Source organism: Nostoc sp. FACHB-892 (genome assembly GCF_014698795.1).
Lineage (GTDB): Bacteria > Cyanobacteriota > Cyanobacteriia > Cyanobacteriales > Nostocaceae > Nostoc.
Genome location: NZ_JACJTR010000019.1, coordinates 1 through 57,671 on the forward strand (window position 1 = coordinate 1; position 57,671 = coordinate 57,671).

The 57,671-nt window shown below is 40.3% G+C and carries 56 protein-coding genes, 1 pseudogene and 1 CRISPR repeat array (1 of these 58 running past the window's edge); of the genes and pseudogenes, 29 read left to right on the top strand and 28 right to left on the bottom strand.

Annotation, left to right across the window (positions count from 1 at the left end):
• Positions 1-95: 95 nt before the first annotated feature.
• Positions 96-350 carry a PAS domain-containing protein gene (locus H6G96_RS22735; RefSeq protein WP_190913635.1) on the bottom strand — a complete coding sequence of 85 codons (255 nt, stop codon included), beginning with the start codon at positions 348-350 and terminating at the stop codon, positions 96-98.
• A gap of 835 nt (positions 351-1,185) precedes the next feature.
• Here H6G96_RS22735 and H6G96_RS22740 point away from each other — a divergent pair.
• The 3 genes from H6G96_RS22740 to H6G96_RS22750 all read left to right on the top strand — a co-directional run bounded on the left by H6G96_RS22740 (position 1,186) and on the right by H6G96_RS22750 (position 5,184).
• A complete protein-coding gene (locus H6G96_RS22740; RefSeq protein WP_190913637.1) occupies positions 1,186-1,545 on the top strand; it encodes a VOC family protein in 360 nt (119 codons plus the stop codon).
• Positions 1,546-1,641: 96 nt separating this feature from the next.
• Positions 1,642-2,958 carry a recombinase family protein gene (locus H6G96_RS22745; RefSeq protein WP_190913639.1) on the top strand — a complete coding sequence of 439 codons (1,317 nt, stop codon included), beginning with the start codon at positions 1,642-1,644 and terminating at the stop codon, positions 2,956-2,958.
• A 606-nt stretch (positions 2,959-3,564) separates the two neighbouring features.
• The gene (locus H6G96_RS22750) at positions 3,565-5,184 is read left to right on the top strand and encodes a glycosyltransferase family 39 protein (RefSeq protein ID WP_190913641.1); all 1,620 of its coding nucleotides are present in this window, start codon (positions 3,565-3,567) and stop codon (positions 5,182-5,184) included.
• On the opposite strand, the gene H6G96_RS42895 is transcribed toward H6G96_RS22750, so the two are convergent.
• The 4 genes from H6G96_RS42895 to H6G96_RS22765 form a co-directional block, all read right to left on the bottom strand.
• Positions 5,171-5,290 (bottom strand): DUF3303 family protein, encoded by a 120-nt coding sequence (locus H6G96_RS42895; protein WP_347242272.1) that lies wholly within the window; start codon positions 5,288-5,290, stop codon positions 5,171-5,173. The genes H6G96_RS22750 and H6G96_RS42895 overlap by 14 nt on opposite strands.
• Before the next feature lie 34 nt (positions 5,291-5,324).
• Positions 5,325-6,347: an alcohol dehydrogenase catalytic domain-containing protein gene (locus tag H6G96_RS22755; RefSeq protein ID WP_190913884.1), complete on the bottom strand. Its 1,023-nt coding sequence runs from the start codon at positions 6,345-6,347 to the stop codon at positions 5,325-5,327.
• Positions 6,348-6,464: 117 nt separating this feature from the next.
• On the bottom strand, positions 6,465-6,650 hold the full coding sequence (locus H6G96_RS22760) for a hypothetical protein (protein ID WP_104909358.1): 186 nt from the start codon (positions 6,648-6,650) through the stop codon (positions 6,465-6,467).
• Positions 6,651-6,706: 56 nt separating this feature from the next.
• On the bottom strand, positions 6,707-7,777 hold the full coding sequence (locus tag H6G96_RS22765) for a glycosyltransferase family 4 protein (protein WP_190913644.1): 1,071 nt from the start codon (positions 7,775-7,777) through the stop codon (positions 6,707-6,709).
• A 456-nt stretch (positions 7,778-8,233) separates the two neighbouring features.
• On the opposite strand from H6G96_RS22765, the gene xth reads away from it, so the two are divergent.
• On the top strand, positions 8,234-9,016 hold the full coding sequence (xth, locus tag H6G96_RS22770; protein ID WP_190913646.1) for an exodeoxyribonuclease III: 783 nt from the start codon (positions 8,234-8,236) through the stop codon (positions 9,014-9,016).
• A gap of 118 nt (positions 9,017-9,134) precedes the next feature.
• Here xth and H6G96_RS22775 read toward each other — a convergent pair whose 3' ends face one another.
• The 3 genes from H6G96_RS22775 to H6G96_RS22785 form a co-directional block, all read right to left on the bottom strand.
• Positions 9,135-10,223 carry a T3SS effector HopA1 family protein gene (locus H6G96_RS22775; RefSeq protein WP_190913648.1) on the bottom strand — a complete coding sequence of 363 codons (1,089 nt, stop codon included), beginning with the start codon at positions 10,221-10,223 and terminating at the stop codon, positions 9,135-9,137.
• Positions 10,224-10,304: 81 nt separating this feature from the next.
• Entirely contained in the window at positions 10,305-11,546 is a 1,242-nt protein-coding gene (locus tag H6G96_RS22780) for a phosphotransferase (protein WP_190913650.1), read from the bottom strand.
• Positions 11,547-12,198: 652 nt separating this feature from the next.
• Positions 12,199-13,062, bottom strand: coding sequence for a WYL domain-containing protein (locus H6G96_RS22785; RefSeq protein WP_190913653.1), 864 nt, complete (start codon positions 13,060-13,062; stop codon positions 12,199-12,201).
• Positions 13,063-13,231: 169 nt separating this feature from the next.
• Here H6G96_RS22785 and H6G96_RS22790 point away from each other — a divergent pair, with 169 nt between their 5' ends.
• From H6G96_RS22790 to cas5d, 9 genes are all read left to right on the top strand, one after another.
• Positions 13,232-13,492 (top strand): DUF433 domain-containing protein, encoded by a 261-nt coding sequence (locus tag H6G96_RS22790; RefSeq protein WP_190913655.1) that lies wholly within the window; start codon positions 13,232-13,234, stop codon positions 13,490-13,492.
• Positions 13,489-13,875 (top strand): DUF5615 family PIN-like protein, encoded by a 387-nt coding sequence (locus H6G96_RS22795; protein ID WP_190913657.1) that lies wholly within the window; start codon positions 13,489-13,491, stop codon positions 13,873-13,875. Before H6G96_RS22790 ends, H6G96_RS22795 begins: the two co-directional genes overlap by 4 nt.
• Positions 13,872-16,049: a type I-D CRISPR-associated helicase Cas3' gene (cas3, locus tag H6G96_RS22800; RefSeq protein WP_190913659.1), complete on the top strand. Its 2,178-nt coding sequence runs from the start codon at positions 13,872-13,874 to the stop codon at positions 16,047-16,049. The genes H6G96_RS22795 and cas3 overlap by 4 nt, the downstream gene beginning before the upstream one ends.
• A 274-nt stretch (positions 16,050-16,323) precedes the next feature.
• Positions 16,324-16,626 carry a hypothetical protein gene (locus H6G96_RS22805; protein WP_190913661.1) on the top strand — a complete coding sequence of 101 codons (303 nt, stop codon included), beginning with the start codon at positions 16,324-16,326 and terminating at the stop codon, positions 16,624-16,626.
• A 63-nt stretch (positions 16,627-16,689) separates the two neighbouring features.
• Positions 16,690-16,929, top strand: a complete 240-nt coding sequence (locus H6G96_RS22810; protein ID WP_190913664.1) for a DUF433 domain-containing protein — start codon at positions 16,690-16,692, stop codon at positions 16,927-16,929.
• On the top strand, positions 16,926-17,948 hold the full coding sequence (locus tag H6G96_RS22815; RefSeq protein ID WP_190913666.1) for a PDDEXK nuclease domain-containing protein: 1,023 nt from the start codon (positions 16,926-16,928) through the stop codon (positions 17,946-17,948). Before H6G96_RS22810 ends, H6G96_RS22815 begins: the two co-directional genes overlap by 4 nt.
• Positions 17,949-17,962: 14 nt before the next feature.
• A complete protein-coding gene (gene cas10d / locus H6G96_RS22820; protein ID WP_190913668.1) occupies positions 17,963-21,253 on the top strand; it encodes a type I-D CRISPR-associated protein Cas10d/Csc3 in 3,291 nt (1,096 codons plus the stop codon).
• A 51-nt stretch (positions 21,254-21,304) separates the two neighbouring features.
• Positions 21,305-22,321: a type I-D CRISPR-associated protein Cas7/Csc2 gene (gene cas7d, locus H6G96_RS22825; RefSeq protein ID WP_190913670.1), complete on the top strand. Its 1,017-nt coding sequence runs from the start codon at positions 21,305-21,307 to the stop codon at positions 22,319-22,321.
• Positions 22,321-23,028 (top strand): type I-D CRISPR-associated protein Cas5/Csc1, encoded by a 708-nt coding sequence (cas5d, locus tag H6G96_RS22830; RefSeq protein WP_190913672.1) that lies wholly within the window; start codon positions 22,321-22,323, stop codon positions 23,026-23,028. The genes cas7d and cas5d overlap by 1 nt, the downstream gene beginning before the upstream one ends.
• Here the strand turns inward: cas5d and H6G96_RS22835 are convergent, their stop codons facing one another.
• Positions 23,029-23,439, bottom strand: coding sequence for a hypothetical protein (locus H6G96_RS22835; RefSeq protein ID WP_190913674.1), 411 nt, complete (start codon positions 23,437-23,439; stop codon positions 23,029-23,031).
• Positions 23,440-23,548: 109 nt separating this feature from the next.
• Here H6G96_RS22835 and H6G96_RS22840 point away from each other — a divergent pair, with 109 nt between their 5' ends.
• The 6 genes from H6G96_RS22840 to H6G96_RS22865 all read left to right on the top strand — a co-directional run bounded on the left by H6G96_RS22840 (position 23,549) and on the right by H6G96_RS22865 (position 29,003).
• Positions 23,549-24,169, top strand: coding sequence for a 2OG-Fe(II) oxygenase (locus H6G96_RS22840; RefSeq protein ID WP_190913676.1), 621 nt, complete (start codon positions 23,549-23,551; stop codon positions 24,167-24,169).
• Positions 24,159-25,004 (top strand): CRISPR-associated endoribonuclease Cas6, encoded by an 846-nt coding sequence (cas6, locus tag H6G96_RS22845; RefSeq protein ID WP_190913678.1) that lies wholly within the window; start codon positions 24,159-24,161, stop codon positions 25,002-25,004. The genes H6G96_RS22840 and cas6 overlap by 11 nt, the downstream gene beginning before the upstream one ends.
• A gap of 31 nt (positions 25,005-25,035) precedes the next feature.
• Positions 25,036-25,629, top strand: a complete 594-nt coding sequence (cas4, locus tag H6G96_RS22850; protein WP_190913680.1) for a CRISPR-associated protein Cas4 — start codon at positions 25,036-25,038, stop codon at positions 25,627-25,629.
• 223 nt (positions 25,630-25,852) lie between these two features.
• On the top strand, positions 25,853-26,857 hold the full coding sequence (cas1d, locus tag H6G96_RS22855; RefSeq protein WP_190913682.1) for a type I-D CRISPR-associated endonuclease Cas1d: 1,005 nt from the start codon (positions 25,853-25,855) through the stop codon (positions 26,855-26,857).
• Positions 26,858-26,871: 14 nt separating this feature from the next.
• A complete protein-coding gene (gene cas2, locus H6G96_RS22860) occupies positions 26,872-27,162 on the top strand; it encodes a CRISPR-associated endonuclease Cas2 (protein ID WP_190913684.1) in 291 nt (96 codons plus the stop codon).
• A 266-nt stretch (positions 27,163-27,428) separates the two neighbouring features.
• Positions 27,429-28,763: a CRISPR direct-repeat array (repeat unit 37 nt; unit sequence ATTGCAATTTATCAAAATCCCTATCAGGGATTGAAAC).
• Between the two features lie 24 nt (positions 28,764-28,787).
• Positions 28,788-29,003 carry a hypothetical protein gene (locus H6G96_RS22865; protein ID WP_190913686.1) on the top strand — a complete coding sequence of 72 codons (216 nt, stop codon included), beginning with the start codon at positions 28,788-28,790 and terminating at the stop codon, positions 29,001-29,003.
• A 241-nt stretch (positions 29,004-29,244) separates the two neighbouring features.
• Here the strand turns inward: H6G96_RS22865 and H6G96_RS22870 are convergent, their stop codons facing one another.
• Positions 29,245-30,900: a mechanosensitive ion channel domain-containing protein gene (locus H6G96_RS22870; RefSeq protein ID WP_190913688.1), complete on the bottom strand. Its 1,656-nt coding sequence runs from the start codon at positions 30,898-30,900 to the stop codon at positions 29,245-29,247.
• A gap of 390 nt (positions 30,901-31,290) precedes the next feature.
• On the opposite strand from H6G96_RS22870, the gene ahcY reads away from it, so the two are divergent.
• The 3 genes and pseudogenes from ahcY (at position 31,291) to H6G96_RS22885 (ending at position 33,429) form a co-directional block, all read left to right on the top strand.
• Positions 31,291-32,568, top strand: a complete 1,278-nt coding sequence (gene ahcY / locus H6G96_RS22875) for an adenosylhomocysteinase (RefSeq protein ID WP_190913690.1) — start codon at positions 31,291-31,293, stop codon at positions 32,566-32,568.
• A 128-nt stretch (positions 32,569-32,696) separates the two neighbouring features.
• Positions 32,697-33,112: pseudogene (locus H6G96_RS22880) on the top strand (XisH family protein).
• Positions 33,100-33,429, top strand: a complete 330-nt coding sequence (locus H6G96_RS22885; RefSeq protein WP_190913692.1) for a XisI protein — start codon at positions 33,100-33,102, stop codon at positions 33,427-33,429. Before H6G96_RS22880 ends, H6G96_RS22885 begins: the two are co-directional and overlap by 13 nt.
• A gap of 182 nt (positions 33,430-33,611) precedes the next feature.
• Here the strand turns inward: H6G96_RS22885 and H6G96_RS22890 are convergent, their stop codons facing one another.
• From H6G96_RS22890 to H6G96_RS22925, 8 genes are all read right to left on the bottom strand, one after another.
• Positions 33,612-34,607: a hypothetical protein gene (locus H6G96_RS22890; protein WP_190913694.1), complete on the bottom strand. Its 996-nt coding sequence runs from the start codon at positions 34,605-34,607 to the stop codon at positions 33,612-33,614.
• Positions 34,608-34,778: 171 nt separating this feature from the next.
• Complete coding sequence (locus H6G96_RS41535) at positions 34,779-34,967, bottom strand: hypothetical protein (protein ID WP_242063375.1); 189 nt, start codon at positions 34,965-34,967, stop codon at positions 34,779-34,781.
• Between the two features lie 161 nt (positions 34,968-35,128).
• Positions 35,129-36,397 (bottom strand): bifunctional sterol desaturase/short chain dehydrogenase, encoded by a 1,269-nt coding sequence (locus H6G96_RS22900; RefSeq protein ID WP_190913696.1) that lies wholly within the window; start codon positions 36,395-36,397, stop codon positions 35,129-35,131.
• Positions 36,398-36,795: 398 nt separating this feature from the next.
• Entirely contained in the window at positions 36,796-37,236 is a 441-nt protein-coding gene (locus tag H6G96_RS22905; RefSeq protein WP_190913698.1) for a hypothetical protein, read from the bottom strand.
• Positions 37,237-37,533: 297 nt separating this feature from the next.
• Positions 37,534-38,391 carry a DUF72 domain-containing protein gene (locus H6G96_RS22910; protein WP_190913700.1) on the bottom strand — a complete coding sequence of 286 codons (858 nt, stop codon included), beginning with the start codon at positions 38,389-38,391 and terminating at the stop codon, positions 37,534-37,536.
• A gap of 79 nt (positions 38,392-38,470) precedes the next feature.
• Positions 38,471-38,887, bottom strand: a complete 417-nt coding sequence (locus tag H6G96_RS22915; RefSeq protein ID WP_190913702.1) for a hypothetical protein — start codon at positions 38,885-38,887, stop codon at positions 38,471-38,473.
• Between the two features lie 143 nt (positions 38,888-39,030).
• Positions 39,031-39,723, bottom strand: coding sequence for a pentapeptide repeat-containing protein (locus tag H6G96_RS22920; protein ID WP_190913704.1), 693 nt, complete (start codon positions 39,721-39,723; stop codon positions 39,031-39,033).
• 166 nt (positions 39,724-39,889) lie between these two features.
• Positions 39,890-40,384, bottom strand: coding sequence for a hypothetical protein (locus H6G96_RS22925; RefSeq protein ID WP_190913706.1), 495 nt, complete (start codon positions 40,382-40,384; stop codon positions 39,890-39,892).
• Between the two features lie 860 nt (positions 40,385-41,244).
• On the opposite strand from H6G96_RS22925, the gene aroF reads away from it, so the two are divergent.
• From aroF to H6G96_RS22945, 4 genes are all read left to right on the top strand, one after another.
• A complete protein-coding gene (gene aroF / locus H6G96_RS22930) occupies positions 41,245-42,144 on the top strand; it encodes a 3-deoxy-7-phosphoheptulonate synthase (RefSeq protein WP_347242275.1) in 900 nt (299 codons plus the stop codon).
• Positions 42,145-43,481: 1,337 nt separating this feature from the next.
• A complete protein-coding gene (gene nifH / locus H6G96_RS22935; RefSeq protein ID WP_190913711.1) occupies positions 43,482-44,375 on the top strand; it encodes a nitrogenase iron protein in 894 nt (297 codons plus the stop codon).
• Positions 44,376-44,839: 464 nt separating this feature from the next.
• A complete protein-coding gene (locus tag H6G96_RS22940) occupies positions 44,840-45,277 on the top strand; it encodes a hypothetical protein (RefSeq protein ID WP_190913713.1) in 438 nt (145 codons plus the stop codon).
• A gap of 216 nt (positions 45,278-45,493) precedes the next feature.
• Positions 45,494-46,408 (top strand): M23 family metallopeptidase, encoded by a 915-nt coding sequence (locus H6G96_RS22945; RefSeq protein ID WP_190913715.1) that lies wholly within the window; start codon positions 45,494-45,496, stop codon positions 46,406-46,408.
• A gap of 163 nt (positions 46,409-46,571) precedes the next feature.
• Here the strand turns inward: H6G96_RS22945 and H6G96_RS22950 are convergent, their stop codons facing one another.
• Positions 46,572-47,339 carry a circadian clock KaiB family protein gene (locus H6G96_RS22950; RefSeq protein WP_190913717.1) on the bottom strand — a complete coding sequence of 256 codons (768 nt, stop codon included), beginning with the start codon at positions 47,337-47,339 and terminating at the stop codon, positions 46,572-46,574.
• Between the two features lie 189 nt (positions 47,340-47,528).
• Positions 47,529-48,803 carry a type IV pilus twitching motility protein PilT gene (locus H6G96_RS22955; RefSeq protein WP_190913719.1) on the bottom strand — a complete coding sequence of 425 codons (1,275 nt, stop codon included), beginning with the start codon at positions 48,801-48,803 and terminating at the stop codon, positions 47,529-47,531.
• 733 nt (positions 48,804-49,536) lie between these two features.
• On the opposite strand from H6G96_RS22955, the gene H6G96_RS22960 reads away from it, so the two are divergent.
• Together H6G96_RS22960 and wecB are read left to right on the top strand one after the other, a co-directional pair.
• On the top strand, positions 49,537-49,911 hold the full coding sequence (locus tag H6G96_RS22960) for a hypothetical protein (RefSeq protein WP_190731404.1): 375 nt from the start codon (positions 49,537-49,539) through the stop codon (positions 49,909-49,911).
• Positions 49,912-50,179: 268 nt separating this feature from the next.
• Positions 50,180-51,304 carry a UDP-N-acetylglucosamine 2-epimerase (non-hydrolyzing) gene (gene wecB / locus H6G96_RS22965; protein ID WP_190913721.1) on the top strand — a complete coding sequence of 375 codons (1,125 nt, stop codon included), beginning with the start codon at positions 50,180-50,182 and terminating at the stop codon, positions 51,302-51,304.
• A 99-nt stretch (positions 51,305-51,403) separates the two neighbouring features.
• Here wecB and H6G96_RS22970 read toward each other — a convergent pair whose 3' ends face one another.
• The gene (locus H6G96_RS22970; protein WP_190913723.1) at positions 51,404-52,072 is read right to left on the bottom strand and encodes a peptidoglycan-binding protein; all 669 of its coding nucleotides are present in this window, start codon (positions 52,070-52,072) and stop codon (positions 51,404-51,406) included.
• Between the two features lie 359 nt (positions 52,073-52,431).
• On the opposite strand from H6G96_RS22970, the gene H6G96_RS42440 reads away from it, so the two are divergent.
• On the top strand, positions 52,432-52,557 hold the full coding sequence (locus tag H6G96_RS42440; RefSeq protein ID WP_277932942.1) for a hypothetical protein: 126 nt from the start codon (positions 52,432-52,434) through the stop codon (positions 52,555-52,557).
• A gap of 90 nt (positions 52,558-52,647) precedes the next feature.
• Here H6G96_RS42440 and H6G96_RS22975 read toward each other — a convergent pair whose 3' ends face one another.
• The 7 genes from H6G96_RS22975 to panB all read right to left on the bottom strand — a co-directional run.
• A complete protein-coding gene (locus H6G96_RS22975) occupies positions 52,648-52,983 on the bottom strand; it encodes a hypothetical protein (RefSeq protein ID WP_190913725.1) in 336 nt (111 codons plus the stop codon).
• Positions 52,984-53,188: 205 nt separating this feature from the next.
• On the bottom strand, positions 53,189-53,590 hold the full coding sequence (locus H6G96_RS22980; protein WP_190913727.1) for a fasciclin domain-containing protein: 402 nt from the start codon (positions 53,588-53,590) through the stop codon (positions 53,189-53,191).
• A gap of 158 nt (positions 53,591-53,748) precedes the next feature.
• On the bottom strand, positions 53,749-55,065 hold the full coding sequence (trmFO, locus tag H6G96_RS22985; protein WP_190913729.1) for an FADH(2)-oxidizing methylenetetrahydrofolate--tRNA-(uracil(54)-C(5))-methyltransferase TrmFO: 1,317 nt from the start codon (positions 55,063-55,065) through the stop codon (positions 53,749-53,751).
• A 108-nt stretch (positions 55,066-55,173) separates the two neighbouring features.
• Positions 55,174-55,869, bottom strand: coding sequence for a Uma2 family endonuclease (locus H6G96_RS22990; protein ID WP_190913731.1), 696 nt, complete (start codon positions 55,867-55,869; stop codon positions 55,174-55,176).
• Between the two features lie 116 nt (positions 55,870-55,985).
• Complete coding sequence (locus tag H6G96_RS22995) at positions 55,986-56,180, bottom strand: hypothetical protein (protein ID WP_190913733.1); 195 nt, start codon at positions 56,178-56,180, stop codon at positions 55,986-55,988.
• A 21-nt stretch (positions 56,181-56,201) separates the two neighbouring features.
• Entirely contained in the window at positions 56,202-57,017 is an 816-nt protein-coding gene (locus tag H6G96_RS23000) for an Rpn family recombination-promoting nuclease/putative transposase (protein ID WP_190913887.1), read from the bottom strand.
• Between the two features lie 133 nt (positions 57,018-57,150).
• Positions 57,151-57,671 carry the 3' portion of a 3-methyl-2-oxobutanoate hydroxymethyltransferase gene (gene panB, locus H6G96_RS23005; RefSeq protein ID WP_190913735.1) on the bottom strand. It continues 250 nt past the right edge of the window, so 521 of the gene's 771 nt are visible here — the last part of the coding sequence; the start codon falls outside the window, past its right edge; the stop codon is at positions 57,151-57,153.

The window sequence follows — 57,671 nt, forward strand, 5'->3', positions numbered from 1 at the left end:
CTTTATAGTAAAGCGTTTGCATTCAAATAGAATGCCTGCGTTAGAACAATATAGTTAGCTCTCATGAAATCGGATGCTAGCAACTCTTCTTACTTTTATTCGTTACCCCGACTTATTGAGCCGATACAAACTAACTCTAAATTCTGAATATTTTTTTGAAAATAATGATACTGATGAATGGCTCTTCTCAAAACTTGTTCTTCATCAATTATCAGTGATATTGGTTGATTAATTAATTCTTCTTCACTAAAACCAAATAATTGTTGAGCCGCAAGATTTACCTTTTTTATTTTCCCTAAATTACTGGTTATAAACAAAGCATCTGTTATTGCATTAATTACTTGAGCCATGTAATTTTTATATAAAATTAAAGCACTTGATGGTAGATTAGTTTCATTGGCTTGCTGTGCTAATTTTTGCTTTAAAGCTAGCCTGTTGCTAACATCCTCAATTAGGATAATTTATTTTCATGCTGTTAAGTTGATGTACGCCAAAATTGTATAAACACTCTTTACGGTCGTTAACTGTTAATTGTTGACGGTTAATGGTTATCAGTAATCAGCCTTCAGCCTTCATGTAAATGTTCAAGTTAAATGCGTAACAGCTTATAACGAACCTTTTAATTTGGTCGATCAAAATTAAGTTAGGACTTACGCAAAACTATACGCTGTAGGGGCAATACCCTGCGGGAAGCCTTCGGCTACATGAATTGCCCCTACCAGAGAATAAGGGTTTCGGCTGTTGTTTGCGTAAGTCCTGTAAGTAAGTGAACGCCAATACTATTTTTTATATCTTTTTACATATTGACAATTAAGTATAGTTATGATTTTAGAGTAAGTTATACTTTTACAGCATGGTCTATTTACGATCGCAAGATAATTAAGAAAAGCCTGTCTCAAACAGTAAACTAATCAACTGCTTTTTCATTAAGTATAAAGATGAATATTGGAGGGCGATCACACAGGAGGCATTACCCGGATTTCTCACCAAATTTATGAAACCCAAGTTCAGAGGCTATAGGGGCGGGTTCACAAATATGCTTCAATCATTCACGAATATCTCGTGAACCCGCCCCTACCGTTTTGTGAGAAATCTGGGATTAGAGAGATTATCAGAGTGATGGACTGAGTTTATTTTGATCAAACTACGTCAAAATTTAAATAAACATGATCGCACTTACCAACAATGCAGATTACCCAAAGTCTCCATACAGCAATTCTTGTGACTGACTTAGAACGCTCTGAACACTTTTATGGCGGAGTATTGGGATTATTTAAAATAGATCGTTCCCTGAAATACGCTGGTGCATGGTATCAAGTCGGCAACTATCAAATTCACCTGATAGTTGCACCTACAGTCCCCACGGAAAACCCTAACGAAAAATGGGGACGCAACCCTCATGTCGCTTTCTCAGTTGCTAATTTAGACACCGCCAAACAAGATTTACTCAATCATAATTATCCCATTCAACCCAGCGCTTCTGGTCGCCCTGCCTTATTCACTCAAGATCCTGATGGAAATATTATCGAGTTGAGTCAGGAGTGAGGGAGAAATCAATTAAAAATTAAAAATTAAAAATTCAAGAACTTCTGCCTTGTCTACGACACGCTGCGCGATTTGCCTCCTCTTTCCCAATGACTAATGAAAATAATTGCTTACTCTTACACCAATCCTCTACTAGAATCTGCTCCTGATCAAGCTGATTGGGGATGGGAGGTGGATCGGGTTTATGAAGATTTGGGTAAGCCAAAGTCTGCTGCACAGGCTACGCGATCACAATTACAACAATTATTTACCGATTGCGAAACTGAACCAGCAGATTATCTGTTGATTCGGCGGTTGGAAGAATTAGGGGATACTGTAGAGGAAATTAGCGATCGCTTACACAAACTCGAAGTAATGGGAGTAGCGATAATCGCCACAGAACAGCCCTATACTTCCGAAAACTACCCTCTGGGCGCTGATTTACTGAATTTGCTACACGCAATCCAACGTCAGCAACGTAGCCGTCGCATCCGTCAAGGACACGCCCGTAATCGTCTTGAGGTTGCACCGCCACCTGGTAAAGTTCCCTACGGTTACCGCAGAGGTAAGGGAAAATATACTATTGATCGCAGTACTTCACCAGTAGTCAAAGATTTTTTTGAACACTTTTTGCTCTATGGTTCCTTGCGGGGTTCAGTTCGTTACTTGGCGAAAAAATACGGTAAAAAAATCTCTGTTACCACAGGAAGACGCTGGCTGACTAATCCAGTTTATCGCGGCAATACAGCTTACCAAAATGGTGAAATTATCTCTAATACCCACATTCCAATAATTTCTAAGGAAGAAGCTGCCCAAGTTGACAGACTTTTACGCCGTAACAGCCGTTTACCACCCCGAACTGCTAGTGCTAGGCGCTCTTTAGCTGGGTTGGTTGTCTGTGCTGAGTGTCAGTCACATCTGACAGTTACTCGTGTCACCCAACGCAACCAAGATAAGGAGTATCTTTATTTACGTTCTACTAGCTGTCCTCAACGCCCCAAGTGTAAGGCTATTCCCTACCAAGAGGTTTTAGAACATACAATTGAAACCGTTTGCCGTGACTTACCCTTAGCTGTAGCGGGGATGAATTTTCCTCAGTTAGATGCAGTCAAGAATAGTTTAGGACAAGCGATCGCTCGTCAGCAAGAAATACTTGCTCAGTTACCCGCTTTAATTGAAACTGGAATTTTAGATGTTGAAACAGCAAAGTTAAGAGCTTACAAACTCCGCACAGAAATTTCTGCACTTGAAGCAAAGTTGGCGACTCTTCCCCCAGTTAACTTGCGTTCTGTTGCTCAAGCTGTTTCAATACCGCAATTTTGGTTAGATTTGTCGGAAACAGAGCGCCGATTTTACTTCCGGGAATTTATCAGGCAGATAAATATTACTTTTCAGAAGAAAGAATTAGAACTACAAGTGATTTTTATTTTTTAATCCCAATATTAAAAACATTAAAGCCAAAAGGCGCAGTCATAGTGATAGCTAAATCACCTGGCTGGGAATGCCTAATGTGAGGCTTTACCTCAAGACTAGCGGCAGCCCAATGATGAGCATTTCCAGGCAGAGGCTAGAAATGAGGTTATTAATAAATTTCAAGGCGAGATGGTAACGAACCGGAAGATTTAGAAAGTGTTGGTAGTTACTACCTAAAAAGATGATAAATAATTACTTTAAATGTTCAGCACATCATTAAAACCCTGTAACAAATATTTCGTGTATTTCTGAATTTAGCTAGACAAAAACTAAATAGATAAAAATTAAAATGAGCTTAATATTCAAAATAAAATATAAGTTTATTTACGGATTAACCAACAGGTAATAAATAATTTATCGCATACACTTTTTTACCATTCATAGCTAAAATGTTATTTAAATCACCAATATAATTTTTTCCAAAAAATAGCGCTAATTAGAAAAATTTGAGTTAATGTTGGAAACTAGCAATTGTTAAGAATATAGGTTGCTACTGGGTGGCAACATTGGAGATTCGCTCTGGTCTCTATGTAATCAAACCAGCAAGTAAAATGATTACCATAGAATATGCAAGAAGGAAGCTTTATTTGGAGTCATCTAGAAAGACAGCATCGCACGGTTGGCAAATGGATTGATTGGGTATGGCTAATAGTATTGCTGTTGGCAGCAGTCTTACTGTTTAGCATCAATCTGGGAGGATTGCCGTTGCGAGATTGGGATGAAGGGACTGTGGCACAGGTTGCTCGTGAAATTTGGCACGCTCCAGCAGGTTCAATGCGTTGGCTTTACCCAACACTAGGAGGCGAACCATATCATAACAAGCCGCCTTTAATGCATTTGTTAATTGCTTGGGCTTATTCTCTAGGAGGCGAAAATGAGTTGACAACGCGCCTGCCTGGAGCAATTTTAACAGCGACATCTGTACCTTTACTGTATTGCATTGCTAGAGAGATATTTCGCCAGCGTTGGGCAGCGACTTATAGCGCCTTGATTTATCTAACAATGCTACCTGTGGTGCGTCATGGGCGGCTGGCAATGTTGGATGGGGCGATGGTGAGTTTTTTGATGGTAATGATGTTGTGCGTGTTGCGATCGCGCCGAGATTTACGTTATTGCCTTGGTGTTGGTATTAGTTTTGGGTTGATTTGCCTGACTCAAGGGCTATTAGGCGCATTACTAGGTGCGATCGCGATCGTATTTCTCTTTTGGGATACACCACGACTACTCACTTGCTACTATCTATGGATAGCAATCTTCATTGGCATTCTGCCTGTAGCTGCTTGGTATAGTGCCCAACTAATTCACTATGGTTACACTTTCGCCCAAATTGGGCTTGTAAACCCATCACTAGGCCGAATTGGCTCATTTGTAGAAAGTAATCCTGAACCACCTTGGTACTATGTTATTGAACTTCTCAAATACACATGGCCGTGGCTATTATTCTTACCGCAAACTGTCCGCTTAACCTGGGAAAATCGCAACCTTAGCTGGGCAAAACTGGTAATGGCGTGGAGTGGTGTTTATCTGTTGGTAATTTCTTTCATGATTACCAAAGTTCCCTGGTATTTATTCCCGATTTACCCTAGTTTAGCTTTAGCTTTTGGTATCCAATTATCAGAGACAGAAGATTCGCCTTTACTCTCATCCTATCCCCGTGCTTGGGTTGCTGGTTTAGCGATACTTGCTGTAGCCGCTTCTGCTGGTAGTATTTATTTTAGTTGGGGTATAACACCAAAAACAGACTTACAACTGATTTTTGCAGCAGTAGCTTTAACTATGACCTTAGCAGCTATTTTGGCAGAGCGAGGCGACGGGCAATTTTTGAAGATTTTGTTTTGGGGAAGTTATCTTTCGCTGTTCCTATTAATGAAATCTAACTATTGGGTTTGGGAATTATCTGAAGCCTATCCAGTTAAACCAGTCGCTGCCATGATCGTGCGGGCAAATCCAGCGACGAAGAAGATTTACACATCTTTTTCCTACCATCGTCCCTCGTTGGATTATTATAGCGATCGCACCATCATTCCCGCTTCTGTTGGCGAACTACAATATTATTGGCGCTACAACGGGCAACCCTACTTCCTGCTTCATGCATCTGCTTTCAACAATCTCGAATTAGATTCGATGAAGCTAGTTGACCAAGCTGAAGGCTGGAAGTTAGTTACAAAAGAAACTAATCGTCTGTAAATGTGGGGCATGGGGCATGGGGATTCATGCGCCCTTTCTCTTGAGATCGGCGGTATATCTCTTTAGTTTTGCCGTCCTTAAATCGCTCAACCACCATAAATAACATTTTGTCTTCTTCCTCACACTGTAACTAAGACGATCTAAGGAATCATCGCTACCTTAATTACCTGTCGCGCCTTCATCTCACAAAAGACCTGTTCTAAATCTTTTAATGGCCGCTGTTCACTAATAAGTAACTCAAAGGGGATTTTACGACTAGCGATTAGTGCCAGCGCCTCCTGCACATACTTTGGTGTATTATGGAATACGCCTTTGATAGTAAGTTCGCTGTAGTGTAGCTGTTCTGTATTGACGCTAATGTTGGTATCGCGTGGACATCCACCGAATAAGTTGACTGTTGCACCAGGACGAGCGCAGGCGATCGCAGTTTCCCAAACACTTGGTACACCAGTTGCTTCAATCACTACATCTGCGCCCCATCCTTGGGTGAGTTCTTTCACCACACCGGGAATATCCGAGATTTGATGATAATTAAAAGTCTGGGCTGCACCCAATTTATGACCAATTTCTAGCCTGTGATCATTACCTCCCCACAGCAACACCTCAGCTTTCTCACTCAACGCTGCCACAAACATCAGCCCGATCGCCCCATCTCCTAAGACAACTACTTGATCTTTGGCTTTGATGTTAGAACGGGCTATACCGTGCAACACACAAGCTAAGGGTTCCGTCATGGCTGCCAATTGCCACGGCAACTCATCGGGAATCTCCAATAAATTATGCTCTACTATGGGTGCGGGAATTTTCAAGTATTCCGCAAAAGTACCATTATTCCATGTCAGATTCGGACATAAAGAATACTCTTTTCGTTGACAAAAAAAGCACTTCATACATGGGGCAGAATTATTAGCGACAATGCGATCGCCTACTTGCCAATTTGTAACGCCTGCTCCCAAGGCAACAATTCGCCCAGCACCTTCGTGACCAAACAGCGTCGGCGGTATTAGCATTTTGGCATGACCACCACGCCGCCAGACTTTTAAATCTGTACCACAAGTTGTTGCTGTCTCCACTCGGATCACAACTTCACCAGTTGCCGGAGTCGGGTCAGGAACTTGCTCTAGGCGTAAATCTTCTTGCCCATAAAGTAACGCTGCTAACAAAGCTTTTAACCTATAAATTAGCTCCATCCGATTTTACCAGTTGAAGCTAGTCGATAGGTTTAAACTAAATTAGCTTGATTTATAGTCAGCTTTTATTAATCTAAAAATGGTGAAAAATTAGGTATTCACTGCTGGCTGGGGAACCACCCCGGTGTTGCGGGTTTCCACATTCGGCAAGCGGGTAGCAGTTAATAGCGGTACTTCTTGTCGACACGACAAGCAAAACCAATATAGTTCACCATGTCGGGCATGGCGCAGGAGGGAACCACCGCAGCATGGGCAGGTGTTGGCTCTCGTACTCATACCAATGTCCTCCTTAAAATAAAGTTATTGTTTAAGCTGGATAAAAAAGCAGTTGATTAAAACTGAATGTTAGCTGCATAAATGCGGCCATTCGATTTTATGCGGTCTTTAATAATTTGTCTGTAAACAGCTTCATATCCGTTAACCATTTGGCTAACGCTAAAGTTGTTTTCTACGTGTTTTCTACAGGTTTGACGATTGAGTTCCAAAGCTAGTGGAATCATTGCCACCATTTCTGCATAGGTTTTGCAGATAAAACCTGTTTTACCGTGGGCAATCACTTCAGGTACGGAGCCAAAATTCATGGCAATTACTGGTGTACCAGTTGCCATTGATTCAATCATTACTAACCCAAAAGGTTCTTGCCAGCTAATGGGGAAAAGAGTTATGGCAGCATTGCCCAGAAGTTCAATCTTTTCGGCGTGGTTAATTTCGCCTAGATATTCAATTTGCTGACCATCTATGTGGGGGGCAATCTCTTGTTCAAAAAACTCAGAGTGGACTGCATCAAGCTTTCCTGCCATCTTCAAGCGCCAACCACTCTGTTTAGCAATAGCGATCGCATGTTGTGGCCCTTTATCAGGGGAAAAACGACCTAAAAACGCCAAATACGGAGGTTCTGACGGTTGGGCTACAAATGGATAATCTGCTAGCTCAATTCCGTTATAAACTGTGTCAATATAATTGAGATCGATTTGACGCTGCGAGTTACTAATGCTGACATATGGTTGCTTTTGGTAGTAGCTAAATGCCTGACGGTTGTCCTTTGTAAAATTATTGTGCAGGGTATGCACTGTAGAAGTTGCTGTTATCAAATTCGCTAAAGGTAGTGCCGAAATCCCTACATGAGAATGAATAATATCGAATTGGGTAGCACGTTCATAAACTTGGCTTAGTTCCAGCATTTCGTATACTGCATATTCTTTTACATTTGGGTCTAAGCGCAATGCACGCGGATAAACTGCTTCTAAATGAGCCAAAGTTTGAGAATCGCCAGAAGCAAATAAAGTTACCTCATGACCGCGACGAACAAGTTCATCAGTCAAGGAACTCACTACCAATTCTATTCCTCCATAACTAGGAGGTGGAACCCTTTCCCATAAGGGGGCAACTTGAGCGATTTTCATAAGTTTTATTGGTTCAGTCTATGAAATTGTCCTCAATATAATAAGTTGCATCATTATTGTATGAGAACAGAGCATTTGTACTTACTCTTTTGACATTTAAATTAACCTAACAGGTTACTAAAAGCGCAATAATAGTTAACCATGTCGCAAATTTCCTACCGACAAATCAAACGCACTCTCGACAAAACTCAACCCTGAGCTAGACTTCTAACTTATAGCAAATCAATTACTTGTTACATCTGCCTTGGGGATCATAATGAGGTAGAATATTTTGTAGCAGAACTTACAAAATTCAATATTTTGTCTCTGACAATACTAAAATATTCAATGGGATCAAGTCATTAAAGCTTAGTTTAAACGTAATTGGGAAATATAACAGAAATTATAAATATTAAGTAACTGTACAATAATTACACAATTTGTAATTATTAATCTTGCAAAAAATTCTGATAACTAATGAAAATCGCTACTTGGAACGTCAACTCAATTCGCACTCGTCTAGAACAGGTTACTGATTGGTTAACTAACAATCCCGTTGATGTTCTCTGCTTGCAAGAAACCAAGGTTATAGATGCCGAGTTCCCGCGATCGCCTTTTGAGGAGTTAGGTTATAACCTTTATATATCAGGACAGAAATCTTATAACGGCGTAGCCCTAATTAGCCGCCAGCCGCTTGTAGACGTAAGTAGCGGTTTTAGGGCAATTTTGCCAGATTTACACCACGAGTGGGATGAGCAAAAGCGGGTAATTACAGGTGTAATTGATGGTGTTCGGATTGTTAACTTATATGTTCCCAACGGTGCCGCAGTAGGAACTGAAAAATATGAATATAAACTGCGGTGGTTGGCAGCGCTACACGAGTATTTACGATTGCTGGTGCTGTCAGAACCTGCAATTTGTGTGTGCGGTGACTTCAACATTGCCCTAGAAGACAAGGATATTCACGAGCAAGTGAGTACAGAAAATCACATTATGGCAACAGAAACCGAGCGCCAAGCCTTACGCGATATTCTGAAATTAGGATTTGCCGATGCTTTTCGCAAATTCACCGCAGAAGGCGGAAATTATAGCTGGTGGGATTATCGCGCCGCCGCCTTCCGTCGCAACTTAGGTTGGCGGATTGACCATCACTATCTCACACCCGTGCTGTATGAGCGTGCTACAAGTTGCATCATCGATGCCGCCCCCAGAAAATTAGCCCAACCCAGCGACCATACCCCGGTTATTGTGGAATTTTGAATTTTGGATTCGGGCATGGGGCATAGGCTAGAGGACTTGGGGATAAGGAGAATTGGGGACAAGGGGAAAGACTTGTTTCAAGTTCTCACCTCTTGTCCCCTTGTCTCTCCATTCCTCATCAATTTAACGGTTTATATATATCTTCAGAGCTGGGATTGAGATAAGGACGCTGTAAATCTATTAGGTGTCGCGCAAAGTGTTGGTCAATCGTCCTCATCCGTTCTTCCATCGCATTTTTACCTTTTTGCCAAGCTTCCAACAAAGCATTTGCAACGATTTGGCAACGGTTCATCCCAAAACTTTCTTGTGCGGCAAATTTTTGGGTTGGTTCTTCGGCTAAACCTAACCCTGGAGCTAAAAATTTTGTAAACAAAGGGATTTCGGGCTGGAAATGGGATTGATTTTCGATATAAACAGTCTGAAGGATTGTGCGGATTGCTGGATAGTCGGGGAGTTCAAAGTAAAGTAGCCCCGAATCATAGCGTCCGTATGCACTGGGATTGTGAAGAACCTGAAAGCTAAAGGGAATCGAGGCTGCATTCAATTGCAGTGTCAGGCTTTCCATAAGAGCGATCGCACCAGATGCCGTAAAGTTAAAGTAAATTCGCCCTGCTCCTAAATCAGCATCGGGGTTACTTTGCCGTTCCTGTCCGACATTACTAACTGCCAAGTAACAGCCATTTTGCAATCGATTTTTGGGCATCCAGATTGCTACCATGTCACCCACTTTGGTAGATTTCTTGCTGGATTTTAGATGGCAATCTGGCTCAACATAAAGTGTTAAACCGCCTTTAGTCACCGCCATAGTACCATCAGGTTCTTTCCGCAACACCTGCCATTGAGGATCAAAGTAACCTATGCCGTGATTACTGGCGTGCAATTGCTCGTAAAAGTTCCAATCAACTTCCAAGATGGAATTATCTGCTAAATTATGCTTTGGCGGGCAATTACTACTATCAGTATTGACTGCTAAAGTACTTTGTAGAGAGCCATTGTAATAGATACCGTAAAGAAAGTTTCGCAGCAGTAGAGTAAGATATTTCTGTTGTAAATCTGCCGAGTTCTGCTGAAATCTATCGGCTACTTTAGTCGGTAGAGCAAAGGGTTGATAATTGGGATGATAAATACAAAAATTTGACTCAATCTGGATATTCTTAGCAATATCAAATAAAGAAGTTAGCGGTTGATTGGTAGAGTAATTTAGCATTAATCCATTTAGAACTAAAATTTTAAAAAACAGAATTCAGGAGTCAGGATCCAGAATTCAGAATTGTTCTACTCCCTGCCATTAACAACCGCGAAGCTGAGTTTTTTCGTAATAAATCCGAAGTAGCTGCGGCTCTTTTACAGGCTGAGGAAGTTTATGAATTTTTCCCACAGGATTCAGAATTTCTGACTCTGATATTCCAAAAATAGTCAGCACACCTTGCTGCGGCATAGTGAGTAAACTTTTAGCCACTTGCAGCATACAAATGTCAGCATTATTAAAAGATTTTCGGCAGGTAATCATATCCTGAATTTGATGAATCAATGCCAGCCCCGCAAACTGGATAACGCGCACAATAAAGTCACTGCGGTATTCCAAAATCATGGGAAAAGCATTTACATAAGCCCTTATTAGGGCAATGATTGAAGGTTGTAAACTCTCCAACGGTGTCAACGCCAGATTTAGAGATTCTTCTAACTCAATGGTGGGGTCTACTACGAGGCTATTGAGCCAAATACCTAAATAGCTTGCTAGTAAAGTTCCTAAATCAAAGGCTGGATCTCCCCAAGAACAAGCTTCCCAATCAATTAGTCTTACTAGGCAATTGTCTAGTTTCTCCCACCTGGAATGAACCAAAATGTTGTTCAATTTCAAGTCGTTGTGAGTCAAGCAGCAAGGATTCCAGTCATACGCCAAATCAGCGATCGCAGATTCCAAACTCTCAGACTGCTGGTATAGTAGATAGAATTTCAGCGCATCCGTGGGAACCGTGCCAAAAATCTCCGGCCCAATTGACTCTACCCCTTGCGCCGGATTGTAAAAGCCATAGCGAAACTCTCCTTGGGGAGCAGTTGCCATAAAATCCCTATATTCTCGGCGGTTGTAGGTTGCGCGATGGAGTCCGGCCAAAGTAGTGCCGATCGCAGTGGCAATTTCTTGTGGAAAAATATCATTGTTGTGGTAGAATGTCGCAAGCTCCAGATATTCACTTAAGTAGTTACGGACGAGGACAGAATTTTCTTCGTCAAAGTGGACTACCAATGGTGCGATCGCAGAAATATTGCCAAGAACTGGAAACTGCTGGAGCAACTGATGAAATAGCCACTCCTGGAACAATTCATGGGGCGCGCCGTCATTGTTTTTAACGTTACGTTCTTGTTTAATGAGCAGTTTACGATTATCTGCTAGAGTCACGAGTAAATCGAAATTGTTCTTACTACTTCCTGGCAACTCAGATTTATCTGATGCGTCATCTTCTGAGCTACACAGCCCCGCTTCTAGCAGATACTGAATAACGTTATGAGAAGACAGTGATAATACCATGTATTATTTCCTACTTCATTAAATTACTTAAACTTATCTATGTCGGTATTTGCTTGTACTTAGCAGTTGTCGGTAGATAGTGAATAACAATAAAGATTTGTACAATCTACTAATATCCCATCTTTCCGGTCAAAACCTGCCAAAATGGCACCAAGCCCTTTACAATTGCTTTAAAATTTGCTTCTAGATACGGTGATATTTTTACATTTTGTCAGCATATTTACTTAGATATAGAGCAAATTTTGTGGTAGAAGCCTATTGATGTGGCTGCATCTCCAGCAAAACTAATTGGCGGTAGGTGTTGTTTAATGTTCAGTAATCATCCTGAAAGCAGCGAAGAATTTCAGTAATCCTTCGTGCTAGGAAGCATGACATTCAACGCTATTATTTTTATTTATCATCCCAAAGCCAAAAAAACCGGAATTTTTAAGCAATTAGTAATTATTTTTTTCTTTCATTTTTAAAATTGATGTCTGGAAGCCTTGTTACTACGTCATTTTTCTTACTTACGTATTGTAGATGGCTATAGGCGATCGCAGACAACGGCTACATGAGTACATCTTATGGAAGTGTACTTTTGTCAAGGATGATAAGACCCCTCCCTGGTTTTACTACGTAAAACCGTCCCTCTCCGAGTCGGAGAGGGGAAGGGTTAAGACCTGGTTTCGATATTGTATAAATTGCAGAGGGTGAGGAGTTTTTGTTTGAGGCGATCGCGCACATTCTCTGGTAATATCACTACACAATCTGGCGCATATTGCATGACTTCGCGCATAAACCAAAATGTACTAGATACTCGCCTGACAACTCGCCGGACTCGCGCTTTATCTGGTAGCCACTCATTAATATTGTCTTCTGGTTTAGCTTGATAGGCAAAAGCCAAGCCAGCAAATAGATGCATTTCTACTTCTATCTCAGCCAAACTTCGCCAATCACCAGAAATCGGCATGACAGCAGCTTCTGTAATCCTGTCTAATCGCAAACTCCAGTTGTGAACCAGTTCTGGGATATCAAAGTTTCCTTCTGTCTCTTCGCACCAGCAATCAAGATATACCCGCTTTTCGTGCGGTGTAACTTTGGCATAGCGAACCGTGAAGTTTAATAAGCGTCCGGTTGCATCTTGATAAGAAAGCTGAAATGGTTGGTTTCGCAAGATGTAGTTATCTATTTGTAAACGCCAAGCTGGAGGCAAATTCTCTAGAAAACGTTCAATTTCGCCTCGCAACGGTAATGATAATTCGCTGCGTTCGAGAAGTAAGTTTGCAATGATTTGGGCTTGTTCAATTTGCCCGATGTCTGTCAACGCATTGATACATCTATGTAATGCCCTAATGCGTGGTTCTTTCCAATCGTTATTGTTACCGATGAGTAACTTACGTTGAGCGATCGCTTTAATTAACTTAGAGATGTTAGGTTCTTCTCCCCACATCATACCGAATTCACGAGCGATCGCTTCTAGCTCGGCTTTATCACGTTCTGATATCGACAGTGTAATAGATTGACCTTTTCGACTCATTAAAGATGTCCGTATACTTTGTACATATTTTCTCTTGTCAACTTCTATTTTGCGTGCCAATATAGTTTTTAACAACCAGTTACGGACACTATTTAAGTGTATATCCAAATGTAGAATTAGGAGAAGAGGATTCATTGAGAAGAATTACGACAAATTTGGAGAAGTTTCAATGACTAAGAACGATTTACTATCTCGAATTTCCATTGATCCAAATATTTGTTTCGGTAAACCTTGTATTAAAGGTCATCGCATCTGGGTTACTTTAATTCTCGACCTTCTTGCAAGTGGAGAAAAAATAGAGACGATTTTAGAAGAATATCCCGGTTTGGAACGAGAAGATATCCTAGCCTGTATTGCATACGCTGCGGAGATGACAAGAGATAGCTATGTAGAAATTCCTTTGGGGTTGCAAAAGGAATCAAAAAAGTGAATATTAAACTTGATGAAAATCTTGGTAGTCTGCGAGTAGCTACATTATTGCGTCTTGCAGGACACGATGTTGCTACTGTCCGAGAACAAGGTTTAATTTCAACTCATGATGAGGAATTAATTGATATTTGCCGTAGCGAGAATAGATGTTTAGTAACGATAGATAGAGGATTTGGAAATCGTCTTAAATATAATCCTTCTCACTATACAGGAATTATAGTCATTCGTTTACCATCCCGTCCTAGTTTTGAAGATTATCGTACAGTTACAGAAACTCTAATTGCTGGACTTGAAGCAGCAGATGTGACTGGTAAATTATGGCTAATTCGACAAGGAAGTATTCAAGAATATCAGGATATTGAGGTGGAGGGGAAAGACAAATGACCGAAGCATACAAAATTACTCTCAAATCCGTTTATTCTCAAACTGTCCCGACACCTGACGGGGTGAAATTACCTAAAGATTGGTTACTTTCTTGGCATCAAGCTGCAACTTTAGAAGCGTTGCGCGATCCAAATATTGATGTCGTGTTCAACACTGCGATGACTGGTGATGGTAAAAGTCTCGCGGCTTACCTAGAAGTGCTTCAGGGTGAATTTTCTGCGATCGGACTTTACCCAACCAATGAACTCGCCCGCGATCAAGAAACGCAGATTAGAGGATATGTAGAAAAATTCCAACCACAAAATCAGCCGCGTGTAGTGCGACTGAGTGGGGCTGATTTAGAGATTTATGCTGAAAATGAAGGATTGAAAAAAGGGGCTGCACTACTAACTCTTACTGGGCAATCCGAAATATTTTTAACAAATCCTGATATTCTCCACTACCTTCATCAAGGAGCTAATATAACTGAGAATGATAGCCCTGATAAACTATGGAATAGAATTAATAAAGATTTTGACTTATTTATTTTTGATGAATTTCACGTTTTTGCTGCTCCACAAATTGCTAGCGTGATTAACACAATGTTGTTAATTCGCTGTACCAATCGCCGCAAGAAATTTCTGTTTCTCTCAGCTACACCAGATACAAACTTAATTGGGCGATTAGAAAAAGCCGGATTTCGTTGTAAAGAAATTGATCCTCTAAAACAAAATAAATATCAATTTCCCAATACACCAGAAGAAGGGCAGCAACTGCAAACACAGGGCTGGCGGCAGGTAGCACGGACAATTACGCTGAATTTTATTCCTTTGGAACCATCGTTTAAAGCTTCGGAAACCTGGCTAAAAGAAAATAGTGATTTGATTTTGGCTCAGTTTCAGCAGTATCCAGGAAGTAAAGGCGCAATCATCCTTAACTCAATTGCAGCAGTCAAACGTCTAACTCAATTTTTGCGGGAAATCTTACAGCCTTACGGATTGAAAGTTGGAGAAAATACAGGGCTATCGGGAAAAAGAGAAAAGGAGCGAAGTCTTTCTGCTGACTTGGTTATTGGTACTAGCACAATTGATGTTGGAGTTGATTTCAAAATCAATTTTTTAATTTTTGAATCATCCGATGCAGGTAATTTTATACAGCGTTTAGGACGCTTAGGAAGACATGACGAATATGAGAAAGATGGACAGATAGTTAAGTTTGAGAATTTTACAGCTTTTTCTCTAGTTCCTAACTTTTTGGTAGAGCGATTGTTTAAGGGTGATACTCCACCGTTAGAAGTGAATAATATTTGCGATCGCCCCTTTTTTCACAATACAATTACTGAGAATTATCGACAAATTAACGATTTTCGTGGTTATTATCGTCGCTGGGGGGCTGTGCAATCATTTTGGCTGTTTTATCAGTTGAGCGATCCCACAATTAAACAACAGTATGCACAAAGCAGAGACAAGTTTCAAGAAGCCTGTGAACAATTATTTGAAACTAGTCTGAAGTCACAAGCTGGACGTATTCAAGGATGGGCGAAAGATTGGCAAGCGCTTTCTGGTAAATCAGGAAATCCTATTGCTGAAGATGCTGCTAGTTTTCAAGGTTCAAGTCCTTTGCAATGTGGTTTATACGACTTAACGGAACAAAACGAGGCAGATAGGTTTAAAACCTACGATTTACCAGGTATTTTGGGCAATTTAGAAGTTGAAATGTGGACGGAAGCGACATTTATACGGACACTTAAAGAAAGCGCAGAACGCACGGGACAACCCATTGCCAAAGGTAGATTTGCTCATTGTCTAGCATTTATGAAGTTGCGTTCCTACCGAGAGGAACGGCTGAACTGGAAGTTTACCTATTCTGGAAAGTTGCAGCCAATTGCTGACGCTTGGAAAGTTCAGGTTTTGACTGGTGTGGAAATTTGGCAACCTGACAACTATTGGGTTGCGGAAATTAACAAACGCCTAAAAAAGGAAGGTTTTGTTTGTTACGTGATTCGCCGTCCTCTTGCTGAAGTGCGGATGCGGCTAAGGCTACCGATGAATTTTCAGATTTATGGCATCAGCGATCAGTATAGCTTTCATGATGCTACTGCGCCCTATGCGATCGCTTTTGGCCATTCTGCACTGCTGCTGGATACGCTTGCTTACACGTTTAAAAGCAAAGGAGATGAGATATGGATTGCTTGAGGTTCAATCCCTGATAGGGATTACTTACGGGCTACATAACAGCCTATCTGCGAGGATTGATTGTGTATTTCAATCCCTGATAGGGATTTTTTTACCTCGTTTTCACAAATTAGCACAAATTTAAAAAATAGTAAACTTAAAATTTCTCTAGTCACACAATCATAACTCGCTGATTAGACTGTTAATCGTATAAACACGATAAAAGTATATCCAATGGTCTTATGAATACAAAAGAGATATACTCAGAGCAACAAGCTTAAAAGGAAAAGCTCAAATGCTCGACCCGAATACCGACTCCCACTTATTGAGCTGGGTAATGAATGCTGACATCAACCAGATTCAGCAGATCCATCAAGCCCTTACACTTCGTCTATCTGGCAAAGTATGCGAGCATGACCGCCGTATCAGTGCTTTAGAAAACAGGATTGACAAGCTAGAAACAACTTCATCCTTAAACGAAGCTCAACTTCAGGAGTGTCAGGATTCAGTGAGCTTTTTAAAGACAGAAATGAGATACACAGTTTCTCGAAATGAAGACTTGCAAAACCTTGTAGATTTCCATTGTCCACCGGAATAAGGTGTTTTGTTTTTTACAATTTCAAGACCCGCAGAAATTCTACTGTCACCATATAGCTAACCTATGAACGAACAAAAACTTTTGGAAAGAATCACAGTCAACCCTCAAATATTTGGCAGTAAACCTATTGTTCGAGGTCGTCGCCTTGCAGTTGAACATATTTTGGGGATGTTGGCGGCAGGAGATACTATTGGAACCTTGCTAGAAGGTTATCCCTGGTTAGAACGGGAAGATGTACAAGCCTGTTTGATCTATGCGCGTCGGCTAGTTAGTCATGAGCGAGTTGAACCTTTTCCGTTATGAGTAACCCTATTTCAGACAATTATAGACATTTGGTAATAGAAATAAAACAGCGTATTCGTTCAGTCCAGTACGAAGCACTAAAAGCAGTTAATCGGGAAATGATTAACCTCTACTGGGACATTGGACAGATAATTGTTACTCAACAGCACGGCGGTAGTTGGGGAAAATCCGTAGTAGAACAGTTAGCAAAAGACTTACAAGCAGAGTTTCCAGGAATTAGCGGATTTTCTGCTGCTAACCTCTGGCGGATGAGGCTTTTTTATGAATCATACTTCAACAATGAAAAACTCGCACCAATGGTGCGAGAAATTGGATGGAGTCACAATCTGGTCATTGTAGAGAAGTGCAAAGATGACCTAGAACGGGAATTTTATATCAGAATGACTCGTAAATTTGGCTGGACAAAGAATGTTTTGATTCACCAAATTGAAAATCAAACCTATGAGAAGACTCTGTTGAATCAGACTAACTTTGATAAAACTCTTTCAGCAGAGATTCGTAACCAATTAAAACTAGCTGTCAAAGATGAATATACTTTTGAGTTCTTGGAACTAGCAGATGAACACAGTGAACGCCAGCTAGAACAGGCAATTTTAACAAGAGTTGAACCATTCTTGCAAGAAATGGGTGGGATATTTGCTTTTATCGGTAGTCAATATCGGCTAGAAATTGATGAAGAGGAATATTTCATAGATATTTTATTATATCATCGCCGCTTAAAGTGTTTGGTAGCGATAGAACTGAAAATTGGTAACTTTTTACCTGAATATGTAGGCAAGATGCAGTTTTATTTAGCTGTTTTAGATGACACAGTAAAGTTACCTGATGAAAATCCTTCCATTGGAATTATTCTTTGGAAGTCTCAGCAGAGAACGATTGTTGAATATGCGTTGAGGGAATCTAATAAACCAATTGGTGTAGGAACTTATCAAGTGGTTTCAACATTGCCTCAAGAATTAAAAAATCAGCTTCCGGCTCCAGAGCAAGTTGCCAAGTTGCTAGAAGGCGTGGAGCAATAAAATGGAGTTTGAAAATGTCCAATGATGATTGGTTATCAGGTGATTTTGGTTTTGATAGTGATTCTTCAGACCGTACTATTGAAACCGAAGGCGAATTATTAACACTCAAGCTATTACGAGAAGCAATTCAATTTCAAAATCCAGATGATAAGGTAATGGCAGACTTTGGTGAATATGTTTTACCAAATCTGTTGCGGGTAGCAATTGGTGTAACGGCGAAAGGCGGTAAGTTTTTTGATGAAATTGACCAACAGCGAGAAGCTGAAGGAAAAACTAAAGTTAGACGAGATAATGCTGCTGACCAATCACTGAATACTCACTTACTCAATGGATTATTCCCAGCAAATTTAATTGAGAAACGTTTAGAAAAACTTAATACCACAGTGCAGCGAGTGGTGAAAGAGCGAGAGCGTAGATTAGTAATTGCTGGATTTATTTTACATGATTTTGAAAAGTTTCCTGATGTTCCTGAAAACTGCCGCAAGTTGCCGTTAGCAGAACATCGTAAAATTCTTGATAAAAAAGTTCACCAGTTAGGACTAGATAACTTTATAAATCCAGAAAATCCTGAAGCTTATCGAGAGTATCTAGATGATTTGTTGTACATGGCTTACAATGCTCAAGGTCGCTGGGATACTAACTGGAATTTTTCTGAATTTGGCTTGAATCCTCTTCTCAAAGACCGTACCCTTCGCAGTTTATCTGATTTAACTTGTTTAGCTGATTCTCTCGCCTCTATTGTTAAACATCCCCAAGATGCAGAACATCCTAGACTCAAAGAAATCATCCACAGCCTCAGTGATGGACAATTGAAATTTACCTATCATAGCATTGCTGAGAATCGGGGTGTTTTAACTAATGTGGTGAATAATGCTTTAATTCAGGCTCATACTAGTCTCAATACTAATGAGTATACTTACTATGAACCTTTGTTATATCTGCCAACAGGCGTAATTTACTTGGCTTCGCGCAATGCTCCAGCTATCTCGCCGGAAGATTTCCCAGACCGTATAGTTAACAGTATTAAATCGCTTTGTGCAGGTCAATTACGCCTCAGACAAACAGGGTTTGGTAGAGATGGCAAAGGCATGAAATATGCCGAATATTATAACTTATTTTTTGATGATATAGGCTTGATGAAAGTAGCCTTAGATGCTACATTACGCATCTTAAACTCTAATAAAGGCTCTGTTGCTAAAAGTCGCAGCGAAAATCTGAATAAGTTTCAGAAACAAAATGTTTTATCTGCTGATTATGATTTCAAATTTGAAGACGATATCCGTATTGACCAAATAGCAGAATTGGGTGATTTAATTAGCAGGAAAATTTGGGAAGAAACAGTTAATCGCGTTGATTCTGCTCGTAAGAAAGATAAAAAGCTGCCAGCAGTTCCCGATTTAGATTTAACTTATAAAGTTGTAGAATTTTGGAATTTAGCAGAATATTTACCCCAAATTAGAGAAATTCAACGCATTAACGAAAGTCTCAAAGAAAACAAGTTAAAGGGAAATACGGGAGGAGTAGCTTATGAATGGTACTATCTGGCGGCTAAATATTTAGAACATCATCCAGGAATTGAAGATGTACGCGAAGCTTGTCAGCAAGTGATTGACTATTTGGCAACCTTAATTTATCCGATAATTTCTCAATATCAATTGCCTGATGGTTGGGATGATTTAAGGCTTTGGGTAAAACGAGTTGTAATGTTACCAGGCACTAATCAAAAACCATCTGTTAAAACTCAAGTTGAAACATTTTTAAATGAGTTAAATAATTACAATGCTGCGAAAAAAATAGGGCGAGGGAAACGACTAATCTGCTCAATTTCTCATTCTGCTTACACGGTTACTGAGCAAATGGAATCAGCAGTTTTATTTACACCACAAGTTTATACAAACAAGCAAATGTTAGGAGGTTCTAACGCTAAACGCAATATCTCCAGTATTGCAGGTGTGGAGATGATGCTAAGGCAAATCTTGATGAATCAAACTCAAGCTGTAGGTAAGCGATTTGAAGATGGTAAATATCGCTATCTCTACTTTTATGCTACTTCTTACTTTACTCCAGAGACTAACAAGTTTTTGCAGAAAGCATACAATGGTATTGCTCAAACTCGCTTTGATACCAGCATTCGTAATCATTTTATCAGTAAAGATTTACAGGCGGATTTGGGGCGCGATCGCTACCAAAGTGTAGATAGTTTCTTAATCGATGAAAACCTCCAACGTGATAAGGATCGCACCTTTAAGCTTTCCTATCCTGAAGACCAGCCTTTAACATTTTACTTCATGGCACTCCCCCCAGGAAGAGACAGCACCGATACAGAATCTTGGGTAATGCCAACTTGGTTAGCGTTTGTTTTCCCGATGATTTTAGATGTTAAAACTGTGGTTTCAGAGTCACCAATTCCACCTTTTAATGATGGGGCTGAATTTGAGGAAAGCGTTTTACTTGACAGTGCGCCTCATGCTTTTCATGCTTTAGTAAGGCGCGACCGCTTCCGTCTTGACTACATCCTCAAAGGTTGGAACGAAAACGGCATCCAATACCCAGCACCTTTAAATGTGCTTACCGCCGCTTATGCCATTCATTTAGATGTGAATGCTAAACAAGGTAAGTCTGGTTACGATGCCAACTGGGGAAGATTTACTGAACTGGCTAAAGATTTTGAAACCAGTCCGTTGTACGTCTTTTCTTATCTCAATCGCTGGGTGCGTAACCAGGGATTAGAAATAGCACGAATTGAAAAAATCCGGCTTTATGCCTATCATTTTTATCCTTGTTTTGACCCTTGTGTGAAATATGACACTAATATGGAGCAATTAATTGTGGGAGAAGCATCAAGCCTGAATCATCCTAAGAAATTAACAGATTTATACCGCAGATTTTACCGAGCTAATAAACGTTATAATCCTAAGTCTAATGCTGTGTTGAAACCAGTTGACATCGCGGCTGAAACTATACTCAAAGCTGAGTCAAGTGTGTTTCAGGGGGAAACATTAGTTGTGGCTGTTGCAGCAGAAGTTTTTAAACTCATGGATCGCATCCATTCTTCTACTGCTGAAGGACGTTGGATCATGAGCAAACGAGAAGAAGAACGGCAAGCTGTACTAGATTTTGCCAAGTATTTTGTAGTGGAGGTATTTGATAACGCATTTGCAGGCGATCGCGCTCGTTTGGCAGGTCGTCAACTCAACTTAATTCGAGATACCTGTGAATTTCTTTACCGTCTTGAAGATGACAAAGAAAATGCAGGAAGAAATGAAAATATTCCTGTAATAGACGATGTTAATGAACAGGAATAAATTCTTCCTCTAGAAATAAACAAGTAGTAAATAATTCTTTGGAGATAAATCATGGTAATTTTAAAAACTGTTGAATCCAAATTCTTTCAATCTGAGATTCCTTACAAACCAATGGGGAAATATGTTCATTTCTTGACTATCCGCATTACGGAATCTTATCCACTATTTCAGACAGATGCAGAACTGAATAAAGCAAGGGTAAGAGCAGGAGTTAAAGACAAAACTACAATTAGCCGTTTGTCAATGTTCAAGCGCAAACAGTCTACTCCAGAGCGTTTAGTTGGTCGGGAATTGCTGCGTAATTATGGCTTCATGACTGCTGAAGAATGCGAATACAACGTGAATTTTGCAATGGATAATCCTGATTGCATCATTTACGGATTTGCTATTGGTGACTCTGGCTCAGAGAAATCAAAAGTTGTGGTAGACACGGCATTTTCAATTACAGCTTTTGATGAATCACACGAAACTTTCACCCTCAACGCTCCCTATGAAAATGGCACGATGGCTTCTAAGGGTGAAAATGGTTCTAAACCTGGTGAAGTTACCAGTCGAATTAATCAACAAGACCACATTAGACCGCAAGTTTTCTTTCCCAGTATTGTCACTTTGAAAGATCCCACTGAAGCTAGCTTCCTTTACGTTTTTAATAACATTCTGCGAACTCGTCATTATGGAGCGCAAACCACGCGTACAGGTCGCGTCAGAAATGAGTTAATTGGAGTTGTATTTGCTGATGGAGAAATCACTAGTAACCTGCGTTGGACTCAGGCAATATATGACCAAATGAAATCTAACAATACTCTGAATGCTCCCGATCCGTTAGATGAAGATGATGTAATCACTGCTGCAAAAAATGCTATTGAGGCGTTAATGGCTGATGAATTCATTGTTCATACAGATTTCATTGGTGATGCTTTTGTATCCTTAATTAATGAAGTAAAAACTTTAACAGGAAGTGAGAAAGGTATTCAGGCAATTTTGCAAAAGGCTGATGCAGAAGCTAAAGATTATGCCAAGAAGCATATCAGCAAGAAGAAAACGGCTGCTAAAGCGGGGAAAGAGTAATGGTGTTTATTTATCGTTGTCAATTGGAGTTGCACGACAGCCTATATTTTGCTACTCGTGAAATCGGACGATTGTATGAAACAGAGCCAATAATTCACAATTATGCTCTCTGTTATGCACTGGGTTTAGTTGATAGCCAAATCTACTCTACTACCGTTGCTGAAGAAGATTCTTATCGCTATTTTTGCCCCGAACAAGTGCCAAAATATGAGGAGCATTTAACGCCACTCAATCAACAAGGAATTTACGTAACTCCGGCGCGATCGCTCAATCATTCTTCTATCCTCAACACCTGGAAGTATGCTAATAACAACTACCACGTTGAAATGGAGAAAACACAGAAAAATATCCCTAGTTTTGGCAGAGCAAAGGAAATAGCAGCAGAAAGCAAATTTGAGTTTTTTGTAATTTCCCAAAAAGAACTCAAACTACCAAAGTGGATTCGCTTGGGTAAATGGATGAGCAAGGCTGAAGTGACAGTTGAACCATTACCGAAACATAAAATTGTTGAAGGTATATTTACTTGCACACATCCATTAAATCCTTTAGATGTGATGTTCACTAATCAAGTGATTAGCTATGATGTTGTGAATATGCCTCCAGTTAGCTTAATTCAGAATGTCCAAATGCGAGGTCAATACTATCAATTTGATGGCATTCAAAACTTAAAAATTCCAGTTAATATACAATATCGTTTTCGGAGTTAATCACTTCCCAAAACCTTTACTACGGCTTTTATTTTTTCGAGGCTCTATCGTCATTAACTCAGCTTTAAAACCTCTGGAATCTTGCAACATTAACTTACGTATTCGCTGGCGTTGGTAAGTCTGCACTTCAGCAGCTAGAGGATGATTAGGATCAATCTTTAGGTGAGTAATAGAAGAAACATATTTTTCTGTACTTTCGGGATTATTTGGCTCTTTTAGTCCGCACATAATTCCGCCTTCATCTCCTGAATAGCCAACGAAATCAATTTCAAATTCTCTGTCTGGATCGGCGTTTACTCCTTTTTGCCTTAATGTCTTCAAAAACTCCTTCCCTGCTCGTGCTTTAATAGGTAAGTTCTCTTTCAGTTTTTCAGTTAGTGCCTTTGCTGCATTGTAATCATCAATTTTCATTGGTCTTTCTCTCTATGTAGTTTTTCTCACTTAAAAGAATACTACTATCATCACTCGATAGTCTTTAAAATTTTAGATACCACATCCAGCGATCGCTCCTCTATCCCCAGTGAAACACTATCAACAACAAACCAACGCTTTCCCCAGCAACTACCTAAACAACTTGTGGGGAGAAATCCAAGCTTGTCCTTACTTTGCTATCAACAACCTCAACCGCGATTTTGTCGCCACTAAAGGATTTTCTGTAGTATTTCAGCGTTCTGGATTAGCAAAAGTAGAACAGCAGTTTCCCTACTTCAAGCCTTACCTAGATTTGGCTCTCCAGCCAAGTTGTAATGCTTTTTACCTCAATCCCTTACAACTAAAGGAAGGCTCCCGCGTCGATCCGCATATCGATCGCTCCTTACGTTCCTACTCCAAAACCATTGAACCGCCTGCGGTTGTCAGTGTTCTCTATGTGCGCGTACCTGCGGATATGGAAGGGGGAGAACTGGTATTGCGATCGCACAAACGCCAACTTGGGCAAATTAAGCCCCAATTCAATACTTTAGTTTATTTTCAAGGTGATTTAACCCATTCGGTTAACGCTGTGAAAACCCCAGGAAATCGCTTAAGTTTAGTTTGCGAACAGTATAGTTTGAGTGATGCTGAACTCCAGGAAATCCCTGAGTTCACTGTAGAGTCAAGAATCACTCAGTCTACAACCAAAAAGAGAAAGTATGCCTCATAGTTTAGTGTTGAATTTGCTACCTCAATCGCCTATTCCACCACAGTATCTTACAGGTAGACATCTCCACGCCTTATTTTTAACCCTCGTTAGTTCTGTAGATAGCACATTAGGCGATCGCTTGCACGATTCCACCGCAGATAAAGCTTTCACTCTCTCCCCTTTACAAATTAGTAATACAAACTCCCCCCTTTTGAAGGGAGGTAAAGGGGGATCTAAATTGCAATACTCACATCAACAACCAATTCCCGCCGGAACACCTTGTTGGTGGCGCATCTCTTTATTAGATGACACTCTATTTGGCAAACTTACCCAACTTTGGCTTAATCTTAATCCCAATCGCCCTTGGCATCTTGGCCCGGCTGATTTGTATATTACCAGCATTCAAGGCACACCCCAATTTATTCAACCTTGGGCGAATGCCAGTACTTACGCTCAATTATACGAAGAAGCTAGCGATCGCAATTCTTCCATAAACCTTACTTTCTCCACGCCTACCGCCTTCCGTCAAGGACAGTATGATACTACCCTTCCTACCAGAGAATCTGTCTTTAATTCCCTACTTTCGCGGTGGAATAAGTACAGTGGCATAGAATTTCCTCAGATTGCGATCGAGTCAATATTTCCCTCATTTGTCAATATTCACACAGAAATATTAGCTGATTCTCGCAGCAAATTTATTGGCATTATTGGCGAAGTTACCTATAAGATTTTAGGGGCAGTTGAACCAATAGAAATTAAGCAGATTAACGCTTTAGCTGACTTTGCTTTATATACTGGTGTTGGAAGAAAAACAACAATGGGTATGGGAATGACGCGGCGACTGTATTCTCCGTAATTTCAATAATCCTTTAAAAACCACCTAAGTTATGAACCAAACTGAATATATTTCCATTGCAGCATTGAACCAATATGCCTATTGTCCGCATCGCTGTTGGCGGATGTTTTGTGCAGGAGAATTTACCGATAATCAATACACAATTGAAGGCACAACTTTACACGATCGCGTCCACACGACAAGCGATGTACAGCGAGGAGAAACTTGGCAAGTTCGAGCAATTTGGTTGAAGTCGGAGCAATACAAACTCATCGGCAAATCTGATTTAATTGAAGCAGAATCTGGTCAAGTTTATCCAGTGGAATACAAACGAGGACGCAAAGGCGAATGGGATAACGATGAGTTGCAAGTTTGTGCCCAAGCCTTATGTTTAGAAGAGATGACGGGACAACCTGTTACTACTGGATATATCTATTATGCCCACTCCCATCAACGGCAATTAGTAGAGATTAATGCAGAGTTACGAGAAAGTGCGATCGCTACTATTCAATCTGTCACAAATCTCCTAGAAACAGGAGCAATGCCAAAACCAGTTTACAGCAAACGCTGCCAAGGATGTAGTCTTTATTCGCAATGTTTACCCAAAGCAACTGATAAAGTCAAAAGTTATCAAGAAGTAAATTAAATCATCCTCTGGTAACTTCTAGTTTGAGGACGTATTGACTTTCAACACTGTTCAAATAAGATCCCCCCGCCTGTGGCGACCCCCTTAAAAAGGGGGTAAAGAACATAAGCCGAAATAAACCCCCCTTTTTAAGGGGGGTTGGAGGGATCTTCGCGCAGTAAACAAGCTAACCAAACCGTATTGTATTGAGTTTGATAACTTTCAATTAATTAAGGATTAAATCATGGGAACACTTTACGTAACACAAGCCGATGCTTTTATCGGCAAAGTTGACGAACGCCTCACCGTCAAAGCTGAACAAAAAACAATTTTGGATATCCCTTTAATTAAACTAGAAGGAATTGTAGTACTAGGACGGGCTACTATTTCTCCCGCCGTCGTTAGTGAACTTTTAGAACGTCATATTTGTTTAACATTTCTCACACAAAACGGACGATATTTAGGGCGTTTAGAACCAGAAGTTACTAAAAATCTCTTTGTTCGTAAAGCCCAATGGCAAGCTGTGGGAGAATCACAATCAGCAATACATTTAGTCAGAGGATTTGTACGGGGTAAATTGAAAAATTACCGCCATAGCTTACTTCGCACTCAGCGAGAACATCCTGATACTGACCTGAATAATAACATCACTCGATTGGAAAACGCGATCGCACCAATCGAAAAAACTAACAGTATTGATTCTCTCAGAGGCTTAGAAGGTGCTGGTAGTGCAGCCTATTTTGGTTGCTTTCAACAACTAATCAAAACCTCAGAATTTCGCTTTGAAGCCAGAAACCGCCGCCCACCAACCGATCCGGTTAATGCCCTACTGAGTTTTGGGTATTCATTACTACGCCATGATGTGCAAAGTGCTTTAAATATTGTCGGCTTCGATCCTTATCTAGGATACTTACACGTCGAGCGTTATGGTAGACCTTCCCTAGCCTTAGACTTGATGGAAGAATTTCGTCCCTTAATAGTCGATGCTGTAGTCTTGTCGCTGATTAACAAGCGATCGCTAACCCTAACTGACTTTACCACCGAACCGCTTAGTGGTGCCGTGTCTTTAACCAAAGAAGGACTGCATACATTCCTTCGCGCCTACGAACAAAAGAAACAATCGGAGTTCAAACATCCAGTTATGGGAAACAAATGCACCTATCAAAAATCCTTTGAAATTCAGGCGAGGTTATTAAGTAAATACCTCATGAACGAAATCGATAAATATCCACCCTTAGTTCTCAAATAACTCCCCATTAACCCATGTATTATATTGTTGTTAGCTACGACATTCCAGAAGATAAACGTCGAACTAAAATTCATTCCGTTCTCAAGTCTTATGGACAATGGATGCAACTGAGTGTGTTTGAGTGCAATATCACTTCTACTCAGTATGCTAAACTGCGATCGCGTTTAGCTAAATTGATAAAACCCGACACTGATAGCGTGCGCTTTTATTTTCTCTGTGGCTGTTGTCAGGGAAAAATCGAACGTATTGGCGGAGAACAGCCACGAGACGAAACAATTTTCTTTGCTGAGTCCCCTTCTGGCTAGGTTCCTCCACCTCAAATGCGCGGAAGGGTAGGTGTACAAATTTCACAGCCCCAAAAAATGCTTCTATCCGAACTCCAGTAAAGCTTTCAACCCATTAGTCGCCTAATCCTCATCCGCGCAATCTCTGAAATGCTATCAAAACACAATTTTAGTCTTTAAATTTTCCTGGCACTCTTTGCAAACGAATTCTCTAATGCTATGATTGCCTTTGAATCGCGCAACCGCACCTTGAAAACTAAATACAGCTTAGGTTTCAGCCTCCTGCGCATTGCAATTTATCAAAATCCCTATCAGGGATTGAAACAAATTTAGTCTATTCTGTGGACTGCGACGGTTCACAACATTGCAATTTATCAAAATCCCTATCAGGGATTGAAACAGGAGTTTTAGAAGCTCTATCGGAAGTTGATAATCATTGCAATTTATCAAAATCCCTATCAGGGATTGAAACTAAAAAACTTTTGGAAGGCATAAAGAATCACGCCATTGCAATTTATCAAAATCCCTATCAGGGATTGAAACTATTAAACTAGGTTCAGCCATATTATTTACAAAGCATTGCAATTTATCAAAATCCCTATCAGGGATTGAAACGGGTCGCTTTCTCCCCACTCCTTAAGTGCTTCCCATTGCAATTTATCAAAATCCCTATCAGGGATTGAAACCTAGTGGGCGGCTCTAACCAAGGCGTATCTTCACCATTGCAATTTATCAAAATCCCTATCAGGGATTGAAACTGGAATATCTCTACCACTGCTGCTGCAACGCTTGCGAAACATTGCAATTTATCAAAATCCCTATCAGGGATTGAAACACGTACATGGGAAGATGACCCTATCACAGAAGGTAGCATTGCAATTTATCAAAATCCCTATCAGGGATTGAAACCCCCGTTTGATCGCCCTAACATTCCGCCTACTAATTGCAATTTATCAAAATCCCTATCAGGGATTGAAACACTTGTGGGCTGTAACCCCTATATTGTCAACCGAAAATTGCAATTTATCAAAATCCCTATCAGGGATTGAAACAAAAATTATGAATGAACAAGAGTGGATGGGTAGAATTGCAATTTATCAAAATCCCTATCAGGGATTGAAACGCCATCGTCCGGTTCCCTAGCTTGAAGCTCATTACATTGCAATTTATCAAAATCCCTATCAGGGATTGAAACGTTTCAATCGTGTACTCCATACCAATTCCTTCAAATTGCAATTTATCAAAATCCCTATCAGGGATTGAAACGAATTAATTGCAATGATCACCACGTATAGTGTTTAAATTGCAATTTATCAAAATCCCTATCAGGGATTGAAACCATCAGCAAATCAGTAATCCATGCCAAATCCATTATTGCAATTTATCAAAATCCCTATCAGGGATTGAAACTTCATAGTCACTGAGCAAGCCTCGATAGCTGGCAATTGCAATTTATCAAAATCCCTATCAGGGATTGAAACACCGCCCAAAGGCCGGGCTTTGAGCGAGGACGAATTGCAATTTATCAAAATCCCTATCAGGGATTGAAACTTTGTTAATCCTTGCTATTACACTTTGCCTTACAATTGCAATTTATCAAAATCCCTATCAGGGATTGAAACGAGTCCTCAACAGTAATCCGCGAAATGCACGAGCAACCGGAATTGCAATTGGACTACAATGCGATTGTTTTGGCTGACAATGCGATTGTTTTGGCTGACAATGCGATTGTTTTGGCTGACAATACGATTGTTTTGGCTGACAATGCGATTGTTTTGGCTGACAATACCATTGTTTTGAATGACAATGCCATTGTTTCGGCTAACAATGCCATTGTTTCGGCTAACAATGCCATTGTTTGACCAAATTTTTATACAACTTACGCATAAAAGATCCCCTTTTTTAGTTAGAGGGGAATGCAATACGGTTCGGATATACAGGAGAGGAAAGAGGGTTATTCCACTCCCTCTGCTTCTCTTCTCCTTCTACCCCCCTTACCTGCCTCAACTAAGAAATTCCTTAACCGAACCGTATTGGGGGGGGAGTGTGCTTCGCGCACCTATGGGAACGAGGTTTTAGGTTTTGAGTGCGTAAGCCCTGTTTCTAATTAGCTTTGCCATTACTCTGAAAATTTAACAACTGCTCATCATTGACCCAAATTGCTTGTTGAGGCACAGAAATAGAAATTCCGGCTTTGTCTAGGGCAACTTTCAGGCGGCGGCGAAACTCTCGTGCTACATCCCATTGTTTGAGGGGCTGTGTTTTAATCCAGACGCGAATAATCAAACCGCGATCGCCAAATTGATCTATTCCCAAAACTTGTGGCGGTTCCAGAATTTGACGCTCCCATTGCGGATCTTTGTCCATCTCAAAGCCAATATTTTCAATCAACTTCAAAGCCTTTTCAACATCGGCTTGGTAGGCAATGGGGATCGTTAAATCGGCTCGTGACCAACGACTAGAAAGATTGGCAACAACTTTAATTTCACTATTGGGAATTGTGATCAAGCGCCCTTCGGAATCTCGCAGTTGGGTCATCCGCAGATTCAGATTTTCTACTAAGCCTCCTACGTCTCCTACAGTAATCACATCGCCTAAAGCATACTGGTCTTCTAAAATGATCAGGAAACCGTTAATCGCATCTTTAATTAAGTTTTGCGAGGCCAGAGACACCGCAACACCAACTAAACTGGCACCCGCTAGCAAGGGAACGATATCTATCCCCAATGACACCAGCGCTAGCAAAAAGCCTACTCCTACGCAGATAGCAGTAGCAATGCTTTTAGTCACGCCAGAAAACGTGGAAACTCTCAGTCTCAGCCGTTCAGAACTTTCTGGAGTCAATAAAGCGCCACTGCTAATCAGAGTGGTGGTGAAGCGGTCAATGAGGGCATAAATGAGACGGATTGCTACATAAGTTCCCAGGAAGACAACACCTAATCGCAAAGGAAATTGGACGGCATTGAGAATTATTACCTGAAATGGTCGTGTGTAGGGAAATAGACCCAAAATAAAGAAGCTTCCACCTCCCCAAATTCCTGCTTGACTTAGCTGGAATAGTCGTCTCTTAACTTCTTGGAGATGTCGGTGTTGCTGTTGATTCAGTTGTGTTGCAATTGGTTGAGCTGGTGCTGGTGAAACTTGAGAGTTTAAGGGACCTGTGTTGGGTTGAGAGGCGATGGAGCGTACTAAATCCTTTTTGGAACGCTGCTGCCAGCTATATACCCCCAAACTCATGAGCATCATCACCAATCCAATGCCCGCAGCAATTTTACCTTGGTCGATTAAAAATTGAGTTTGTCTTTCTTGCTTTGCTTGTTGCAAGTCTTCTTGTAAGGATTCGGCAATTTGATTTGCCGATGTCCATGTATCTACCTCTCTGAGTTTAGCATCCTCAGAAGTAACGGTCATCAGATATTGACCGTTGACATAAATTACTGGTAATTGGTTTACTTTAGGAATATTTACGTCGACTGGTGTATTTGGTGGCGACTGAAAGTAATTTTGGGCAATTCTCTCCAACTTCTTTTGGATGTCTTCTGAACGCTCAGGGAAGTTGGCTCTTGATGCCGCTATCTGAAATAACCGACGACCATCTAAATAAATCCAGCCTGTAACAAGTCTATTGTTGGAATCATTACTCACACTGCTGGGAGACGGTAGCAGCTGCGGTAATACAGGAATCTGGGCTGTGGCTTTTGGCACAGATACAACAGCTATAGCCATTGAACTAGCGATCGCCAAAAATTTAAAGCGCACTCAAACACCTCCTGGAAAAAATTTACTAGTGACTACTTCTATAACCATCCTCCGCAATTAATTTGGGTAAATGTACCTATCTAAAGTTGAGGTTTTCCCTTTAGATGATGAATTTTTGATGTTTTTTTGATTTTTTTCTATCTTTAGATCGATGGAATGTACTGAAAATTAGCCATGTAAGCTTAGAAAAGTCTTACTCTTACCAAAGATAAAACAAAAACGAAGAAGCTGGGGATGAAGTTGACATTATGCTGATCAAACGTCAAGCTAGTTTTGAGGACTATTGACTAGTGATTTGCTTTCATACAAGCAAAAATCGCCAGTCGTAGAATAACGTAGTAGAGTGCGTAAAAATTACGTAACTTTTTTAATTTTTTGAGGTAACTTTTGATGACCGCAACTTCTCCCCGATTAAAGCACGAGGTTAAAGACCTCGGCCTAGCTGCCTTGGGTAGACAGCGCATTGAATGGGCTGGACGCGAAATGCCAGTTTTGCGGCAAATCCGCGATCGCTTTGCTATTGAGAAACCCTTCGCTGGTTTACGCCTTGTAGCTTGCGCCCACATTACAACAGAAACAGCACATTTGGCGATCGCTCTGAAAGCCGGTGGTGCAGACGCGCTTTTAATTGCTAGTAACCCCTTATCAACTCAAGATGACGTAGCCGCTAGCCTCGTCGCCGATCATGAAATTCCCGTCTTTGCTCAAAAAGGCGAAGATAACGCAACTTATAATCGCCACGTCCAAATAGCTTTAGATCATCGCCCCAACATTATTGTTGATGACGGTAGCGATGTGGTTGCAACTTTGGTACAAGAACGCCAGCACCAAATTGCTGATTTGATTGGTAGCACCGAAGAAACTACCACCGGTATCGTGCGGTTACGCGCCATGTTTAGAGAAGGCGTTCTCACCTTCCCCGCAGTCAACGTCAACGATGCTGACACCAAGCACTTCTTTGATAATCGCTATGGTACTGGGCAATCAACCCTAGATGGCATTATCCGCGCCACAAACATTTTGTTGGCTGGTAAAAACATTGTCGTCGTCGGTTATGGCTGGTGTGGTAAAGGTACAGCCCTCCGCGCCCGTGGAATGGGTGCTAACGTCATCGTCACCGAAATCGACCCCATCAAGGCAATTGAAGCCGTAATGGATGGCTTCCGCGTCCTGCCAATGGCAGAAGCTGCACCCCAAGGTGATATATTTATCACTGTGACTGGTAACAAGCACGTCGTTCGCGGTGAACACTTCGATGTCATGAAAGACGGTGCGATCGTTTGTAACTCTGGTCACTTTGACTTGGAACTTGATTTGAAATACTTGGCTGCACAAGCTAAAGAAGTCAAAGAAGTTCGTCCCTTCACCGAAGAGTACAAGTTGAAAAATGGTAAATCAGTAGTAGTTCTTGGACAAGGACGCTTGATTAACCTAGCTGCGGCTGAAGGACACCCCAGCGCGGTAATGGATATGAGTTTTGCGAACCAAGCTTTAGCTTGTGAATTCTTGGTGAAGAATAAAGGTAAGTTGCAACCTGGTTTGCACTCAATTCCTGTTGAAGTTGATCAAGAAATTGCTCGGTTGAAATTACAAGCTATTGGGATCACGATTGATAGCTTAACACCCGATCAAATTGAGTACATCAACTCTTGGACAAGTGGAACTTGATACATTGATTAGTTGATTTTTTGGGGATAGGCATTTTGCTTATCCCTTTTTTTTTGTGTTTCTCTCGCAGAGATGCAGAGGCATAGAGAGAGAATATAATAGGATGGAGGGTGTTATTGTAAGTTTGTATGTCAGCAAAAGATTTTTTTCATAATGCTGTTAAGTCAGCTTTAGAGAAAGATGGTTGTTAATTACTGATGATCCTTTAATATTTCTAGTAGATACTATAGAATTTCGTCTTGATTTAGGAGCAGAAAGACTTTTAGGAGCAGAAAAAGAAGGAGAAAAAATAGCAGTTGAAATAAAATCTTTTTTGGGGAAATCAGCAATTAGTGAATTTCATACAGCTTTAGGAAAAACACTTAATTACCGTTCTATTTTAAGAAAACAAGAACCCGATCATATTTTATATTTAGCAATTAGCTATGAAATATATACAGCTTTTTTTCTGATACCTGTGATTCAAGAAATAATTGCTGAACATCAATTAAAATTATTGATATTTGAAAGTAGCAAAAGGGAGATTGTTTTATGGAAGGAATGAATTATCCTGAATTAGTAAAGACAGTATTAGCAAGACATACAGAAAGTTATTTAGCCAAGGGTACGGAAATACAATTAATATTTGATAATCAAAAAAACCACTATTTAGTAATTCATCTAGGTTGGGAAGGTGAAAAACGGACTTATGGTTCAGTGATTCATATAGATATTATTAATGGAAAAATCTGGATTCAGTGCGATTTTACAGAGGAAGGTGTAGCTAATGAATTAGTAGAATTGGGAGTACCAAAAACAGATATAGTTTTAGGTTTTAGATCGCCTCATGTGAGACAGTTTACTGGTTTTGCATCGGTGTAAATTTTTTGCATTATATTACGACTTAAGTTTAAAGTTGAGTATCTCAATTCTTGAACATCGGGAACTTGATGATTGATTAGTTGATTTTTTGTGGATAACCCAAAGCTTATCTTTTCTTTCTTGTTCGGCGTTATGGATTGATTGAACGAACTCTGAAGGCACGAAGGAAGAAGAGTAAAACATCAAGAAAAGACTATTATTTCTTGTAAATCAATCATAGCTTTATCAAGTAAGTCTTTTTGTTTTATTTCCCAATTACTAAATCTAATTACAAACCATCCTTCTTTCATCAATTTTCTCTCTTGTTGTATATTTTTATAATATTCTTCTTCGCTAGCTAACCAGGTTTCCTGATTGTGCTTACGAGTTGCATAATGACTAATATCGTCAATAAAAATAGCAAATCTTTTATTTTTCCAGAAAGCTACAAAGTCAACCCTATAAATGTCGTTAATATTTAGAGATGATGTAGAACTTAAATATTTTTTTGATTGTGAATGCCACTGTATCCAAGCTTGAGGTATGAGTATAGGTATATTTTGATTAGCCGTATTAAATTTGTTAGCATAATGGAGGAAAAATTGTGTTTCATATTCAGTTTGATTCATGTCTCTCAAGGCTATTCTTAAACTTTTATCTGTTATTCCTAAATATAAATTAAAGTTTTGTGCTAATTGTTGATAAGTTAAATCAGGATAAACATTAAAGTCTATAATTCCAATTCCATTTTTCCATTCAAATTTTAACTTTTGGCTGCCTTTGTTAATTTGAACAGCAAACTCTGGCTTGGGTTTGCCAAATGGCAATCCAACAGTAAATTGTGATATAAATAAACTCTTATTAGGAATAATTGGCTGATAAATCACTTTATTGCCATCAAATTTAAAGCCAATGTCTGAGAGTGTTTTACGAAAATTATTTTTTGCATCATCAGATAAATGAATAGAATACAATATTGTTTCTATAACTTGATTCAATTTGGGTATTATTACTGGACTTTCCCAATCGACTGATTTATAATATTGATTTATTAAATCACGTTTATACTCAAAATTTATTGATTCATCCTTGGTAAAGCCTCCACCTGAAAAAATAGTGTCTATTTGCCTCTTACTGAAAAAATCACAGCAAAATTGTTCAAGATAAATTTTTAAACTTATTAAAATTGGATTTGACATAGTAATTATTTATATTTCCAGAAATATTACTAATTTAAAATATTACTATATTTAATAATTACTCAAAATTTAGAATAGCCTTTCCATTTTAAAAGTGCATAAGAGTATGCTTTTTTTAGCATTAAATAATCAGCACTTACTCGCAGCGATCGCAATAATAATTTATCTGATTCACTTAACCGATGATTTTGATTTTTTTCTAAAAGTTGTAACATGCAGTTCTTGTTGAGTTTCTGGAATTTGGCTTTGACCAACAGTTAAGAATTCCTCAATCGTTAATTCTTGCATAGCAATTAATTCAGCTTGTAATTCCAGAGGTGCATAATCAACAGCAGGAGGAGCATTTGTTTGGTTAGTCATAATTTTTGTAGAAAATGCATTAGGGCAATATATCTTATATTATGATATTAAATAATCAGCACTTACTGCGAACGATGCCTGCGGCGGGCTACGCCTACGCAAAACTAAACTCTGTAGGAGCAATTCATAAATCGCCCCTACCTGAAAATCATTCTTTTCGGCTATTGTTTGCGTAAGTGCTGTTCACTTTTCGCTGTCCGGCTGAAGACTCGATAGTATAGCGACGCACTAGTTTCTTTTAAGGGAAACAGCAGATAGGTTAGAGGATTTATTGCCACAATAATATTTCGGAAGTCTCGCCGCGCGAAAAATAAAATAGCACGAGCAACTTGCTGTGCAGACATCACTCCATAAGGATTCAGTTGACTCTTAAATGGGCCAAGAATTAACTTGCGAATTACACAATCCCCGTCCAAACGCTTCAGGGTAACAATATCTCCTAGCGATCGCTTGCTGAGTTCATAAAGCGGACTCAGTGCTGGAGAAACCTCAGCCTCAGAAGTGTTTACCCAGATTTCCTTGGTTGCTTTTGCTTGTGGCCCTATTACAGTTGTCAAAAATATATCCATCAACCGCAATGCTGAAAAGGTATTCACTTCATAAGAAGAGTTGATAGCCTCTGATGTGCGGCTGGCGTAGACATTGATTCCGTGGTTGATAATTAAAATATCTACTTTCTCTAGACTATTCCTCAGTTCGGCTTCGTTACCCAACTGCCAGGGAACCACCTTAACCCCGACTTGCTCTACTAATTTTTCTGGATTAGTGGTTAACGCCACAACTTTAGCATTATTCTTTACAAGTTCAGCCGCTAGCGCTTGTCCTAGCGCTCCTGATGCTCCAGTTAAAGCGATCGTTTTACCTTTAAGAGACAGTCCTGTACCAAGAATTTTATCCACTAGGGGAAAGACACCACTGTAGTAAGCGTTGACATCATCAAAATGATGCCGCCAATGGTAAGTCCGATTCACCCACCAAAGGGATGGTATTGTCTCTAAAGGGCCGGGTAAGTGGTTGTAGTCTGTATCAATTTTTCCCTGGAAATATCGTACAGACGCGCCATACAAGAAGGTGCAACCATAAGCTACTCCCAGCCATAACCCCATTTGCTGGACAATTAAGGCAATGACTACCAATACCACCAGCAGTAGACTCGACTCTAAAATGTCGTGATATAGTTGCGATTCTTGGTAAACTTTCAGGGAAACTATGGATAAATCTCGGCGATAAGCCATGTGGTGCTTGTTGTGCCATTTAGCAAGCCAATTGACTTGGTGACACAAAGCATGGTAACTGTCTCTCAAGACCTCAGCGAGTAAAATTGAGAAGAGTGCCCAACTAGCAAACTGTAAGCTGGCATTTAGCCAAACCCAATTAATTTGTAATCTTGTCTCAATTCCAATCAAGTTTTCAGCTAGCATTTTTATCATATTTGTCTATACTCGTTTTTCTTAATCATTCTTCATGATCCAATAAAGGTGCGTTAAGGTCGAGTCTAGAGCAAATAAAAATTAAAGGGAATAGGGAGTAGGGAGTAGGGGGAGAAGGCAATATTCAATGCTCCTTGCTCGCTCATACTCCCAACCGTCTGAATTTAGCTACAATATCCCAGTTCAATAGAGCAAAAACCAAGGTTAACCAACTGCAATTGAGATAGCGATCGCAGCAGCATAAATACTTAATTGCCAACGTGTGGAGCAAATAACTTCGGCTCGTGCTGCTTCTAGCACAAATCGAAAATCCATAGCATATTTTAACTTAGTGAGGTACAGAAGTTAGTTCTTAAAACCAGAATTAAGCTTGTTTTAAGGACTAACTCTTGCCTTATTCAAATAGCTCTTTGCCGCAGATTTTGACCATTAAGCCCTTGCTTAATCCAACTCAGACATTCATATTCGGATTTGAATAATTTTGGAGCTGCAATATTATTCAATAACTCTGGTGGATAATGATCATAAAAATATTTGTCGCCTTCTTGGAAGATGATTATCAAATTGTTTCGGTAAATGTAGCGAGACTTAAAATTATCCTTACGGCTGACAAACTCTGAATTCTGATCAATATGTTCTTTAGCAATATCAACGATATTACTAACGCTACTTCCATAGATTCCGGCTGGGTTTTCTGCTTTATGAAATTGGCTTCTTCGCCCAATCTCAGATAGCAATTTATACGAATAAATCTCGTAATTATCAAGCTTCCCAAAAATAAATGGAATGATGAGATATCCTTTGTAAGAGACTGAATTTTCATAAAGAAGACGACTCATTTCAACCTCCTTTGGTATAACTGCTATCAAAAAATCTGCTTAAATCACATACACACTAAAAATCAATTCTTTTCTGTTAAATATATTTATAGATTATTTAAACCCTCATTGTCATTTCACAAAAAGGGCTATTACTATTATCCCTTCTGTCAGAAAAAAGGAATATCAAGCTTTAACAGAAAAGTGCCGTAACACCAATTATCGCTCTTTTTTTAATCACTAAGCATTAGATATCTTATAAAAATTAAAAACTTATAAAATTCATTCTGTGGGACTACTCCCTTTGATCTGTGCCTTTCAAGACCATAAACTGAGTTGATTGGGGGGATGCTCAAGGTTATTCCAAGGCAGGGGTGGAACTGGTGTATCGCTCTGTTCCAATAGCTGTTGGAAGTGACGGGCTGTGCTGGGCGATCGCGCTTCTATTGGACAATGGACAAAGAAATAAATTCGCACTCCCATCTGTAACCATTGCTGAATCTGCTTCACCCACTCTTCCATAAACGGCTGATTCACTGATAAGTTTGGATGAGAAATAAACCGAATCAGAGTAAAAGGTGCTGTAACACTCAATTGCAACGGTAATTTGGGTTTACGTCGTTCTGATTGCAACTGGGGGTCATCATCTCCAGTGTAGATGGGGCGCGAGTCTAACAGTACCCTTCCCACATTTAGCTTTTTTAAAAGTGTCGTCAAATGACTAGCATGGGGTTCCTTGAACCAGTCGGGATGCCGAACTTCTAACGCTAGGGGTGCTTCTGTACGCGGCCAAGCTTCCAGAAAGTTGGTCAAATCGTCAAACAATGCAGGTGTATAACTGGGTGGTAACTGGGCAAATATCGGGCCAAGATGCTTACCTAAAGGGCGCATCCCTTCCAGAAATTTTAATGCAGCCGGAATATAAGGTTTCAACAATCCTTGATGGGTAATATCTCGCGGTAATTTTAAACAAAATTCAAAACCTGCTGGGGTTTCGGCAACCCAACGGGTTACAGTTTCTTGATTAGGCACAGCATAAAAGGTGGTGTTACCTTCTACAGTGGTGAAGCGACGACTGTAGAGATGCAGAAAATCAGCAGTGCGAGTGCCTTGGCGATAGAGTTCGCCCACCCAACCTTTATATGCCCAAACAGCACAACCGATAAAAAAGTTCACAGTGCCTAAAAGCCTAAATGTATCATCTTCAATTTTACAGTCAGGTTGTAGGGGTCGAAAGGAGTCGAAGTGTCAAAATTCAAAAGGATTTAATTTTGGGCTTTCTGGCTGTGTTCAAAATGCTTGATTGCTTACTCATTTCAGTAGATTCAGCAAGCAAAAGGGCATATTGCTTTCTCAAAATGCTTGATTGCTTACTCATTTCGGTAGATTCAGCAAGCAAAAGGGCATATTGCTTTCTCAAAATGCTTGATTGCTTACTCATTTCGGTAGATTCAGCAAGCAAAAGGGCATATTGCTTTCTCAAAATGCTTGATTGCTTACTCATTTCAGTAGATTCAGCAAGCAAAAAGGTATATTGCTTTCTCAAAATGCTTGATTGCTTACTCATTTCGGTAGATTCAGCAAGCAAAAAGGCATATTGTTTTCTCATTTCAGTAGATCGCGTATTCGTTTTGGTGTTTTGGGCAAGTAAACAGGCATATAGCAGTTTCATTGCCTGGAATACAGATCAGATCACTTCACTTGTAAGGGCACAGCAATGCTGTGCCCTTACCATCTGTTGCATTCAAACAAGAACTGCTTGATTGCTTTTTCATTTGAGTAATTCATACACTCTGTGTCATAGGGCAGCCTCAGTTATTGATAAATTGAACCATCAGGCATAATTGCCCCTGCTAAGTTAGTACCGATTAGTTTAACCAAAAGGCGCTCACCAGAGCGAATCCGCGCTCCTGTCAAGTCGGCTCCTCGCAAGTCGGCCCCACTGAGATCCGCTCCAATCAAATTAGCAGCGCGTAAATTCGCCTCCCTGAGATCCGCTAAAAGTAAATTTGCCCGAAATAAATTTGCTTCAGATAAATTCGCACCTCTGAGGTTGACTTTGTGCATAAATGTATCGCTGAGATTGGCACCGCTCAAATTGGCATAACTCAGATTTCTGCCAGATAAGTCTTTATTGCTCAAATTTGCCCGACTGTAGTCTTTGCCACTCAAGTCTGAATTTTGCTTTGGTGGTTTCTGGGTTGTTTGAGATGGTTTTTCCTGTTTAGGTGGCGGTGAGTAATATGTGGTTTGAGATGGTTTTTCCTGTTTAGGTGGCGGTGAGTGATGTGTGGTTTGATGTTTGGTTTTTAAAGAGCGCAATTTTTCACGAGCTTCATTTATGGCTTTCAGCTTGTCTTGTGCTTTCTGCTGTAAACGGAGATTGTCTTTGGGGATGCGATCGGGATGCCAAACAAAAACTAAATCTTTGTAAGCCTGGTTCACTTCCTCAAGTGTTGCCCCAGGCTCTAATTCCAAAATTCTATAGTAGTGCTCCAGATCGCTCATACGATATTTTGGTGGACAATCAATTTATTAATTATGAGTGATGGAGCCATCTATTCGCTGCATCATTTGTTATTGATCATTGGGCATTGGGCATTGGGCATTGGGAATTTGTTTATTATATTGTTCTCCCTCATCTTCCCCTGCCTCCTCTGCTCCCCCTGCTCCCTCATCTCCCCATCTCCCGGTTCCTCCATCGAGCGATCGCTCTCAAATATGCTGCAACTGGAATTTGATAAATTTCAATCACAATCCAAACAATAATCGATAAATGTGAGAAGAAAGTTAATACAGTCCAAATATATGGCGTCCAGGTAATGGGTTCATTGAGATTAGCAGGAAAATAGTAAGCTACTATGCCAATTAGAGTAGTGGGAAGAATTACAAAAACTGCTGCTGCTAGTCCATAACCCCAACCTAATTCCACACCTTCCAACTGCCCTTCTGCCCAACTAAACCCATTCCAACGCCAAATTAAGGGTGGTTGCCTAGAAGGCATCTTGATTTGCTGTAGTTCTAAGTTGACTGTAAAAATCTCTTGGCAAAAGTCACAAGCCATAGTTTCCATCAATGGCATATGAGAAATCTTACCTATCCGACAGACTGGGCAGGGGTAAACTCCATAATAGTCGAAAGATTGGGCTAAGATTTTGGGGCTGGGCATAATGAAATTGATGATGCTAAAAAGTTAATCTGGTAAATCAGGGCTTGGGTAATAACAATGTAGGCGAACGTCAATTGTCTGTAATCAGCTTTCGCAAGGTGAGATCACAAGTCAGGAGAATTATATATTTTAACTTTTCAATCCTGGCTCCTTAAACTCCCGAGGGACGGAAGCCACTGGGTTAGAGTTCTCTCTAATTACCTTGATTTGGCTGTGTTCTATTCCTTTAGATAATTGCCATATTCTGAACTTTTAGATTTTTCACCATTGATTTTTGATCATCTGTAATATCCATTATTAATGACACAACAATATTTTTAAACTTATTAAGTATGCTGATATTTAATGACAAGCTGCTTTTGTTGTTTACGCAAACAAGCAACTAGCAGTTCATCACACAATCACAACAGAGCGTAATTTAGAATTTTGCAAAGCGTTACTAGTCTTAACTTCTATAATTGTACTGAGTGTATCGCTTTTTTATGGTTTGTGGGGGTCTTGACACCGCTTACTCTTCCTGTTAATGTTAGCTTACATAGGTATAGTTATTAAGTTTTCCAGCAAAAGCCCCGCAAATGCTTAACACAAATTCCTACTTATATTTTTGGTTTAGGGTAGTTCACCGGGAGTGAATCGAGTTTCCTAATGGAAACCGCCCGGTGAACCGCAGAGCGAACTCTGCGGTTTTTGTTGTTTTAAGGAGAATTTCATCTTCATGACTTATTTAAGTAGCTGGTTTTATGGCTTTTACTTTTGGCCCAGAGTAAGTTCCGGGTAAATAGCGTCATGTCGATGAATCAGAACGCGCCCGGAACTTCTCAAAAGTTCCGGGCTTTTTTGTTATCGCAAAATACTGCCCAATACTTAATTTTCAGGAGGATAAAACCATGATTAACGCCAAACTTGCCGCACAATCTCATCAGAACCACCAAACAATCGTTAAAATTTCAGAAAAAGTGGCTTTCGGGGGCGAAGAACTGGTAATTATCGGCGGTCCCTGCACCGTCGAAAGCTTAGAACAAATGGAGATAGTCGCCCAAAAGCTATCTACTGCATCCGTGCAAGGGTTGCGTGGCGGTGTCTACAAACCGCGCACATCTCCCTACGCCTTCCAAGGTCTGGGTGAGTCAGGATTGAAAATTTTGGCAAGGGTGCGATCGCATTACAATATGCCAGTGATTACCGAAGTTATGTCAATTTCTCAAATTGAAGTAGTCACTGCCCATGCTGATATGCTTCAAGTTGGTAGTCGCAATATGCAAAACTTCGACTTGCTCAAAGCTTTAGGACAAGCAGGTAAACCAATACTGCTCAAGCGTGGTTTAGCAGCGACAATTGAAGAATTCGTTATGGCTGCTGAATACATTCTTAGCCACGGAAATCCTGATGTGGTGTTGTGTGAACGCGGTATTCGCAGCTTCGATGATTACACTCGCAACGTCTTAGATTTAGGGGCAGTAGCAGCACTCAAGCAAATAACTCACTTGCCTGTAATTGTAGATCCTTCCCATGCCGTCGGTAAACGGGAGTTAGTAGCACCTGTGGCTAGGGCTGCGATCGCTTGTGGTGCAGATGGATTAATTATTGAGTGTCACCCAGAACCAGAAAAATCTGTTTCTGATGCCCGTCAAGCACTTTCTTTAGAAGATATGGTGCATTTAGTTGATAGTTTAAAGCCTGTAGCAACAGCCGTCGGGCGCAGTATACCAGAAGCGATCGGGGCGGGTTTGTCACCTGCCCCGATTTTTTGTGCTGCTTAAATTTCAGTTGAGACGTAGGCATCGCTTAAATATCTCAGTCAAAAGATATATTTTGGCTGAGACATTCAAGCGATGCCTACGGCGGTAAACTACGCCTTCGTAAAATAAAGTTATTGCTTTTGCGAGTCATTGAATCTACTTTCGTGACAAAATTTTGGAGTGCAAAAATAAGCAAGTTTGTTTTTGTTGTAAAACATTAGTTTTAAATACTTTAATGAAATACCCAAAAGTATCTAACTGCACAAACTGGCTATGATAAACAATTTCACTAACTGGCAACCTGTTAACGCGTAACTTATAGCTATTAAAGATCCTAAGGATAATATTCTAGCAAATAGATAAATAATTTGAGATTCGACAAATAAATTAGTGAGATGTATGTTATGGTTTTTATAGGAATCAAAAAAGTAAAAGCACAAAAAGACTTCAAGAAACTTTGAGGCAAGCTCAAGAAAGTTTTTTTGCTCTGGTAAGTCCACTTCACTTCGCTACATCTTTTTGTAACAAAAATCTAAAACTAGATTGAGTGAGATAGTAGCCTTTGTAACAACTTGAAGTCAATCGAAATTTATCTGGGTATGAGCCAATAAGACTTGGCTAACCTAGCTAGAGCATTACCCGCCAAAGGCGATTACTCTTGGAGTCTGGGAAGAAAGACTCTTAGTACAGCCTGACAAATCCATAGAAATACAGAATATTTACGAACTTAGTCTTGCGGGAGCAAACATTTTAAACCGCGAACTAAGTTGAAGCAGTTGCTGACTTTTGGAACGAAAACTTTAAGCAGAATGGTGTCGTTCCACAATTTTTAGGAATTTAACCATACTGTCAAAAGTCACCAAAATATTGTCTCAGCGAGAGTGTTAGAGGTTGCCTGTGCAGCCATATTACTGCACGCTAGAACTTATCCTGCTGCATCAATCACGAAACGAGAAGCACTATAGAAGTTCTTGGCGACTTGACATCAGCAAAATCAGAGAAGTCGCAGCTACCATCTAGAGTGGATTGCAATTTGGTTGGTTGTGTGGTTCAGGGAACAAATCTGCGTTCATTTGAATTCCTGCTGCAACCACTCTTCAGGCTTGAGCAACCATTTGGAATTCTGTTACAAAATCTGACAATGCTGAAGTCAAATTTTTAAAGGCTTCGTTATTAGGAGATAGAGAAATCTCTATCTCTTGAGCTATCACTTTGTGAGTAAATATGTTCTGATTTTAAATGTTTTTGCCAGCTTACAATGCCTAGCGCAAATAGGCTCTACTTCCCTACGACACCAAGGGTAGACAACTACATCAAGCTTACGACCCATCAACTAAATCATTGTAGGAAACACAACCATGACTGACGAAAAGATTAGACAAATAGCTTTCTATGGTAAAGGCGGTATTGGTAAATCTACCACCTCTCAAAACACCCTTGCAGCTATGGCTGAAATGGGTCAACGCATCTTAATTGTCGGTTGCGATCCTAAAGCTGACTCTACCCGTTTGATGCTGCACAGTAAAGCTCAAACAAGCGTTCTTCAATTGGCTGCTGAACGTGGCGCTGTAGAAGATATTGAACTCGAAGAAGTAATGCTGACCGGTTTCCGCGATGTACGTTGTGTGGAGTCTGGTGGTCCTGAGCCTGGCGTGGGTTGCGCTGGTCGTGGTATTATCACCGCTATCAACTTCTTAGAAGAAAACGGTGCTTACAAAGATGTTGATTTTGTAAGTTACGACGTTTTGGGTGACGTTGTGTGCGGTGGTTTTGCTATGCCTATCCGTGAAGGTAAGGCACAAGAAATCTACATCGTTACCTCTGGTGAAATGATGGCGATGTATGCAGCCAACAACATTGCTCGTGGTGTTCTCAAATATGCCCACACTGGCGGTGTGCGCTTGGGTGGTCTAATTTGTAACAGCCGTAACGTTGACCGGGAAATCGATCTTATCGAAACCTTGGCAAAACGTTTGAACACCCAAATGATTCACTACGTACCTCGTGACAACATTGTGCAACACGCAGAATTGCGCCGCATGACTGTTAACGAGTACGCACCTGACAGCAATCAAAGTAACGAATATCGCATACTAGCTAAAAAGATCATCGACAACGACAAACTCGCCGTTCCTACCCCCATTGAAATGGAAGAGTTAGAAGAGTTGTTGATTGAATTCGGTATTCTCGAAAGCGATGAAAATACCGCGATGTTAGTTGGTAAAACTGCTAACCAAGCACCTGTCAAGTAGTACCAATTAAATAATGGTTTAGGGTGGGCTGCTTGCCCACCTTTTTTTTGGTTAAATTTGATTTTATGGCAATAAAATAATTAGAAATCGTCTCACAACAAGAACTGTAGAAGCTTTTAATGATTTGAATGGAATTGACTCGTCTTCGACTCGAATTAAGTCTTTAATTCGAGTCGAAAGAACTGGAATACCAGCAGGCCAATTATAAGATTGTCTGTTACATTAGTAGCTTAATTCACACAGTGCAAGAACTTATATGTGGTATTTTCTGGGATTTATGTATTAAAATTTGCTTTTGCCGGGTCGAATACGTGGTTTCCAAGGATGATTTAAAGATACGTATGGTAATGTCCCCGCAAATCTCTCTATAACATCCTCTAACTCTGATACCATTTTCTGTAATTTCCTGCTTGCTAAAAAAATTAGTTGAATAGAAATTAAGCACTTAGATAAGGAAGAGTTAAATGGGACTTAGTGACGGACTTTTGAACCCGACCAAAAAAGCTATGGTCATAAATGACTGTTGCAACATGATAGAAGGACAGCTTGCATCCAAGTCAGGTATGAGCGGTATTGCTTTGAAAACCGCTTTCGCCGCCCTCAAGGGGGTCAAACCAGGGTATATCCCCTACGTCGTTGAGCAGATTTTGCCGCAGTGCTTCACAGCACTTGATCCTATCTGGAGTGAAGGCGTACAGAAAGGCGATCCAATTGAATACCTGAATGCAAATCGCTCTCAGACAGCAGACGCGCTACTAGGTGTCACCGATGCTAGAGTCAAAAGTGCCAAGCGCCAAATCGTGCGAGGAACCTATGAAAAATTTCGCGGTTCAGCTAAAAAGCACGTAGAAGAAGCAGTGCCAGACTTAGCCAAAGTAATCGATAATTACACTAAGTCTTGAGCTAGAAGATAAGAATCACAATATAACGTATGCCACCGTTCGATGCGTCGGTGGCTGGCATACGGGATAGATAATAAATATACTTGTAGGGTCAAGGTTTTTGCGAGAGGTTTGGAGATGCCATATCCACTAAATTTCCTGATATTTTCCGAGTCAGGTTGAAACAGCAAATAATCAGAAATTATCTGAATTATTGTTTGAATAAACTTTCAATTTATGAAAAAATTTACCGTTTATCGATATCGTACTTATGGACTAATTGGGTTAATATCTTTAACCACCGTATTAAGTACAACTACATCTGCCCTAACACAGTTAGCAGGCGATTCCCCAATTGGGCAAACCCTTATTCCTGCCTCTAATTTAATCTGGCCGACTCAAGGGTTTATTTCTCAAGGCTTCCGCAAATATCAACATGAAGGAATTGATATTGCAGGGGCATCTGGAACTCCTATTGTTGCTGCTGCATCTGGTACAGTTATCAAAGCGGGTTGGGATGATTGGGGATTAGGCAATGCTATAACTATTAAACATCTTGACGGCAGCACCACTGTTTATGGTCACAATCGCCGTTTGTTGGTGAGCAAGGGTCAACAGATCATTCAAAGTCAAATTATTGCTGAGATGGGATCTACAGGCAATAGTACAGCACCTCATCTGCACTTTGAAGTTCATCCAAATGGCCGAATAGCAGTTGATCCCCTTGGACTATTAACATCCTTAACTGCAAGTGTTAATTCTCCTTCAAAAGTCCAGCAAGTGGATAACTCGAACCCCCCAGTCTCGACACCTTTAGTAGCAAAGCCAGTTTCACCTTCACAGCCAATTCCAATAAGTTTTGCACCTGTTAGCACTGATACTAAATGCAATGGAGTTACCATCATTGAGGGTGAGACTGCAAGTATTCGTGTAAAAGTTTGCGAAGAAAAGGGTGAGTTATTTTATATTGGGCAGTTGAAACAACATCCAAGCAAGCCTATAAAAATAGCAGCTTTGAATATTGGCAAAGGCAGATATCGAGCAGATAATGGTAGTTTTTATTATTTAGTCAGTCCTGAGAAAGTCGAAGTTTGGCGAAATGGTACTCAGATGCGTTCTGATAGATTTTATAATTTAACAAAATCGCCATAAAGTTACCATTTAATATTTGACTGTATTGTAAGCGATCGCTTGAGTTGATCAATTTGCTAAGTAAGTCCATAATTATCTTGCTATGGCGATTATCAATTGTGATGCGATCGCAGGAATTCAGCTTATGCCTCTAGCTCTCCAAAGAATTCACTCTAGTCCAAACTTAAAAATTCTCTTTAACAGATAACATCTGTAAAATCTTTTCTACATGATCCAACTCTCCAACGATTCGGCGAATTGGGTGAGGCCAAACCTTGACAAGGGTAGGAGTTGCAGAAACCTGATTGAGTTCTGCTTGTTCTGGATGACTTAAAACATCAATCACTTTCAGAGTATAAGGATGTCCCAGCGATCGCTCCAACAATTCGTGTAAATTTTTGAGAATGCGTTCGGTGGTACTGGTATGTCCTGCAACAAACAATCGCAGAACATAGCCTTGTGTCATGACTTCCTTTTTTTGTACTATTACTGGTTGGTGGTATTTTGGTACAGGTTCAGAAAGGTCTAGACGGACAATTAAATCGTGATCCTCCCAAAGCTGCGGGAATGACGAACGATAAGTTGTTAACACCATGCGATCGCACAACCCCTCCTGCCAGGGAGCTGGTTGCCATACTAACTCCCCTGTGCCAAAAATGGCATTAAGCAAAGCTTGATTTCTAATTACAGCCGGATAAGCTTCAGCGAAAGTTCGCACTTGTTGAGTACGCGGATCTAACCAGTTGTCAATAGTTGCAGTATAACAAGGCACTAAAAAGTGCGGTGGTTCTGGCAAATCTAAGATTTCTTGCAAAGCCGAGCATAAATGCAAGTGCCATCGACCCTGCTTGCTAGGGTCAATGCAGTAAATTAAATCTCCTCCAGGCGTAAATAAAGCAATGCCTTTAAACAACTGGGGTGTAGATAGTTTGTTTGTCGTTAAGTTATTCACAGAGGCTAGGAAGCTAAAAGTAAAAAATTCTTTCTTTTACCTTTTACCTTAGCTATAACCGCAACCAGGATCAGAAAAATATTTGTGACTGGGGGATGAGGGGGCAGGGGAGGCAGGGGAAGCAGGGGAAGAACAGAGGAGAATAAATCAATGCCCCATGCCCAATGCCCCATGCCCAATGCCCAAATTTTAAACTCTACCTCGGAGAAACTGTGCCATTTCGTTAGGAGTTGGTGACATTTCTAAAGCAGTCTCTTCAGTAATGCGACCGTCTTGATAGAGATTGAGCAACGACTGATTCATCGTAATCATGCCGTCAAAGCCAGCTTGTTTCATTAACTCGCTAATTTCATCATATTTACCATCTTTGATCCATTCTTTAATAGCCTCAGTGTTAATCAAGACATCGTGGAAAGCAGCCCGTTTTCCGTCAGTTGTGCGGCATAAACCTTGGGCAATGACTGCCACTAAAGACTCAGAAATTGCCACCCGCATTGCATCTTGTTCTTCACCAGAGTAGAGGTTGAGAATCCGCTCAATGGTTTTAACAGCGCTATTGGTGTGCAGGGTTCCCATAACTAAGTGACCAGTCTGAGCGGCTTTTAGGGCGGTGTTGACTGTTTCTTTATCCCGCATTTCACCCACTAGAATCAAATCTGGGTCTTCCCGCAAAGCTGCTTTCAAAGCATTGTCAAATTTCCGGGTGTGCATTCCCACTTCGCGCTGTTTCACTAAAGACTTGCGGCTTTGATGGACAAATTCTATCGGGTCTTCAATGGTGATGATATGCTTGGCCATCTCTTTGTTGATGTAGTCAATCATCGCTGCCATTGTGGTGGACTTACCCGAACCTGTGGGGCCAGTCACCAAAATTAAACCTTTATGATGATGACAAATATCCCGGAAAACTGGGGGTAAGTTTAACTGTTCCATAGTTAAGATTTTCAGAGGAATCAACCGCAACACCATTGCAGGCCCTTTGAGGGAGCCAAAAATATTAATCCGCACGCGAGCAAAGTCGTATTGAGTTGCTCCGTCAAATTCTAAGTGTTCTTCAAAGCGTTGAATTTCCCCCTCAGTCATCACCTCCCGCAACCAATTCATAAAAGTTTCTTTATCTGTTTCTGGATAATCTGTTGTTTGAATTTCTCCTCGGTTGCGAAAGCGGGGTGCTTCACCTATACCCAAGTGCAAGTCAGAATATCCCTGATCGTAAGCTTCCTTGATTAACTTCGCTAAAGTGATTTGCGGAATGCTGTTTTTAGGGCGAACTGAACTAGGAATTGGCGGTGGACTACCCGGACGATGACCTGCAACAGGCGCATTGGTGCTTCTATCCATTGACATATCCAATGTTTGTGTCATCTGCCGTTGCGTACTAGAGGTTGGCGGTGGTGGCGGCATTGGTGGCAGATTACGTCCGGCAGCAGGGTTAGAATTTAATGGAGACTGTGATTCTGTCATATATCTTCACATTTGGTAGTTAAAAAGTTGAATTAACGAGAAGTCAAGTCACTTGTTTCAATGACTTTTGGAGAATGCTTGCGTGCTAGCTCTAGCGGTGATGGCAGGCGATTGAAACTTTAGAACCACGGTCAATCCATTTCATTCACCTCAATTTGTATCTTTTTTTCCTGAAATTCCACTACTCAGAATATTGAGAGAAATTATTTAACTTATCTAACATGGTTTAACACACGCAAGTACTCAAAATCCCTCAGCAAAAATACAGAGATTATTTAGTGATTTATAGTACTTTTAACAAAACATAAATATTCTAAGCCTTTAGATGAGAAATTTCTCTCACGCATACACGCGAATTGCCAGCAATTAACAGCACAAACACTAGCAGCTCATTTATTCAGCACATCTATAAATTATGAGAAGGACTCCTAGTTTTTATAAGAAATGTTAAGTTGAATAGGAGTAATGTCCTGGGGATCAAAGTTAAAAGCTTATACTTTTGAGGTGATATACCTGAAGGTAGATGCAGAAAGCAGGTTTTTTTAATAGATAGAAACTTGAGTTTATATTCACAATTACAAAAAATTAACTGTAAACTTTAGTAACTAAATGCTCATTTTTCCAATTAGTTTTTATATACTTAATTTCACTGAGAAACAATTCAGTTTACTCGCAAAAAGCGAGATATGACTGAAAAATTAAAATTCACTGTGTATTTTTGGGAGGAAAAGTCATGGTTTCTGCTCAAAGCTCTAATCAAGGAAAGACCTACTCCTTGTTGATGATTAAAAGCTTTTTAATATGGACTTTTACATTGGCAGTATGCTTGTTGGTTGTGGGTTTTCCACTAGTTGTATTGATGGCTACGGTCGGATGTCTGTTGTCGATTATCTTGCAATCTGTGATGCCTGTTAGTGCTGTTTTGCTTGTAGCAGGTGCTTTAATAATGTTTAATGTCATGGCAGTTGTATTAGCTGCGGGTGTACTAACTCTTAAAGGAGTTCATCCTAGTGAAATCAAATGGTTAAGCTGGCTGCATGGAGAGGCAGACCAAATGCAGACGAGTGTCTACGCTGCTTGCCCTTTAACTTGTGAGATTAAAATGTAGTCATTACAGGTGAATACGACAAACAGTGCGTCTGCCCGGTTAAGCCGGGTTTTTTCATGCTTTTTGCGATTTAACTTGTGAGATTAAAATGTAGTCATTAGAGATGAAATTCGATAAACAGTGCATCTGCCCGATTAAGCCGGGTTTTTTCATGCTTTTTGTGTGATTTATATTTATGATTTGTGTGATGATTGATCGCTAACTATTGACTATTGGCCATAGAACATTGACTATAACCATTGGCAAATGACAGATGACTGAATGACAAATGACTAATAAAAAACGCGTTTGTATTATCTTGGGTACTCGTCCAGAAGCGATTAAACTAGCTCCAGTGATTCAGGTTTTTCAAAAATCTTCAAGTTTTGAGTCACAAGTAATTTTAACTGGACAGCATCGAGAGATGGTTGAACAAGTTATGCAGCTGTTCAACATCAAGGCAGATTATGATTTGGAAATTATGCAGGTTCAGCAATCTCTAAATGATATTACCTGCCGTAGTTTACAAGGATTAGAAGCATTATTTAAGGAGAAAAAACCAGATTTAGTGGTGGTGCAAGGAGATACTACCACGGCTTTTGCCGCAGCTTTAGCAGCTTTTTATCAAAAAATCCCTATCGGTCATGTAGAAGCAGGGTTAAGAACTGATGATATCTTCAATCCTTACCCAGAAGAAGCTAATCGGCGGTTGATTTCTCAAATTACTCAGTTGCACTTTGCGCCGACTCCTTGGGCTGTGGAAAATTTGCACCGTTCTGGTGTTTTGGGTGAAATTCACATGACTGGTAACACGGTAATTGATGCGCTGTTGAATGTAGCTGCAACCCAAGCCGTTTGTAATGTACCAGGTTTAGACTGGGATTCATATCGTGTTTTGCTAGCAACAGTTCATCGTCGGGAGAATTGGGGCGAACCTCTACAAGCGATCGCTCACGGCTTTTTACAGATATTAGACAAGTTTCCTGATACGGCTTTGCTATTACCATTACACCGCAATCCCACAGTACGAGTTCCGTTACAAGAACTTTTAGGGAATCATCCCCGAATTTTCTTGACAGATCCTCTAGATTATGGCGAATTGGTGGGAGCAATTGGGCGATCGCATCTTTTGCTCACTGATTCTGGTGGCTTGCAAGAAGAAGCCCCCAGCTTGGGAAAACCAGTACTGGTTTTAAGAGACACCACCGAAAGACCAGAGGCTGTTGCAGCCGGTACAGCCAAACTTGTAGGCACTACGAGTGAGAACATTTTTGCAAATGCTGCTGAGTTACTCAGTGATCCAGATGCTTATGAAGCTATGGCAAATGCAATTAATCCCTTTGGGGATGGTCATGCAGCAGAGCGAATTTTGCAGATTGTACAAAATTACCTGGGTCTTTCATCAGAAACTTAAACAAAATGCAAAATTTCTGTTTTTCAGGGTGTATAAAACCGGCTTTTATCCCGGTTTTTCTTTTTTTTAGAAACGAGATTTTCAAAGGGTAGCTTTTAACTAAATACCCAAAGCTGCTCGAGTTTGAGGGCCGACCACACCATCTACAAGTAGACCTCTATTTGCCTGAAAATTCCGGACTTGGCTAGCAGTTTGTGGGCCGTAAACTCCATCCACTCTGAGATTACCTAAAGCTGTTTGAACGTTTCTTACAAGCTGGCCTCTAGAACCACGAGTAAGAATGACTGAACCACCAACACCACCAGGTCTAGTCACAGGAGCATAGTAAGGTCTATCACCAACCCATCGAGCAAAAACGTATCTACCCGTAGAAAGCCTAGCAAAACCGTTTTCATATCTTTCAATCGCTGGAAGTGTTGTGCCATTTGGTACACAGCCTACATATGAATAGTTAGTGCTTGGACCTGTACGGATACGCAAACAACTGCCATTAGTTCTGACAAATGCAGCCGAACTCATTTGAATTTGGGCAGCAGCAATAAGTAATACACCAACACCAGCTAAAGCTAACCAAGCTGAAGATTTAAGAAGTTTTTTCCAATTGAATTTAGGTTTGATGATTCTAGATGTTTCTTCTTTAGTAATAACAGTGTTAGAAGATTTAAGAGGTTTTTTGCTATCTACTTGAGATTTAGACGGATTATATTTGGTGTTTCGAGATGCCTCTTCTTGAGCAATAAACATTTGAGAATAAGCAAGATATTCCATAATGCACCCCTTTATATGAAAAAATGAGTAATCACAGAGAATTATTTTAGTTCTCTCTGTATTTATTCTTAGTATATTTTATATCTCTGTGTTTTAAAAGGTTTTTGTTGGTAGCGAAGTTAAGAAAGATTGACCGGGGGACTGGGGATTGGGGAAACTTGGATGGGGATTCAGACCCTAACCAAGTTTTGTTCGCGTAGCGTCTCTAAGAGTTGAAAACTATTCCTAGTCCCCAGTCCCAAAGCGCCATTCTTCCCCAACAAGATAGCGCCGAAGTCGGAGAATCCTGGCGCGACCCGTTGAAGAATTCAGCTATTTTGAAGTAATTACTACATCAATAATCTAAAATATGGCAGGCGATGTCTAATGACAACGCGAAGAACCGTCTACGCACTGCTTTACCCAATCAGAAGGTGCCAGGGTTGCAATTATTGGCAGACACACCCAAAAAGGGCAAAATTGCCCTATTGGGTGCTATGAAATAATTCTAAAGAGTGATGTCTAACAACAAGCCGAAGAAGCATCCATGCACTAGCAAGATGAAGAAGTAGTGCGATCGCTACTATGTGTAGATTTTAGGCGTTGTTGGAAAGACTAGGGTTATTACTGTAGCGTCTTTGAAAAAGAATTGCTGCCAAATTAGTTACTAAACAGGTGATTGCTAGCCACAGCAAGATATAAGTAGGAGCCATCACCACACCAATCTGGAACCAAGTATATACATGCAGTATCATCACAGAAGCGAAAAAGCTAGCAATTCCAGCAGATTGCCACACTTGATACGATGGGCGACGTAACGCTACCAGGCTCATCGTTAAAATTGTGACAAGTAAGTTCGCTGGGACGAGAAATGAACAAATACTAACGCAGTTGCCACGAGAGAACTCAGCTAAGGTGTTTAAATCGAGCATTAATTTGTTGGGATAGATGTTAGCTTTTTAAGAATTTAATTTATTGTATTTTAAAATAACGAAATCAACATTAATATATGAGTGAGTAATCACATTGCAAATATAACATAAATTAAACTATTGAGTTGCGTTTTGATACTCCCAATAGTTAGTTAATTATAAAGATTTTGGTTCAGTAGGGTGGAAAATACCCACCCTAGCTGAATTAACCCGGTAAAATCACCGTATCGATAACGTGTACCACACCATTATCAGCTTCTATATCTGCTGCTAAAACTGTGGCATTTTTAACTTCAAAACCATCAGAAGAATTAATTTTAATGGGTGAACCTTCCACAGAATTAACCGTACCGAGTTCTGCCAAATCAGCCTTTAGCAGCTTTCCTGGAACGACATGATACTTTAAAATCCGCGTTAGCTGGGGAATATTTTGTAACAAAGTTTGGATAGTTCCCGGCGGTAACTTGGCAAACGCATCGTCATTTGGTGCAAAGACGGTGAACGGGCCAGGACTTTTTAATGTTTCTACTAAACCAGCAGCTTGCACAGCCGCTACCAGTGTTTTAAAAGACTCAGCCGTAACAGCAATATCAACAATATCAGCCATATATCTTACCTAGAATCTCTGCAAAAGATTTTAAAGGATAATAAACCTATTTGAAGTTTTATTAAACGAAATAAGTTTAAAATCAAACTGAAGGTATAAAAATTTGGGAAATAGGGGAAAATTAGGGTCAAGGAAGAATAACCAATCCCCAATTCCCATTAATTATGATTAGCCTTCCAGTTTGCTAAATCAGTTAAAGAGCGATCGCGGTAACGTCCATAACGCTCTGGTTTACTTTTGATTTTCATTCCTAAATCGGGAAAAATCCCGAAGTTGGGCGGCATTGGTTGGAAATGCTTCGGCGAAGCGGAACTAATAAATTCCAATAACGCACCCATCATTGTTGTTGGTGGTAAAACTAAAGCTTCTTTACCCAAGGCTAGCCGCGCTGCATTAATTCCCGCCAAGCAGCCACCCGCAGCCGCAGCAGTGTAGCCTTCTGTACCAATCAACTGTCCAGCAGCTAACAATGTTGGACGCTCTTTAAATTGTAGAGTCGGATGCATTAGCTGAGGAGCATTAATAAAAGTGTTGCGGTGCATCACTCCTAAGCGCACAAACTCCGCCTTTTCCAAACTGGGAATTAGCTGAAATATTCGCTTTTGCTCACCCCAGCGCAGATTAGTTTGGAATCCTACCATATTCCACAATTGACCGGCTTTATCTTCTTGTCGTAACTGCACCACAGCATAAGGACGTTCCCCAGTGCGAGTATCTGACAATCCCACTGGCTTTAGGGGGCCGTAGCGCATGGTATCTTCCCCACGCTGTGCTAGTTCTTCAATGGGTAAACAAGCTTCAAAAAATTTCGCCGTTTCCCGTTCAAAACCTTTGAGTTCTGTTTGTTCCGCTTTACAAAGTTCTTCTCGAAACCGCAAATACTGCTCTTTATTCATTGGGCAGTTGAGATAAGCGGCTTCACCTTTGTCATAACGTGATGCCATAAAGGCAATGTCACGGTTAATCGATTCTCCCACAATAATCGGACTAGCTGCATCGAAAAAGCTCAGGTATTCCATCCCCGTAAAGCGCTGCAAATCCTCCGCTAAGTCGGGACTGGTTAAAGGCCCAGTTGCCAAAACCACAATCCCTTCCGGAATCGCAGATACTTCACCCCGACGAAATTCAATTAAAGGATGGCTGGCTAAAGTTTGAGTCAAGTCTTGCCCAAATTGTCCCCTGTCTACCGCTAGCGCCCCACCCGCAGGAACGGCGTGTTCATCAGCTTTAGAAATGACAATAGAGCCAAGTTGGCGTAATTCTTCGTGCAATAATCCAGCTGCGCGATCGCTTGCCATTGCTCCAAAGGAATTACTACACACTAGTTCTGCCAAATGTTCTGTATGATGAGCAGGGCTGAAGCGTTTTGGACGCATTTCATGGAGAATTACCGACACTCCAGCTTGGGCTATTTGCCACGCTGCTTCTGTGCCAGCTAGTCCACCTCCAATTACTTGTATCGGTTGTTGTTCCATAGTTAAATTTTTAATTCCTAATATTATAAGTATTTATCAGCATCATAGAAGTAAAAATAAATAAAAGAGATAAACTTATGATTACTTCTATAAATAGAACATCAACGATTATAAATTATCTGTATCAATTCCTTTTTCTTTGAGTTTAGCTAGCAATTCTTGATAGTAATCGCGCTCTTTTTTTAATTCTTGTAAAGCCGCTTCCTTTGCTTGGCGTTCTTGTTCGCGTAACTGGTCAATTTCTACGGGTGACAAAAAGTTTTGTCCTGTGGGAGAAACGATTTCCAGCGTATCCGGTGTTAATGTAAAACGGATTCCCAAACGCGGACTTACCCAGCCATTCATCTCTTCGATAACTTCAAAACTATCCCCAGAACGCAGCAAGCCATTTAAATCGTTTTTAGCTGGATCATAAATATAATATTCTTCCACACCGTAACGCTGGTAAAACTGCAATTTTTTAGTCGTTTCTTTGAGGGTGTTACCTGGCGATAGAATTTCAAATACTACCTGTGGGGGTATATTATCTTCATCCCATTGTAAATAGGAACCTCGTTTTCCTTTTGGTCTGCCAAAGACTACCATTGTATCCGGCGCTTGTTTAAGATTCGGGCTTCCTTTAACTGGATACCAAAATAAATCTCCGGCGATAAATACATTAGTTGTCGATGCAAATAGGATTTCTAAATTTTCTTTAATTTTGACAATCCATGCAAATTGTTCTGTATTATCCGCCATTGGCTGTCCGTCACTTTCCGGGTAGATGACTTCGATGGTGGTTTCTGGTGTAACTTGTTGTACCATTGCTGCACCTCCAAGTATGGGGTTTTTAGCTGATATTTGTAGTTAAGATAGCGATCGCGTTAATCTAAAATGCTTAGATGCAAAGATGTTTGTCGCCAAACATCGCTTGTCTGAACTTATTCCTTGAGAGGCTTTTGCTGTAGTGCTTGCTGGACTTGTGCAACATCCAAATCTAACACCTGTGATATTTGTTCAACACTTAAACCCAGTGCTAGCAGTTTAGGTACAGCTTCTAACTTTGCCTCAAAACGACCTTCTTGTTTACCTTCTTGATAAACCCGTGTTTGCTTCAACTCACTTAACCCAAACATTGCTTCTATCTCCTCTCGACACTATTCATTTAGAGGCGTTTGCTGTATTGCTTGTTGGACTTGTGCAACATCCAAATCTAACGCCTGTGATATTTGTTTCACACTTAAACCTAGTGCTAGGAGTTTAGGTACAGCTTCTAACTTTGCCTCAAAACGACCTTCTTGTTTACCTTCTTCTTTGCCTTCTTGTTTAGCTTCTTGATAAACCCGTGTTTGCTTCAACTCACTTAACCCAAACATCGCTTCTATCTCCTCTCGACTTATGTTAGGCAATTTATAAACTAGAATTGTCTCTATTAATTCTAGTAATTGTTTTTGTGGTAGTTGCAAATTTACCGCTTGTTTAGTACGGTTAATTAGTTCTCTGGCGGTAGTAATAGTTGTATCTTCATTTTCAATTACTAATTTTAGGGTAGCAATACCTATTGGTAATGATGCAGCTTCACCTAGTTCATCCAAGTAAATTATACTAATACGATCACTGTTGAAGAATTCGTAGCAATCTTGTCGTTCACCAGTATCTATATTCCTTCTGGGATAAATCACCACTCCTCGCCAAGAATTTTTAGATTTATTTTGCCGCAAATAGAGAAATACTTCCGAAACTAGGCGCAAATAAATATCTGAGTCTGGTTGAAATTGAACTTCAACGAAATAAGTCGGATTTTCTTCGTTTTGAGTGGGAAGAAATACACCATCTATTCTAAAGGCAGTTTGTTTGATTTCAACTGAAGAGAATTGATAGGTATTTGCAGTTTCAGGAGGATTGCCAATCAGTTCAAAGAAGATACTGGGGAATTCTTGAAATAGGCGATAAAAGATGCTGTCAGTTTTCACTCTGGATGTTAAGGCACAATTTTGAACTTCAGCAATTTTATAATGTGTGCTGCTCTCTGATTGCATAAATTATCCCAGATGGAAAACTAGCTATTTAGCAGCTTCTTGTATTTTTTAATGGTAAATTCTATGCTTATGGAAATTTCCGATCGCGTACTTCCAGCGCATAATCTTGCACGGCTTTAGTAATCGTTTCCCGCAAGTTTGTGTAAACTTTGGCAAATGGTGGATGTTTCTCGGTAAGTCCGATTACATCTGAGGTAACTAAAACTTGTCCATCGCAGTGAGTTCCTGCACCGATGCCAATTGTGGGAATGCTTAATTTTTGTGTAATCTGCATTGCCAAATCTGCGGGGATATGCTCTAAAACTATAGAAAATACACCCGCTTGTTCCAGAGCGATCGCTTCTTGTAAAATCCTTTCACTGGCTTCTTGGGTTTTCCCTTGTTGTCGCAAACCGAGTTGATGTACTGATTGCGGTGTCAAACCGACATGACCCATTACCGGAATTCCAGCTTGAACCAAACGAGCAATAGTTTCTGTGATCGCTGGATAGCCACCTTCCAATTTTACCGCTTGAGCGCCCGTTTCCTTCAGTACCCGCCCGGCTGAGTGCATTGCTTGCTGGAGACTTTCTTGATACGTCAAAAATG

Coding starts and splice junctions, on each gene's coding strand:
- cas6 (WP_190913678.1), top strand. CDS start 24,159: ATGCCTCATAGTTTAGTGTTGAATTTGCTACCTCAATCGCCTATTCCA.
- H6G96_RS22920 (WP_190913704.1), bottom strand. CDS start 39,723: ATGAGCGATCTGGAGCACTACTATAGAATTTTGGAATTAGAGCCTGGG.
- ahcY (WP_190913690.1), top strand. CDS start 31,291: ATGACCGCAACTTCTCCCCGATTAAAGCACGAGGTTAAAGACCTCGGC.
- H6G96_RS22865 (WP_190913686.1), top strand. CDS start 28,788: ATGCACGAGCAACCGGAATTGCAATTGGACTACAATGCGATTGTTTTG.
- cas1d (WP_190913682.1), top strand. CDS start 25,853: ATGGGAACACTTTACGTAACACAAGCCGATGCTTTTATCGGCAAAGTT.
- H6G96_RS22775 (WP_190913648.1), bottom strand. CDS start 10,223: ATGCTAAATTACTCTACCAATCAACCGCTAACTTCTTTATTTGATATT.
- H6G96_RS22980 (WP_190913727.1), bottom strand. CDS start 53,590: ATGGCTGATATTGTTGATATTGCTGTTACGGCTGAGTCTTTTAAAACA.
- H6G96_RS22780 (WP_190913650.1), bottom strand. CDS start 11,546: ATGGTATTATCACTGTCTTCTCATAACGTTATTCAGTATCTGCTAGAA.
- H6G96_RS22765 (WP_190913644.1), bottom strand. CDS start 7,777: ATGAAAATCGCTCAAGTTGCCCCCTTATGGGAAAGGGTTCCACCTCCT.
- H6G96_RS22960 (WP_190731404.1), top strand. CDS start 49,537: ATGGTTTCTGCTCAAAGCTCTAATCAAGGAAAGACCTACTCCTTGTTG.
- H6G96_RS22915 (WP_190913702.1), bottom strand. CDS start 38,887: ATGAAACTGCTATATGCCTGTTTACTTGCCCAAAACACCAAAACGAAT.
- H6G96_RS22890 (WP_190913694.1), bottom strand. CDS start 34,607: ATGTCAAATCCAATTTTAATAAGTTTAAAAATTTATCTTGAACAATTT.
- H6G96_RS22970 (WP_190913723.1), bottom strand. CDS start 52,072: ATGGAATATCTTGCTTATTCTCAAATGTTTATTGCTCAAGAAGAGGCA.
- H6G96_RS22900 (WP_190913696.1), bottom strand. CDS start 36,397: ATGATAAAAATGCTAGCTGAAAACTTGATTGGAATTGAGACAAGATTA.
- H6G96_RS22925 (WP_190913706.1), bottom strand. CDS start 40,384: ATGCCCAGCCCCAAAATCTTAGCCCAATCTTTCGACTATTATGGAGTT.
- H6G96_RS41535 (WP_242063375.1), bottom strand. CDS start 34,967: ATGACTAACCAAACAAATGCTCCTCCTGCTGTTGATTATGCACCTCTG.
- cas2 (WP_190913684.1), top strand. CDS start 26,872: ATGTATTATATTGTTGTTAGCTACGACATTCCAGAAGATAAACGTCGA.
- wecB (WP_190913721.1), top strand. CDS start 50,180: ATGACTAATAAAAAACGCGTTTGTATTATCTTGGGTACTCGTCCAGAA.
- H6G96_RS22885 (WP_190913692.1), top strand. CDS start 33,100: ATGGAAGGAATGAATTATCCTGAATTAGTAAAGACAGTATTAGCAAGA.
- H6G96_RS22735 (WP_190913635.1), bottom strand. CDS start 350: ATGGCTCAAGTAATTAATGCAATAACAGATGCTTTGTTTATAACCAGT.
- cas4 (WP_190913680.1), top strand. CDS start 25,036: ATGAACCAAACTGAATATATTTCCATTGCAGCATTGAACCAATATGCC.
- H6G96_RS22955 (WP_190913719.1), bottom strand. CDS start 48,803: ATGACAGAATCACAGTCTCCATTAAATTCTAACCCTGCTGCCGGACGT.
- H6G96_RS22805 (WP_190913661.1), top strand. CDS start 16,324: ATGCTCGACCCGAATACCGACTCCCACTTATTGAGCTGGGTAATGAAT.
- H6G96_RS22740 (WP_190913637.1), top strand. CDS start 1,186: ATGCAGATTACCCAAAGTCTCCATACAGCAATTCTTGTGACTGACTTA.
- H6G96_RS22945 (WP_190913715.1), top strand. CDS start 45,494: ATGAAAAAATTTACCGTTTATCGATATCGTACTTATGGACTAATTGGG.
- H6G96_RS22815 (WP_190913666.1), top strand. CDS start 16,926: ATGAGTAACCCTATTTCAGACAATTATAGACATTTGGTAATAGAAATA.
- cas5d (WP_190913672.1), top strand. CDS start 22,321: ATGGTGTTTATTTATCGTTGTCAATTGGAGTTGCACGACAGCCTATAT.
- H6G96_RS22790 (WP_190913655.1), top strand. CDS start 13,232: ATGACTAAGAACGATTTACTATCTCGAATTTCCATTGATCCAAATATT.
- H6G96_RS22810 (WP_190913664.1), top strand. CDS start 16,690: ATGAACGAACAAAAACTTTTGGAAAGAATCACAGTCAACCCTCAAATA.
- cas7d (WP_190913670.1), top strand. CDS start 21,305: ATGGTAATTTTAAAAACTGTTGAATCCAAATTCTTTCAATCTGAGATT.
- cas10d (WP_190913668.1), top strand. CDS start 17,963: ATGTCCAATGATGATTGGTTATCAGGTGATTTTGGTTTTGATAGTGAT.
- H6G96_RS42895 (WP_347242272.1), bottom strand. CDS start 5,290: ATGTTATTTATGGTGGTTGAGCGATTTAAGGACGGCAAAACTAAAGAG.
- H6G96_RS22975 (WP_190913725.1), bottom strand. CDS start 52,983: ATGCTCGATTTAAACACCTTAGCTGAGTTCTCTCGTGGCAACTGCGTT.
- H6G96_RS22995 (WP_190913733.1), bottom strand. CDS start 56,180: ATGTTTGGGTTAAGTGAGTTGAAGCAAACACGGGTTTATCAAGAAGGT.
- H6G96_RS22745 (WP_190913639.1), top strand. CDS start 1,642: ATGAAAATAATTGCTTACTCTTACACCAATCCTCTACTAGAATCTGCT.
- H6G96_RS22750 (WP_190913641.1), top strand. CDS start 3,565: ATGCAAGAAGGAAGCTTTATTTGGAGTCATCTAGAAAGACAGCATCGC.
- H6G96_RS22905 (WP_190913698.1), bottom strand. CDS start 37,236: ATGAGTCGTCTTCTTTATGAAAATTCAGTCTCTTACAAAGGATATCTC.
- trmFO (WP_190913729.1), bottom strand. CDS start 55,065: ATGGAACAACAACCGATACAAGTAATTGGAGGTGGACTAGCTGGCACA.
- nifH (WP_190913711.1), top strand. CDS start 43,482: ATGACTGACGAAAAGATTAGACAAATAGCTTTCTATGGTAAAGGCGGT.
- H6G96_RS42440 (WP_277932942.1), top strand. CDS start 52,432: ATGTCTAATGACAACGCGAAGAACCGTCTACGCACTGCTTTACCCAAT.
- H6G96_RS22990 (WP_190913731.1), bottom strand. CDS start 55,869: ATGGTACAACAAGTTACACCAGAAACCACCATCGAAGTCATCTACCCG.
- H6G96_RS22785 (WP_190913653.1), bottom strand. CDS start 13,062: ATGAGTCGAAAAGGTCAATCTATTACACTGTCGATATCAGAACGTGAT.
- cas3 (WP_190913659.1), top strand. CDS start 13,872: ATGACCGAAGCATACAAAATTACTCTCAAATCCGTTTATTCTCAAACT.
- xth (WP_190913646.1), top strand. CDS start 8,234: ATGAAAATCGCTACTTGGAACGTCAACTCAATTCGCACTCGTCTAGAA.
- H6G96_RS22940 (WP_190913713.1), top strand. CDS start 44,840: ATGGGACTTAGTGACGGACTTTTGAACCCGACCAAAAAAGCTATGGTC.
- H6G96_RS22760 (WP_104909358.1), bottom strand. CDS start 6,650: ATGAGTACGAGAGCCAACACCTGCCCATGCTGCGGTGGTTCCCTCCTG.
- H6G96_RS22835 (WP_190913674.1), bottom strand. CDS start 23,439: ATGAAAATTGATGATTACAATGCAGCAAAGGCACTAACTGAAAAACTG.